The organism is Nocardia sp. NBC_01327, from assembly GCF_035958815.1.
GTDB lineage: Bacteria > Actinomycetota > Actinomycetes > Mycobacteriales > Mycobacteriaceae > Nocardia.
The window spans coordinates 1,614,804-1,672,474 of the sequence record NZ_CP108383.1; the positions used below are offsets into that span (position 1 = coordinate 1,614,804).

44 protein-coding genes (2 of these 44 cut by a window edge) are annotated in these 57,671 nt (G+C 67.7%); 27 read left to right on the top strand and 17 right to left on the bottom strand.

Going from position 1 to position 57,671, the window contains the following annotated elements; translation table 11 throughout:
- The 4 genes from OG326_RS06920 to OG326_RS06935 all read right to left on the bottom strand — a co-directional run.
- Positions 1-1,066, bottom strand: partial view of an APC family permease gene (locus tag OG326_RS06920; RefSeq protein ID WP_327143775.1) — the 5' portion only. 491 nt of this gene lie to the left of the window's left edge; 1,066 of the gene's 1,557 nt are visible here — the first part of the coding sequence; it begins with the start codon at positions 1,064-1,066; the stop codon falls past the left edge of the window.
- Between the two features lie 87 nt (positions 1,067-1,153).
- Positions 1,154-2,611 (bottom strand): NAD-dependent succinate-semialdehyde dehydrogenase, encoded by a 1,458-nt coding sequence (locus tag OG326_RS06925; protein WP_327143776.1) that lies wholly within the window; start codon positions 2,609-2,611, stop codon positions 1,154-1,156.
- A 13-nt stretch (positions 2,612-2,624) separates the two neighbouring features.
- On the bottom strand, positions 2,625-3,965 hold the full coding sequence (gabT, locus tag OG326_RS06930) for a 4-aminobutyrate--2-oxoglutarate transaminase (RefSeq protein ID WP_327143777.1): 1,341 nt from the start codon (positions 3,963-3,965) through the stop codon (positions 2,625-2,627).
- 42 nt (positions 3,966-4,007) lie between these two features.
- Positions 4,008-5,438 carry an aminobutyraldehyde dehydrogenase gene (locus OG326_RS06935; RefSeq protein WP_327143778.1) on the bottom strand — a complete coding sequence of 477 codons (1,431 nt, stop codon included), beginning with the start codon at positions 5,436-5,438 and terminating at the stop codon, positions 4,008-4,010.
- Between the two features lie 141 nt (positions 5,439-5,579).
- On the opposite strand from OG326_RS06935, the gene OG326_RS06940 reads away from it, so the two are divergent.
- Positions 5,580-7,106 carry a PucR family transcriptional regulator gene (locus OG326_RS06940; RefSeq protein WP_327143779.1) on the top strand — a complete coding sequence of 509 codons (1,527 nt, stop codon included), beginning with the start codon at positions 5,580-5,582 and terminating at the stop codon, positions 7,104-7,106.
- Here the strand turns inward: OG326_RS06940 and OG326_RS06945 are convergent.
- Positions 7,090-10,182: an NAD-glutamate dehydrogenase domain-containing protein gene (locus OG326_RS06945; RefSeq protein WP_327143780.1), complete on the bottom strand. Its 3,093-nt coding sequence runs from the start codon at positions 10,180-10,182 to the stop codon at positions 7,090-7,092. The genes OG326_RS06940 and OG326_RS06945 overlap by 17 nt on opposite strands.
- Positions 10,183-10,343: 161 nt before the next feature.
- A complete protein-coding gene (locus OG326_RS06950) occupies positions 10,344-14,435 on the bottom strand; it encodes a nucleotide-binding protein (protein WP_327143781.1) in 4,092 nt (1,363 codons plus the stop codon).
- Positions 14,436-14,802: 367 nt separating this feature from the next.
- On the opposite strand from OG326_RS06950, the gene infA reads away from it, so the two are divergent.
- The 13 genes from infA (at position 14,803) to OG326_RS07015 (ending at position 25,233) form a co-directional block, all read left to right on the top strand.
- Positions 14,803-15,024 (top strand): translation initiation factor IF-1, encoded by a 222-nt coding sequence (gene infA, locus OG326_RS06955; RefSeq protein ID WP_040804562.1) that lies wholly within the window; start codon positions 14,803-14,805, stop codon positions 15,022-15,024.
- Between the two features lie 120 nt (positions 15,025-15,144).
- Complete coding sequence (gene rpmJ / locus OG326_RS06960; protein ID WP_067561702.1) at positions 15,145-15,258, top strand: 50S ribosomal protein L36; 114 nt, start codon at positions 15,145-15,147, stop codon at positions 15,256-15,258.
- A 230-nt stretch (positions 15,259-15,488) separates the two neighbouring features.
- Positions 15,489-15,860, top strand: a complete 372-nt coding sequence (gene rpsM / locus OG326_RS06965) for a 30S ribosomal protein S13 (protein ID WP_327143782.1) — start codon at positions 15,489-15,491, stop codon at positions 15,858-15,860.
- A gap of 9 nt (positions 15,861-15,869) precedes the next feature.
- Positions 15,870-16,283 (top strand): 30S ribosomal protein S11, encoded by a 414-nt coding sequence (rpsK, locus tag OG326_RS06970; RefSeq protein WP_327143783.1) that lies wholly within the window; start codon positions 15,870-15,872, stop codon positions 16,281-16,283.
- Positions 16,284-16,307: 24 nt separating this feature from the next.
- Positions 16,308-16,913 (top strand): 30S ribosomal protein S4, encoded by a 606-nt coding sequence (gene rpsD, locus OG326_RS06975; protein ID WP_327143784.1) that lies wholly within the window; start codon positions 16,308-16,310, stop codon positions 16,911-16,913.
- Between the two features lie 106 nt (positions 16,914-17,019).
- Positions 17,020-18,078 (top strand): DNA-directed RNA polymerase subunit alpha, encoded by a 1,059-nt coding sequence (locus OG326_RS06980; protein WP_297621177.1) that lies wholly within the window; start codon positions 17,020-17,022, stop codon positions 18,076-18,078.
- A gap of 48 nt (positions 18,079-18,126) precedes the next feature.
- Positions 18,127-18,639 (top strand): 50S ribosomal protein L17, encoded by a 513-nt coding sequence (gene rplQ, locus OG326_RS06985; RefSeq protein WP_327143785.1) that lies wholly within the window; start codon positions 18,127-18,129, stop codon positions 18,637-18,639.
- Between the two features lie 80 nt (positions 18,640-18,719).
- The gene (gene truA / locus OG326_RS06990; RefSeq protein WP_327143786.1) at positions 18,720-19,571 is read left to right on the top strand and encodes a tRNA pseudouridine(38-40) synthase TruA; all 852 of its coding nucleotides are present in this window, start codon (positions 18,720-18,722) and stop codon (positions 19,569-19,571) included.
- 200 nt (positions 19,572-19,771) lie between these two features.
- Complete coding sequence (locus OG326_RS06995; protein WP_327143787.1) at positions 19,772-20,737, top strand: helix-turn-helix domain-containing protein; 966 nt, start codon at positions 19,772-19,774, stop codon at positions 20,735-20,737.
- Positions 20,738-21,137: 400 nt separating this feature from the next.
- The gene (locus tag OG326_RS07000; protein WP_327143788.1) at positions 21,138-22,121 is read left to right on the top strand and encodes an AraC family transcriptional regulator; all 984 of its coding nucleotides are present in this window, start codon (positions 21,138-21,140) and stop codon (positions 22,119-22,121) included.
- A 68-nt stretch (positions 22,122-22,189) separates the two neighbouring features.
- Positions 22,190-23,065 (top strand): nitrilase-related carbon-nitrogen hydrolase, encoded by an 876-nt coding sequence (locus tag OG326_RS07005; protein ID WP_327143789.1) that lies wholly within the window; start codon positions 22,190-22,192, stop codon positions 23,063-23,065.
- A 108-nt stretch (positions 23,066-23,173) separates the two neighbouring features.
- Positions 23,174-24,136: a helix-turn-helix domain-containing protein gene (locus OG326_RS07010; RefSeq protein WP_327143790.1), complete on the top strand. Its 963-nt coding sequence runs from the start codon at positions 23,174-23,176 to the stop codon at positions 24,134-24,136.
- 113 nt (positions 24,137-24,249) lie between these two features.
- Positions 24,250-25,233, top strand: coding sequence for a nitrilase-related carbon-nitrogen hydrolase (locus OG326_RS07015; RefSeq protein ID WP_327143791.1), 984 nt, complete (start codon positions 24,250-24,252; stop codon positions 25,231-25,233).
- 3 nt (positions 25,234-25,236) lie between these two features.
- Here the strand turns inward: OG326_RS07015 and OG326_RS07020 are convergent, their stop codons facing one another.
- Positions 25,237-25,593 (bottom strand): metal-sensitive transcriptional regulator, encoded by a 357-nt coding sequence (locus tag OG326_RS07020; RefSeq protein WP_442790924.1) that lies wholly within the window; start codon positions 25,591-25,593, stop codon positions 25,237-25,239.
- Positions 25,594-25,687: 94 nt separating this feature from the next.
- Here OG326_RS07020 and OG326_RS07025 point away from each other — a divergent pair, with 94 nt between their 5' ends.
- From OG326_RS07025 to OG326_RS07035, 3 genes are all read left to right on the top strand, one after another.
- Complete coding sequence (locus OG326_RS07025) at positions 25,688-26,503, top strand: S-methyl-5'-thioadenosine phosphorylase (RefSeq protein ID WP_327143792.1); 816 nt, start codon at positions 25,688-25,690, stop codon at positions 26,501-26,503.
- A gap of 104 nt (positions 26,504-26,607) precedes the next feature.
- Positions 26,608-27,978 carry an NAD-dependent epimerase/dehydratase family protein gene (locus tag OG326_RS07030; protein ID WP_442790925.1) on the top strand — a complete coding sequence of 457 codons (1,371 nt, stop codon included), beginning with the start codon at positions 26,608-26,610 and terminating at the stop codon, positions 27,976-27,978.
- Between the two features lie 303 nt (positions 27,979-28,281).
- Entirely contained in the window at positions 28,282-28,836 is a 555-nt protein-coding gene (locus OG326_RS07035) for an NADPH-dependent FMN reductase (RefSeq protein WP_327143793.1), read from the top strand.
- Here the strand turns inward: OG326_RS07035 and eccE are convergent.
- Positions 28,824-30,470 (bottom strand): type VII secretion protein EccE, encoded by a 1,647-nt coding sequence (eccE, locus tag OG326_RS07040; RefSeq protein ID WP_327143794.1) that lies wholly within the window; start codon positions 30,468-30,470, stop codon positions 28,824-28,826. The two genes, OG326_RS07035 and eccE, sit on opposite strands and share 13 nt — an antisense overlap.
- 114 nt (positions 30,471-30,584) lie before the next feature.
- Here eccE and eccB point away from each other — a divergent pair, with 114 nt between their 5' ends.
- Positions 30,585-32,060, top strand: a complete 1,476-nt coding sequence (gene eccB, locus OG326_RS07045) for a type VII secretion protein EccB (RefSeq protein WP_327143795.1) — start codon at positions 30,585-30,587, stop codon at positions 32,058-32,060.
- A 5-nt stretch (positions 32,061-32,065) separates the two neighbouring features.
- Here eccB and mycP read toward each other — a convergent pair whose 3' ends face one another.
- On the bottom strand, positions 32,066-33,553 hold the full coding sequence (mycP, locus tag OG326_RS07050) for a type VII secretion-associated serine protease mycosin (protein ID WP_327143796.1): 1,488 nt from the start codon (positions 33,551-33,553) through the stop codon (positions 32,066-32,068).
- Between the two features lie 24 nt (positions 33,554-33,577).
- Positions 33,578-35,038 (bottom strand): type VII secretion integral membrane protein EccD, encoded by a 1,461-nt coding sequence (eccD, locus tag OG326_RS07055; protein ID WP_327143797.1) that lies wholly within the window; start codon positions 35,036-35,038, stop codon positions 33,578-33,580.
- A gap of 166 nt (positions 35,039-35,204) precedes the next feature.
- On the opposite strand from eccD, the gene eccCa reads away from it, so the two are divergent.
- The gene (gene eccCa, locus OG326_RS07060) at positions 35,205-39,230 is read left to right on the top strand and encodes a type VII secretion protein EccCa (RefSeq protein WP_327143798.1); all 4,026 of its coding nucleotides are present in this window, start codon (positions 35,205-35,207) and stop codon (positions 39,228-39,230) included.
- Positions 39,231-39,486: 256 nt separating this feature from the next.
- Here eccCa and OG326_RS07065 read toward each other — a convergent pair whose 3' ends face one another.
- The 5 genes from OG326_RS07065 to OG326_RS07085 form a co-directional block, all read right to left on the bottom strand.
- Positions 39,487-39,789, bottom strand: a complete 303-nt coding sequence (locus OG326_RS07065) for a WXG100 family type VII secretion target (RefSeq protein ID WP_327143799.1) — start codon at positions 39,787-39,789, stop codon at positions 39,487-39,489.
- Positions 39,790-39,827: 38 nt separating this feature from the next.
- Positions 39,828-40,157 carry a WXG100 family type VII secretion target gene (locus OG326_RS07070; protein WP_327143800.1) on the bottom strand — a complete coding sequence of 110 codons (330 nt, stop codon included), beginning with the start codon at positions 40,155-40,157 and terminating at the stop codon, positions 39,828-39,830.
- Between the two features lie 176 nt (positions 40,158-40,333).
- Positions 40,334-41,545, bottom strand: coding sequence for a DUF7373 family lipoprotein (locus OG326_RS07075; protein WP_327143801.1), 1,212 nt, complete (start codon positions 41,543-41,545; stop codon positions 40,334-40,336).
- 15 nt (positions 41,546-41,560) lie between these two features.
- The gene (locus OG326_RS07080; protein WP_327143802.1) at positions 41,561-42,784 is read right to left on the bottom strand and encodes a DUF7373 family lipoprotein; all 1,224 of its coding nucleotides are present in this window, start codon (positions 42,782-42,784) and stop codon (positions 41,561-41,563) included.
- A 33-nt stretch (positions 42,785-42,817) separates the two neighbouring features.
- A complete protein-coding gene (locus OG326_RS07085; protein WP_327143803.1) occupies positions 42,818-44,395 on the bottom strand; it encodes a serine/threonine-protein kinase in 1,578 nt (525 codons plus the stop codon).
- Positions 44,396-44,552: 157 nt separating this feature from the next.
- On the opposite strand from OG326_RS07085, the gene OG326_RS07090 reads away from it, so the two are divergent.
- Complete coding sequence (locus tag OG326_RS07090; protein WP_327143804.1) at positions 44,553-45,911, top strand: FHA domain-containing protein; 1,359 nt, start codon at positions 44,553-44,555, stop codon at positions 45,909-45,911.
- A 1-nt stretch (position 45,912) separates the two neighbouring features.
- On the opposite strand, the gene OG326_RS07095 is transcribed toward OG326_RS07090, so the two are convergent.
- Positions 45,913-47,358: a metallopeptidase gene (locus OG326_RS07095; RefSeq protein WP_327146399.1), complete on the bottom strand. Its 1,446-nt coding sequence runs from the start codon at positions 47,356-47,358 to the stop codon at positions 45,913-45,915.
- Positions 47,359-47,587: 229 nt separating this feature from the next.
- Here OG326_RS07095 and OG326_RS07100 point away from each other — a divergent pair, with 229 nt between their 5' ends.
- The 5 genes from OG326_RS07100 (at position 47,588) to glmM (ending at position 55,132) form a co-directional block, all read left to right on the top strand.
- Entirely contained in the window at positions 47,588-50,308 is a 2,721-nt protein-coding gene (locus OG326_RS07100) for an FHA domain-containing protein (protein WP_327143805.1), read from the top strand.
- A gap of 64 nt (positions 50,309-50,372) precedes the next feature.
- The gene (locus tag OG326_RS07105; protein WP_327143806.1) at positions 50,373-52,445 is read left to right on the top strand and encodes a hypothetical protein; all 2,073 of its coding nucleotides are present in this window, start codon (positions 50,373-50,375) and stop codon (positions 52,443-52,445) included.
- A 201-nt stretch (positions 52,446-52,646) separates the two neighbouring features.
- A complete protein-coding gene (gene rplM / locus OG326_RS07110; protein ID WP_297621223.1) occupies positions 52,647-53,090 on the top strand; it encodes a 50S ribosomal protein L13 in 444 nt (147 codons plus the stop codon).
- A complete protein-coding gene (gene rpsI, locus OG326_RS07115; protein WP_327143807.1) occupies positions 53,087-53,605 on the top strand; it encodes a 30S ribosomal protein S9 in 519 nt (172 codons plus the stop codon). The genes rplM and rpsI overlap by 4 nt, the downstream gene beginning before the upstream one ends.
- 159 nt (positions 53,606-53,764) lie before the next feature.
- Positions 53,765-55,132, top strand: a complete 1,368-nt coding sequence (gene glmM, locus OG326_RS07120; RefSeq protein WP_327143808.1) for a phosphoglucosamine mutase — start codon at positions 53,765-53,767, stop codon at positions 55,130-55,132.
- A 353-nt stretch (positions 55,133-55,485) separates the two neighbouring features.
- On the opposite strand, the gene OG326_RS07125 is transcribed toward glmM, so the two are convergent.
- Positions 55,486-57,126, bottom strand: a complete 1,641-nt coding sequence (locus OG326_RS07125; RefSeq protein ID WP_327143809.1) for an ABC-F family ATP-binding cassette domain-containing protein — start codon at positions 57,124-57,126, stop codon at positions 55,486-55,488.
- 115 nt (positions 57,127-57,241) lie between these two features.
- Between OG326_RS07125 and OG326_RS07130 the strand changes: the two genes are divergently transcribed.
- Together OG326_RS07130 and OG326_RS07135 are read left to right on the top strand one after the other, a co-directional pair.
- Positions 57,242-57,436, top strand: coding sequence for a PspC domain-containing protein (locus OG326_RS07130; protein ID WP_327143810.1), 195 nt, complete (start codon positions 57,242-57,244; stop codon positions 57,434-57,436).
- A gap of 100 nt (positions 57,437-57,536) precedes the next feature.
- Positions 57,537-57,671 carry the beginning of a DUF6802 family protein gene (locus OG326_RS07135; RefSeq protein ID WP_327143811.1) on the top strand. Its footprint extends 174 nt past the window's final position, so only the first 135 of its 309 coding nucleotides appear in the window; the start codon lies at positions 57,537-57,539; its stop codon lies off the right edge, out of view.

Sequence of the window (57,671 nt, forward strand, 5' to 3'; positions counted from 1 at the left end):
GAACGGTGGCGAAGCGGCTCGGCAGCGCCTTGAAGGTGCCCATGGCGAGCATGGCGCGCGCCGCGGGCAGGAAGGTGGCCTGCAGGCTGGCAATGGTGGAGACCAGCACCGCGAGGAACAGCAGCAGCTCGCCCGCACCGCCCATGATCGGCTGGGCCAGTGCGCCGAACACATTGCTGGCCGTGTCCGGATTGCTCAGGCCGACACCGGTATCGCCGACACCGGCGTACCACATGAGCGCGACGGCCAGCAGCAGATAGGTGCCCAGCACGGTCAGAATGGACAGCAGCCCGGCCCGGCCCGGCGTGCGCTTGGGATCCTTGCACTCCTCGCCCAGCGTGAGCGCGGTGTCCCAGCCCCAGTACATGAATACCGAGCCGATCAGGCCGATCGCGAAGGCGCCCAGCGTAAGTCCGGTGAGCGGGTTGAACCAGTCCATGCTGAAACTCAGCCCGGACGGCGCGTCCCCGGTCATGGCCTTGGCGAGTGCGACACCGGCGAACAGCAGCAGCACCGCGAGCTGGAAGCCGACCAGCACATACTGGGCACGCTCACTGGAACTGATCCCGCGGCTGGCCGCCCAGCCGGCCGCCGCCAGGAATGCCAGCGTGGTCGCGATATTGATGAGCTTGTTATCGCCCAGCGTGGCGATGTACTCCGAATGCACCACCCGCCCGATGAACAGGTACAGGAACTCCGCGCCCACCGCGGCGATATTGGCCAGCACGATCACCACCGCGATCACCGAACCCCATCCGGCCATCCAGCCGATATAGGGGCCCAGTGAGCGTGCCGACCACGTGAACGAGGCGCCGCAGTCGGGGGTTTCGGCGCTGAACTCGCGATAGGCGTAGGCCGCCAGGAACATCGGGATGAATCCGGCGATGAGCAGTGCGGGCATCTTCAGGCCGACCGCGGCCACGATCAGGCCCATACTGGCCGTCGTGGTGTAGGCGGGCGCGATGGACGCGATGCTCAGGACGGCGCCGGCGAGAGTGCCGATCTTGTTGGTTGCCAATCCCTTATCGCTGTGCGGCGGGGCCTCGGGGGCGTTCTGCACAAGCATGCAGGCTCCTGGTACTGGGTGTAGAGAACCGATCACCGGACGATCGGGTGGGCACGTTGTCCGGCACAGGGGCCGGTGTGCCGGAAGTCAGTGCGTGAGCGCGACGTATTTGGTGTCGAGGTATTCGCTGATCCCCTCGGACCCGCCCTCGCTGCCCAGACCGGACTGCTTGATGCCGCCGAACGGAGCCGCCGGATCGGAGATGACGCCGCGATTGACGCCGACCATGCCGGCCTCGAGAGCGCCGGACACGCGCAGTACCCGATCCAGATTCTGCGTGTAAAAGTAAGCGGCCAAACCGAATTCGGTGTCATTGGCGGCCGCGACCACCTCGTCCTCGGTATCGAAGCCGTAGACGGCGGCGACCGGGCCGAAGATCTCCTCGCGATGCATGCGGGCGGTGCGCGGCACCTCGTCGAGCACGGTGGGCTGGAAGAACCAGCCGGGCCCGTCGATCGGCTTACCGCCGGTGCGGACCACGGCTCCGGCCGCGACCGCATCGTCCACGAGGGCGGTGACGCTGGTGCGCTGCCGCTCGTTGATCAGCGGTCCCAGCTCCACACCCGGCTCATGGCCCGGGCCGACACGCAGCGCGCCGATCTTCTCGGCCAACCGGGCGGCGAACTCGGCGCGGATCGAATTGTGCACGTAGATACGGTTTGCCGCGGTGCACGCCTCACCGCCATTGCGCATCTTCGCCGCCATCGCCCCGGCCAGCGCCTGATCCAGATCGGCGTCCTCGAACACGATGAACGGCGCGTTGCCGCCCAGCTCCATCGAGGTGCGGAGCACGGTGTCGGCGGCCTGGCGCAGCAGCAGCTTGCCGACCCGGGTGGAACCGGTGAAGGTCACCTTGCGCAGGCGGGGGTCCGCGAGCAGGGGTGCGGTGACGCCCGCGGCATCGCTGCTCGGCAGGACCGACAGCACGCCCGCCGGAAGTCCGGCCTCGGCGAGGATATCGGCGAGGGCCAGCATGGTGAGCGGAGTGTCCTCGGCGGGTTTCACGATCACCGTGCAACCGGCGGCCAGGGCCGGGGCGATCTTGCGAGAACCCATGGCCAGCGGGAAGTTCCACGGCGTGATGGCCAGGCACGGGCCGACCGGCTGCCGGGTCACCAGGATGCGGCCGTTGCCCGAGGGAGCCTCGGTGTACCGGCCGCCGATGCGGACGGCCTCCTCGCTGAACCAGCGCAGGAACTCACCGCCGTAGGCGACCTCGCCGCGCGCCTCGGGGAGGGTCTTGCCCATCTCCGAGGTCATGAGCAGCGCCAGATCCTCGGCGCGATCCATCAGGATCTCCCAGGCGCGGCGCAGGATCATCGAGCGCTCGCGGGGAGCCGTTGCGGCCCAGTCGGATTGGACCCGGCATGCCGAGTCGAGGGCGCGCAGGGCATCCGCACGGCCGGCATCGGCGACCTCGGTGAGCAGGTCGCCGGTGGCGGGATCGGTCACCGCGAAGGTCGCGCCGCCGGTGGCGGGAACGGCGGCGCCGTCGATCCACAGGCCGGTGGGGATCGTTGCGCGAATACGGTCGAATTCGGACATCGTCTTCCCTCGATCAGGCGGCGAGATCGCTGATGGCGGTACACAACACCGTCAGCGCCTCGTCGAGTAGTTCGTCGCTGATCACCAGCGGCGGCAGCAGGCGGATGACATTGCCGAACGTGCCGCAGGTGAGGGTGATGACGCCCTGCTCGAGGCAGCGGGCGGCGACAGCGGCGGTGAAGGCGGCATCGGGTTCGGTGGTGCCGGGGCGGACGAACTCCAGCGCCAGCATGGCGCCCCGGCCGCGCACGTCGCCGATGGCCGGAACCTGCTGTGCCAGTTCATCGAAACGCGCCAGCGCGACCTCGCCGATATGGCGGGCGCGGGCGGGCAGATCATGGTCGCGAATGGCCTCGATGGCGGCCAGTGCCGCGGCGCAGGCCACCGGATTGCCGCCGTAGGTGCCGCCCAGACCGCCCGCGTGCACCGCGTCCAGCAGCTCCGCGCGGCCGGTGATGGCCGAGAGCGGCATACCGCCCGCAATGCCCTTGGCCATGGTGATGATGTCGGGGACCACGCCCTCGTGATCGCAGGCGAACCAGTCGCCGGTGCGGGCGAAGCCGGTCTGCACCTCATCGGCGATGAACACCACGCCATTGGCGCGCGCCCATTCGGCCAGGGCGGGCAGGAATCCCGGTGCGGGAACGATGAATCCGCCCTCGCCCTGGATCGGTTCGATGATCACGGCGGCGACCGAATCCGCGCCGATCTGCTTCTCGATCCGCGAGATCGCCTCGCGCGCCGCGGCGGCGCCGTCGAGTCCGCCGTCACGGAACGGGTAAGACATCGGCATCCGGTAGACCTCGGGGGCGAACGGGCCGAAATGCGCCTTGTACGGCATGGATTTCGCGGTCAGCGCCATGGTCAGGTTGGTGCGGCCGTGGTACGCGTGATCGAAGGCGACGACGGCGGTGCGGCCGGTGGCCAGGCGCGCCACCTTGATCGCGTTCTCCACCGCCTCGGCGCCGGAATTGAACAGCACGCTGCGCTTCTCGTGATCGCCCGGTGTCAGCTCCGCGAGCTGTTCGGCGACCTGGATGTAGGCCTCGTACGGGGTCACCATGAAACAGGTGTGCGCGAACTTCTCCACCTGGTCACGCACCGCCGCAACCACTTTCGGATGCGAGGCGCCGACATTGGTGACCGCGATGCCGGCGGCCAGATCGATGAGTGAATTGCCGTCCACGTCCACGATGACGCCGCCGTCCGCGTCCGCCGCGTACACGGGCACGGTCGAGCCGACACCGGCCGCGACGGCGGCCTTGCGCCGCAGCGCCAATTCCTGCGAGCGGGGGCCCGGCAGGGCGGTGTGCAGTTCCCGCCGCTGCGGGAGCCGGTAGCTGATCTCGGTCATGAAAGTCTTTCTGCGGAAGAGGGATTGGGGACGACTCGGAAATCAGTCGTGCGCGCTCATGACATGCTTGATGCGGGTGTAGTCCTCGACGCCGTAGGCGGACAGGTCCTTGCCGTAGCCGGAGCGCTTGAATCCGCCGTGCGGCATTTCCGCGACTAGCGGGATGTGGCAGTTGACCCACACCGCGCCGAAGTCCAGTGCGGCCGAAACGCGCTGCACCACACCGTGATCGCGGGTCCACACGCTGGAGGCGAGGCCGTAGACGACATCATTGGCCAGCCGGATCGCCTCGGCCTCGTCGGCGAAGGTCTGCACGGTGATGACCGGGCCGAAGATCTCCTCCTGCACGATCGGATCATCCTGGCGCACACCGGTGATCACGGTCGGGGCGAGATAGAAACCGGTATCGCCGATCCGGTTGCCGCCGGTGCGCACGGTGGCGTGCGGGGGGAGCGCGGCGAGTTTGCCGGTGACGGACTCGAAGTGGCGAATATTGTTCAGCGGGCCGTAGGCGGCATCCACATCGTCGGGCAGGCCCGGTCGCACCGATTGCGCCTTCTTGGTCAGGGCGTCGACAAAATCGTCGTGCACCGACTCGTGCACCAGCACCCGGGTCGCGGCGGTGCAGTCCTGGCCGCCATTGAAGAACGCGGCATCACCGATGCGGTCGGCGGCCAGCGCCAGATCCGCGTCCCCGAACACCACGACCGGGGCATTGCCGCCGAGTTCGAGATGCGCGCGCTTGACCTGCTCGGCCGCGGCGGTCGCCACCGCGATGCCCGCCCGCACCGAACCGGTGATGGCCACCATGTCCAGGTCCGGATGGCTCACCAGCGCGGCGCCACTGGCGGCATTGCCGAGCACGACATTGAGTACGCCGTCGGGCAGGATGCCCTTCGACAGCTCGGCCAGCAGCAGCGTGCTGCCCGGCGTGGTGTCACTCGGCTTGAGCACCACGGTGTTTCCGGTGGCCAGCGCCGGGCCGATCTTCCAGATCGCCATCATCAGCGGGTAATTCCACGGGGTCACCTGACCGATCACACCGACCGGTTCGCGGCGCACATACGAGGTGAATCCGGTCATGTACTCGCCGGCGGACTTGCCCTCCAGCAGGCGCGCGGCCCCCGCGAAGAAGCGCAGGTGATCGGCTCCGGTGGCCACCTCCTCGGAGGCGACCAGATGCTTGGGCTGACCGGTATTGCGGCACTGCGCCTCGACCAGCGCGTCGGAATGGGACTCCAGGGCGTCGGCCAGTTTCAGCAGTGCGGCCTGTCGCTGGCCGGGCGTGGCGGAACGCCAGGCCGGAAAGGCGCGCCGGGCGGCGGCCACGGCGGCGTCGATATCGGCGGCATCGGAGATCGGGCTGCGGCCGGTCACCGTCTCATCGACCGGGCTGATCAATTCGAACGACTCCGACGCGGTGGCGGCGACCGACCGGCCGTCGATGTAGTTGCGAAGCAGCTGCGTCGTCATGTGTGCGAGTTCTCCCTGGGGTTCCGGTATTGCTCGATTGCAAGTCAGTGTGCTGTGCGACACACCCCCGCGTCACCTGCCGGATCGGAGTGGCGGCAGAATCTAGTTTCGACGATTTGTCCAGTTTGCTGTAGGAGCGCTGTGAGTACGGGAATTCCGGTCCGGTGGGTGCTGTCCCAGCCCGAGCTGAATCTGGCGCTCAAGGGCGGCAGTGCCGGGCTCGGGCGCAATATCACGATGGCCCTCACCTCCGAGCTCACCGAACCGCAGCAGTGGCTCTCCGGCGGGGAGTTGGTGCTCACCACCGGTATGGGTTTGCCGCTCAGTGGCGCGGACCGGCTGCGCTATCTGACGGAACTCGACGCGGCCGGAGTCGCGGGCGTCGGATTCGGCGTCGGGCTCTCACACGAAACGGTACCGGCGGACCTGGTCGAGGCGGCCGATGCGCTCGGGCTGCCGCTGTTCGAGGTGCCGCTGCCGACACCGTTCGGGGCCATCACCAAGAAGGTCATGCAGCGGCTGGCCGAGCAGGAGTACGAGAAGGTGCTGCGGGCCTCTCGTGCTCAGCCGCGCATGACCCGGGCGGCCATCCAGGGCATGGGCGCGGTGATCAGGGAGCTGTCGGCGGCACTGTCTGCCACCGTGGTCGTCGCCGGCGCGGACGGTGCGATATCGGACTCGCATCCGGGCCGGGCCACGGCCGAGGTCGCCGAGCGGATCGGCGAATTCCTCAGCACTCGCGGCGACGGTGCGGGTAGCGGTGTCATTCACACGTCTTCGGGGCAAATCATTGCGCTGCAAGCCATTACGGCGGGGCAGACGGTGCACGGGCATCTGGCGGTGGTGACCTCCACGCCACTCAGCTCGGTCGATCAGGTACTGCTCGGACATGCCAGTTCGCTGCTGGCCCTGGACTTCGAAAAGCCCGCCCGGCTGCGAATCGCGCAGAACCACTTGAACTCTCAGGCCATCGCCATGCTGCTGGACGAGCCGGGCGATCTCGAAACGCTGTGGCGGCATCTGGCTCCGGCCGCCGATCGCTCCGGGCGGGTCCGTGCCCTGGTGCTGTGGTGTGAGTCGCCGGAGGCGGCGGTGCGGGTGACCGAAGCCGTTGATGAGCAGCTGCATCCGCACAACCGGCAACTGTTCGCGCGCATTTCGGGTGATCGGGTCGAGGTGTTGCTGCCCGGTTCCGATACCGAGGAGGCGGCCGAGCAGCTGCTGGCCGCCATGCCCGACGAGGTGCGCGCGACCATCCGGGCCGGGCTCAGTGCGCCACATCTGTTGCGGCGCTTCGCCACAGCCATAGAACATGCCGAATTGGCGTCCTCCGCCGCCCTGCCCGGCGGACGCCCGCTGGAACTCGCCTCGCTCGCCGGGCAGACTTTGCTGACGCTTCCGGAGGCCCAGCGGATGCTGAGCGCCATATCGGAGGCCATGCTCGCGCCGCTCGCGGATTACGACGAACGGCACGGCACCGATCTCATCGCCTCACTGCGCGCCTATCTAGAGGCGCACGGTCAGTGGGAGACCGCGGCCACCGCGCTGGGTGTGCACCGGCATACCCTGCGCAGCCGGGTCGCGAAGATTGAATCGGTGCTCGGGTGTCAGCTGGATGTGGCGCGGGTGCGCGCCGAACTGCTGCTGGCGATCATCGCCCGCCGCTGATCCCGGCTGCCGCGGCCAATTCCGCGTTCACCACACACAATCGGGCGATATCGGCGTGTGCGGAGCGGCGCAGCTGACCCACCAGGTCCAGGAGCCGGGCCGCGGACGGCGTGGCCCGCCAGGCGGTGACGAGGTCGTGCGCGGAGTCGCTCGGTGCGGCGTTCGCCAGTACCGCGGCCGCCAAAGCGTGCCAGCGGGACTGCAATTCGTCGGCTAGTACGGCGGCGGCCAGTGTTTCCCAATGGTCGCCGGTCGGCGTGGTCGCGAAAGTTGTTGCCAGCCAGTCGAGTCCGATGCACTCGCCGAGTTCCCGATAGGTCTGTGCGATCAGGGCGACCGGCAGGCCGGTGCGGCGGGCGGTATCGCTCAGCGGCAGCGCCTGTGCCAGCAGTTGCAGATTCGCCAGATCCCGGCCGGGGTGGCCGCCGGGGCGGGGGAGTACCGCGATCAGTTCGGCGACCACCGGGGCGTGCAGTGCGATCTCCGCCGACCAGGACGCGGCCGTGCGCTTGGCCAGCAACCATGCGGTGGACTGTTCGACGGCGTCCTGAATACCGTTGAGCACGCTCATCCGCAGCTGCGGCGTGACGCCGGGGAGCGCGAGCGCCTCGCGCCACCAGCGGTCGACGTCCAGCACGGTATCGACGACCGTGCAGGCCAGCACGATCTGTGCGGTGCCCGCGCCGAAACGCTCGTCCAGGCGGTGGATCATGCCGGGGCCGACACGATTGATCACCTGATTGGCCGCGGAGACGGCCACGATCTCACGAGCCACCGGATGCTCGCGCAACCGCTCACCCAGCAGGGTGCGGAAGTCCTCGGGGAAATAGCCGGCCAGGGTTCCCGCGACCACCGGATCGGTGAGGGCATCGGAGGCGAGGAGTTCCTCGCGGACCAGATTCTTGGCCATGGCCAGCAGTACCGCGATCTCCGGGCGGACCAGACCGGCTCCGGCCCGGCGTCGGGCGCTGAGTTCGGCCGGGGCGGGCAGGAACTCGACGGAACGATCGAGATCTGTTGCCTGCTCCAGGTTTTCGATCAATCGGCCGTGCCGGTCGATGAGGAAGGGTGCATGCGCCTCGGCCAGGCTGATGGCCAGTGCCTGGCGGTCGCAGTCGGCCAGGACCGCGCGTGCGACCGCATCGGCATTGGCGGCCAGCAGGCGATCGCGCTCCGGTTCGGACACCAGGCCCTCGGTCACCGCGGACGCCAGCGCGATCTTGAGGTTGACCTCGCGGTCGGAGGTGGCCACACCCGCGGCATTGTCGATGAAATCGGCGTTCACCTTGCCGCCCGCCCGCGCGAACTCGATCCGGGCACGCTGGGTGAGACCGAGATTGCCGCCCTCGCCGATCACCCTGCAGCGCAATCGATCCGCAGTCACCCGCACATCGTCATTGGTCGGATCCGCTACCTCGGAATCAAGTTCGCCGCTCGACCGCACATACGTGCCGATACCGCCGTTGAACAGCAGATCCACCTGTGCGCTCAGAATGGCCTGAATAACCTCGTGCGCAGGGAGGTTCGCTGCTTCGACGCCGAGCAGCCGGCGCGTCTGCGGGGACAGCGGAATCGATTTCGCCGAGCGTGGCCAGACGCCGCCGCCCTCGGAGATGACGGCGCGGTCGTAGTCGGCCCAGCTGCTGCGATCGAGTCCGGCCAGGCGGGCCCGCTCCCGGTGCGAGAGTTCGGGATCGGGATCGGGGTCGAGGAAGATGTGGCGGTGGTCGAAGGCCGCCACCAGCCGGATGCGGTCGGTCTCGAGCATGCCGTTGCCGAACACATCGCCTGACATATCGCCGATACCGGCCACGGTGAACGGCTGGGTGTCCGGGTCCACGCCGAGCTCGGCGAAATGCTGGCGAATCGAGCACCAGGCGCCGCGGGCGGTAATGCCCAGGGCCTTGTGGTCGTATCCGGTGGAGCCACCGGAGGCGAAGGCGTCGCCGAGCCAGAAGGCGCGGGCCATGGCAATGCTGTTGGCCAGATCGGAGAAGCGGGCGGTGCCCTTGTCCGCGGCGACCACCAGGTACGGGTCCGGATCGTCGTAGACGACGGTGTGCGCGGGCGGGACGACGGCGCCGTCCACAATATTGTCGGTGACATCGAGCAGGCCGCCGATGAAGGCCGTGTAGGCGTTCGCGACGGCCGCCGGATCGGTGTTCGGGCCGCGAACGACGAAGGCGCCCTTGGCTCCCATCGGGACGATCACCGAATTCTTCACCGTCTGGGTCTTCATCAGGCCCAGCACCTCGGTGCGGAAATCGTCGGCGCGATCGGACCAGCGCAGGCCGCCGCGCGCGATGACGCCGCCGCGCACATGGCTGCCCTCCACCTGCCGGGCGTGCACGAAGATCTCGCGATACGGCGTGATCGGGCCCGAGACCGACAGGCGGGACGGGTCGATCTTGAAGGCGGCTACCAGGCGGCTCGGCTGAAACCAATTGGTGCGCAACACCGCTGCGCAGAAGGTGTGCAGACCGCGCAGCAGCTGATCCTCGGGCAGCGTGGTCGCGGCTTCGAGTCGCCGGCGCGCCTCCGCATCCGCCGTATCGACATCACCGCCGCCGGACGGATCGAAGCGGGCACGGAACAGCTCCACGAATGCGCGCGCGAATTGTGCATGGACGGTGAGGATCTCGGTCATCGTCGGTCCGCCGAGTCGCAGTCCGGCCTGCCGCAGGTACCGGCAGGCGGCTCGGATCAGCAGGGCATCGCGCCAGGTCAGTCCGGCAGCGCCGATCAAGCCGATGAAACCGTCGATCTCCAGCACCCCGGTGGCCGCGGCCACGAAAGCCTCGGACAGCAGTTCGGCGGTCGGCTCGGTCAGCTCGAAAGCCGTGGGGCGGAAGGTGAATCGGTGCACGGTGTCCGCACCGTCGCTGTGCACATCGTGCGTGGTGACATGCAGGCCCAGGGCGGAGAAGATATCGATCAGCTCGGTCAGCGAGGCGGGCGCACCGCGCCAGATCAGCCGCGCTCCGGGCCGCCGCGCATCGATCGAATCGAATTCGAGCCGCGGGGCGGCGTCGATTCGATCCTCGTCCAGCGTGCCGATCGCTGCTCCGCGAAACATCTGCTCAACTCCCTGCGCGTCACCTGATGGGTCGGCAGCCAATCTGCCCTATGGAGACGCAGGACACAGTCGACAATCAGGCGCGCGGGGTGGGCGCCGGCACGCCGACTCGTCCATTGCCGGGGTCTCCAGCGCAGGTGGAGTCGGCGAACCGGCCGCTATCAGTCGCGATAGCGGCGATGGTCGACGGCGAATTCGTCGGCGACCGTGGCGGCCAGTTCGACGTATGCCCGCTTGGTTTCCTTCTGCAGGCGGGTCAGGTCGATCTCGGCGCCTTCGCCCAGGTGGGAGTCGTACGGGATGATATGCACTGCGCGGCAACGCGACAGGAAATAGTCGCGCAGCTGGTTGATGCCGACATTCGGGGCGCCCGGGCGCGGCAGGTTGATCACCACGACGGCATTGCGGACCAGATGGTCGTGGCCGTGCAGCGACAACCAGTCCAGGGTGGCGGCGGCGCTGCGCGCGCCGTCGATGGCCGAGGACGAGATCAGCACCAGGGAGTGCGCCAGATCCAGCACACCCGCCATGGCCGAATGCATCAGGCCCGTACCGCAATCGGTGAGGATGATGTTGTAGAAGCGCTGCAGGATGCGGGCCACATTGCGGTACTCGTCCTCGCTGAACGCCTCCGAGGCGGCCGGATCGCGCTCGCTCGCAAGCACTTCCAGCCGGCTCGAGGCCTGCGAGGTATGCCGCCGCACATCCGAGTAGCGCTCGATGCTCGGATCCAGCAGCAGATCCCGCACCGTCGACCGCGTCTGCAGCGGCACGCGCTGCGACAGCGTGCCGAAGTCCGGATTGGCATCCACCGCAATGACCCGGTCGCCGCGAATGGACGAGAAGATCGACCCCAGTCCCATGGTGGTCGTCGTCTTCCCGACACCACCCTTCAGCGACAACACCGCAATCCGGTAATCCCCGCGCACAGGCTGCCGAATCCGGGCCACCAACTCCTGCAGTCGCCGCTCCTCAGCCGACAACCCCGGATTGATGGCGCCACCCGACACATGGTGCACCGCCCGCCGCCACCCCGACCCGGGAGACTTCTTCGCCCGCCGCATCGGCACATCATCAAGCGAGGGCCCCTGCCCACCCAGCCCATACTGCACAGGCCCCGACGGCGGCGTGTACGCCCCCGGCTGCCCCGGTACGTGTGAACCAGGCTGCCCGGAGCCATAGCTCCCCGGCTGCCCATATGCCCCTGGTTGCCCGGACCCATAGACCCCGGGCTGCCCCTGGCCATACGCCCCCGGCTGTCCGGGCGCGCCCCAACCAGCCTGCAACGCTTGGCTATTGCCCGATTGCCCCGGCCCGCCGTCGGCGCCCGCATCAGCTTGCTGCCCATCCTGGCCCGACCCGCCGAACTCCGCTGGCGCGTTGCCACCGCCGGGCCGCACCTCGCCGCTCAGCGCGGGAATACCGCCGCCGATGGTGGGCGCACTGTGAATATTGTCGCCCGGCCCGGGCGGCCACGAATTCGGCTGTGGGACAGCCTGCCCCGGAGCATTGGGCGCCCCGTTCGCTTCCGACGCCGAGGACCCGGTGGGCACCGAGTCCGACTGTGGCCGCATCGAGGCGGCGCCCGACGAATCAGGTGAAGTGGCCGGAGGCTGCTGTGCCGCCGCACCATTCAGGTTCGAGCCGCCCGGCGCGCCGGTGCCCGGTGCGTACCGGCCCTGCGGCGCTTGGCCGGGCGGGACCTGACCGGGAGCCGCCTGCCATGGGTTCTGCTGTGGCGCACCAGGAGTCGCAGACTCAGGCGGGGTCTGGTTCCAAGCGTGCGCCGGAGAGTCGGCGGGTGATTGGGCGGCTGGGCAGTTCGGAGTGGACCCGATCGGCGCACCGGTGACTGGCGCGTACTGACCCTGCGGTGCTTGGCCGGGGTGGACCTGACCGGGAGCCGCCTGCCACGGGTTCTGTTGTGGCGCGCCGGGGGCCGGCTGCTGCGGCAGGACTTGGTTCCAGACAGGTGCGGACGGGCCGGAGGGCGGTTGCGTGCCGCCGGGGTTGCCGTGCTGGCCGGGGGCGTGCGGGGCTGACGGGCCGTGTGCGGCGGGGGCTTGGGAGGGTGGTGACATCCACTGCCAGCGGTCGCCGGATCCTTGGGGGGCAGGCTGTGGCGGAACGGAATTGGGGCCGGAGGAGCCGTGTGATTGACCGCTCCGCGGGCCGTACGGGCCGGGTTCCGCGGGGCCCGACGACGGAGCCTGTCCGGGGCCGGACGCTGGCGGTTGCCCGGGACCGGACGCTGGGAACTGTCCCGGACCGGTTGTGGGGGGCTGCACGGGGTTGGGCGTAGCGGGCTGTCCTGGACCGGAGGCCGGTGCTTCGGCCGTAGCTGACACGGGGCGTTGCGCCGTGCCGGGCGGGAAGGACTGTCCTGGTGCGGATGCCGGTGGTTGTGCCGGACCGGAGACAGGTGACTGTCCGGTGGCCGCTGCGGGTTGGTCCGGGCGGGGGGTTTTGGCGTGGTGATGTGGGGGGAGCGGTGCGTCCAGTGCCCGGTGGCGTCCGCTGTTGGGCGGCTGTCCCGGGACCGCGGGCGAATCTGCGGGTGCCGGGGAATTCGGCTGGGCGGGTTTGTGATCCGTGGCGGGTGCGCTGGTGCGGGCCTTGTCGGAGGACTTGGCGTCGGCTGTCCGGGGATCGCTGCGGGGTGCGGGGGGCTTGGCCGGTGTGCGCGAATCGTTTGTTGCTGGGGCAGCGGGGGCGTCGGTGATCGAGCCGACGCTCGGGTCGTGGAGGGGGTTGTGGGTGGCGCCGTGGGGCGGGGCGGAGGCGTGGCTGGGTGCGGGTTCGGCGCCGTGCGTGGATTCCGCTGTGCCCGAGTGGGTTTTGCGGTCGGGGGTGGAGCCGGGGGCGGGTGTCAGTGGGACTCGGACGGTCAGGTTCGCGGGGTCGGCGGCGGCGCTCGGGACGTGCGGAACGGGGCCGGTCGACGGCGCGAGAATGTCGTCAAGGGGGGTGCCGGGGAGCGGGAATGCCGGGGGCACACCGGTTCCGGGGAATTGCTGCGTCGGGGGTGCGGCTGAGCCGGGTCCGGCCTGGTCAAGGGACTGGGGCGGATCGACTGGGCCGTGCTGCGGTGGCGGCGGGAGGGTGGGGACACCGGGTGGGGGTGTCAGCGGGGCCGACTGCGGTCCCTGGGCGTGCGCGGGCGGCCCGGGGCGGGCGCCCTGCGGCGGCGCATCAGGGATGCGTGGTTTCGGCGGTGCGGACTCGCGCGGTCCGGGTGCGGTCGGCGGTGTCGGCGCATCGATGCGGACGGTGGCGCCCACGGGCTGCTGACCGGCCAGTGGAATCCGTTGCGGTGCATCGGGAATAGGTGGTCGCGAGGCGTCCGGCCCAGGGCCGGGGGGCGCCGGTGGCAGAGGCGTCGACGGCCGCGGCGGCACGAAGGTCGACGGCTGCTGCGCATTCTGCGGTGCGTCGGAGGCAGGCGGGTTGGCGAAGCGCGACCCGGAAGACGGCTGTGCGCCTTCGGCTCCTGGCGGCGGTGGCAGATCCGGGCGCTGAGTGGGCGGCGGCGGCAGATCCGGCCGCGGCCCCGGCGACGGCTGCTTGGGCGCAGATCCGGTGGTGGGGGCGAGGTTCGGCGCGGGGGCGGCCGCGGGCGCGGCGGACTGCGGGCTCGCCGGTGGGGTCGTAGGCGCGGGGGGAGTGCTGAAGCGTGACCCGGAATCCGTTGCGGGAGAGGGTGGCAGCAGATCCTGGCGGGTCGTGGGCTGAGCGGGCAGCGGTGCAGTCCCCGGCAGTGGTGTGTGGGGTGCAGGGGTGCTGGACAAAGGTGTGCCGGACAAAGGAGTGCCGGACTGCGGACTCTGGCCAGGCGGGGGGCTCTGCCGAGATGCGCCGGACTGCGGGCCCGGGCCGGGCTGGGGGCTCTGCGGATGTGCGCCGGACTGCGGGCCCGGGCCGGGCTGAGGGCTCTGCGGACGTGTGCCGGACGGCGAGTCCTGTTGATGGCCGTTGGCCGGCGCGCTGAACTGCGGGGCGGGGGGCTGCGGTGAGCGGCTCGGGAGGGGGGTTCGGGGGGCCGCGTCCGCGGTGGGGGGTTCCTCGGGGAGGGCGTCGGGGGTGGCGTCCTTGCGGGCCTTGCGGTTGCCGAAGAGGCGGCGGGACGACTTCTTCTCGGGGATGAGGTCGTCGTGCGGCAGGTTCTCGACGGGCGCTTCGTAACCGGCTTGGGAGACGTCGCTTTCGGACAGCCATGGTGGAAGCATGGGGAGGCCGTCGTTGTTGCGGCTCACATCAACCCCCGTGTCTGGAGCAGTCTTGCGGGACAGGCCGTAGTTTAGCGATCTCCCCCGGTGGCGTGCTCGGGCCTGGTGAGCCTCGCACCCCCTGATGCCCCGCGAGGGTGTTCTGGCCCACGTCGAGCAGGCCCTATTTGGCCGCTCCTGCGTGAACGGGTAGGCTAGGTCGGCGGTGCACCTACCTGCTGGCTGTGGCATGTCTCTACCAAGAAACATCCGTTGCTGCCAGCGAGTATGTCACCAGGTCGGCTGCAGTGCACCACTAACACGGTGCGCGAACAATTCCACAGGCCGAAAAGACGTTAAAGACGTGATGAGCTCGAACCAACCAGGTTCAGCCTAAAACGGGATCGCGGAGGATATGGCGAAGAAGGAAGGGGCCATCGAGGTCGAGGGCCGGGTTATCGAACCGCTGCCCAATGCGATGTTCCGGATTGAGCTGGAGAACGGTCACAAGGTTCTCGCGCACATCAGCGGCAAGATGCGGCAGCACTACATCCGCATTCTGCCCGAGGATCGCGTCGTCGTGGAGCTGTCGCCCTACGACTTGACTCGCGGCCGAATCGTCTACCGCTACAAGTGATTTCCCTCGGGGGACGCTAGATTTCCGGGGCCACGCGCTCCGGGTCTTCCCCGGCCATTTCCGGCCGGGGAAAAACTGTGTTCACGGCCAGTGAGCACACGGAACCAGATTGGATCTGACGTGAAGGTCAACCCCAGCGTCAAGCCGATCTGCGAGAAGTGCAAGGTGATCCGCCGTCACGGTCGGGTCATGGTGATCTGCGAGAACCTGCGCCACAAGCAGCGTCAGGGCTGATCCCGGTCTAGGCCGGATCACCGGAACTCCGCGAGGAGGGCCGGTCGCTCACCGCCAAGCACCGAACGCAGTTCGGATTTGGCAGTCATAAAGAAGTAACTCCCAGCGCCAGTCGCCGTTGTCGAGCCCTCCGGGGCGGACGGCGGCCTTCTCCCGGTACGGAGGCCGGGGCCCCACTACGAGGGGACGGCCAGGGAGCAGACCTCCGAAACCATTAAGGAAACTGCCACATGGCACGTCTGATGGGCGTTGATCTTCCGCGCGAAAAGCGCATGGAGATCGCGCTGACTTACATCTTCGGCATTGGCCGTACCCGTTCCAAGGAGATCTTGGAAGCGACCGGCGTCAGCGTCGATCTGCGCTCGAAGGATCTCACCGATGAGCAGCTCACGGTTCTCCGTGACTACATCGAACGCTCCGCTCTGAAGGTGGAAGGCGACCTGCGCCGCGAGGTTCAGGCCGACATCCGTCGCAAGATCGAGATCGGCTGCTACCAGGGCCTGCGTCACCGTCGTGGCCTGCCCGTTCGTGGCCAGCGGACCAAGACCAATGCCCGCACGCGCAAGGGTCCGAAGAAGACCGTCGCCGGCAAGAAGAAGTAGGGATAGCGCATGCCTCCGAAGACCCGGACTTCAGGTCCGAAGAAGACTCAGAAGTCGCGTCGCCGGGATAAGAAGAACGTCCCGCACGGCCACGCGCACATCAAGAGCACGTTCAACAACACCATCGTGTCGATCACCGACCCGGCCGGCAACGTCATCTCCTGGGCGTCCTCGGGCCACGTCGGTTTCAAGGGCTCGCGTAAGTCGACCCCGTTCGCCGCGCAGCTTGCCGCCGAGAACGCTGCCCGCAAGGCGCAGGAGCACGGCGTCAAGAAGGTCGATGTCTTCGTGAAGGGCCCGGGTTCGGGCCGCGAGACCGCGATCCGTTCCCTCCAGGCCGCCGGCCTCGAGGTCGGCACGATCTCCGATGTCACCCCGCAGCCGCACAACGGCTGCCGTCCGCCCAAGCGGCGTCGCGTCTAAGCGGGAAGGAAAAGGTACAGAACAATGGCTCGTTATACAGGCCCCATCACCCGCAAGTCGCGTCGCCTTCGTGTTGACCTCGTTGGAGGCGACCAGGCGTTCGAGCGTCGTCCTTACCCGCCCGGCCAGCACGGCCGCGCGCGGATCAAGGAATCCGAATACCTCATGCAGCTGCAGGAGAAGCAGAAGGCTCGCTTCTCGTACGGCGTCATGGAGAAGCAGTTCCGCAAGTACTACGAAGAGGCGAACCGCCAGAAGGGCAAGACCGGCGACAACCTGCTGCGTCTGCTCGAGACCCGTCTGGACAACGTCGTGTACCGCGCCGGTCTGGCCCGTACCCGTCGTGCGGCTCGCCAGCTGGTCAGCCACGGCCACTTCATCGTGAACGGCCAGAAGGTCGACGTCCCCAGCTTCCAGGTTTCTCAGTACGACATCATCGATGTCAAGGAGAAGTCGCTGTCGACGCTGCCCTTCCAGGTTGCTCGCGAAACCGTCGGCGATCGCAAGGCTCCGGGTTGGCTGCAGGTCGTTCCCGGCCGTCTTCGCATTCTGGTGCACCAGCTCCCCGAGCGTGCGCAGATCGATGTTCCGCTCCAGGAACAGCTGATCGTCGAGTTCTACTCGAAGTAATGAGGTGCGCGTAAGCGCATCGCTGGTTGCGCTCTGAATTATTCAGGGCGGCAACAGTTTCCAGTCGTGAGCGTCAAATAGCGGACGCTCGAAGGAGGAGAAATCCATGCTGATTTCACAGCGACCGACACTGACCGAAGAGGTTGTGTCCGAGAACCGGTCGCGGTTCACCATCGAACCGCTGGAGCCGGGCTTCGGTTACACCCTCGGCAACTCGCTGCGCCGCACGCTGCTTTCCTCGATCCCGGGTGCTGCTGTCACGAGCATCCGCATCGACGGCGTGCTGCACGAGTTCACCACGGTTCCGGGCGTGAAGGAAGATGTCACCGACATCATCCTGAACCTCAAGGGCCTGGTTGTGTCGTCCGAAGAGGACGAGCCGGTCACCATGTACGTCCGCAAGCAGGGCCCGGGCACCGTCACCGGTGGGGACATCGTTCCCCCGGCCGGCGTGACCGTGCACAACCCGGACATGCAGATCGCGACCCTGAACGATAAGGGCAAGCTGGAGATCGAGCTCGTTGTCGAGCGCGGTCGCGGCTACGTTCCTGCCGTGCAGAACAAGGCGTCGGGTGCGGAAATCGGCCGGATTCCGGTGGATTCGATCTACTCGCCGGTTCTCAAGGTGACCTACAAGGTCGAGGCGACTCGTGTCGAGCAGCGCACCGACTTCGACCGGCTCATCCTGGATGTCGAGACCAAGAACTCGATCTCCGCACGGGATGCGCTGGCGTCGGCGGGTAAGACTCTGGTCGAACTGTTCGGTCTCGCTCGCGAGCTGAACATCGAGGCCGAGGGCATCGAGATCGGCCCGAGCCCGGCCGAGGCGGACCACATCGCCTCGTTCGGTCTGCCGATCGAGGACCTGGATCTGACCGTGCGGTCCTACAACTGCCTCAAGCGCGAGGGTGTTCACACCGTCGGCGAGCTGGTTGCCCGCACCGAGTCCGATCTGCTGGATATCCGTAACTTCGGCCAGAAGTCCATCGACGAGGTCAAGGTCAAGCTGCATTCGCTTGGTCTGTCCCTCAAGGACTCCCCGGCCTCCTTCGATCCGTCCTCCGTCGTCGGTTACGACGCGGCGAGCGGCACCTGGAGCGACAGCGGTTCGTTCAGCGACACCGACAGCGGCGAGCAGGACTACGCCGAGACCGAACAGCTTTAGGCCGTATGGGGCGGGCGCCCCGAACGGTCTTAGACACAGGAGATTCCAATGCCCAAGCCCAAGAAGGGTGCTCGCTTCGGCGGGTCGGCGTCGCACCAGAAGGCGATCTTCGCCAATCTGGCGACGGCGCTCTTCGAGCACGGTCGCATCACGACCACCGAGTCCAAGGCCAAGGCGCTGCGCCCCTACGCCGAGAAGCTTGTCACCAAGGCGAAGGCCGGCACTCTTGCCGACCGTCGCGAGGTGATGAAGGTGATCCGCTCCAAGGACGTCGTGCACGAGCTTTTCGCGAACATCGGACCTGCGTTCGAGGGTCGCGAGGGTGGCTACACCCGGATCATCAAGACCATCCCGCGCAAGGGTGACAATGCTCCGATGGCGATCATCGAGCTGGTCCGCGAGAAGACCGTGACCAACGAGGCCGATCGGGCCCGTCGTGTCGCCGCTTCGCAGCAGGCCGTCGCCGCCGAGGCCCCGGCCGAGGTTGTCGAAGACGCTCCGGCCGAGGTCGTTGCCGACGCTCCGGTCGAGGCTGCTGCCGAGGAGAAGAAGGAAGACTAAGTCTTCCATCGGATTCCATGAGGAAGCCCGCCGTCCCCTCCGGGTCGGCGGGCTTCACTCATGTTAACCAGGAGATCGCTGTGACCGTGGAGGATCAGACGCCGGAGCCGGTTTCGGTTCGGGTACGGCTGGACATCAGCTACGACGGCACCGACTTCACCGGCTGGGCCCGCCAGCCCGGCCTGCGCACCGTGCAGGGCGTGCTGGAGGAGGCGCTGAGCAAGGTGCGGCGCGAGCCCATCGTGCTGACCGTGGCCGGGCGCACCGATGCGGGTGTGCACGCCCAGGGCCAGGTCGCGCATTTCGATACGCACGGCGAGCTGGACGCCCCGCGGCTGCTGCACCGCCTGGCGCGGTTCCTGCCGAAGGATGTGCGGGTGACCGGGATTCGCCCGGTGCCGCCGGAATTCGACGCGCGGTTCTCGGCCATTCGCCGCCACTACGCCTATCGCCTCACCACCGCCCCGTACGGTGCGGAACCACTGCAGACCCGCCACGTGGCGCCCGCGCGCCCAGGCGTCGATCTGGAGGCCATGCGGGCCGCTTCTCGAAAGCTCTTGGGGCTGCACGATTTCGCGGCCTTCTGCCGCCGCCGTGAAGGCGCCACCACCATTCGCGAACTCCAGCGTTTCGACTGGGAGCGGGAGGGCGATCTGCTCACCGCGTATGTCAGTGCGGACGCCTTCTGCTGGTCCATGGTGCGCAGTCTGGTCGGCGCGGTGCTGGCGGTCGGGGAGGGCCGGCGCACACCGGAGTGGGTTGGCGGGCTACTGAACGAGCGTGAGCGCGTGAGCGCCGTCGCGGTCGCGCCCGCGCATGGGCTGAGCCTCATCGCCGTGGACTATCCGGTGGATTCGGAGCTTGCCGCTCGCAATATGGCGACCCGCGAAATGCGTACTGTGCCCGATCCGACCGGATGCTGCGGCGACTGACGCGAATTCGCTTATCGTGGAGGGTGATTCGTTGACTCGGACACCTTTCGGGTCGCAGTTGTTTTGCGGCCGCAGAAACCCCTCGTCGTGAATCCTCAAGTCCGCCGTGAAGATTCGTATTGCAGGTTGCGATCATCGAAAGTTGGACGATGTGAAGGGATTTCGACTTCACACACCGCCGATAGTGCGACAATCGGCCAATGACCGGCGGCTCTGAGCCCGCAGTGGTGGAGGTGCAGTCCACACCCGAAGTCTCCGAGAAGGAGACCTTCGAGCAGTGGGAGGCTGCGGTGGCACAGGCCTATGTGCCGCTCGTGGTCACCCCGGTGCGGACGGGGGAGTTCAAGGCCCGCATTGTGCAGTCCCGCTTCGACGATATGGACGTTTCCACCCTGACCGCGAGCGGGCAGCACATCACGCGGGTTCCGCGGCTCATCCAGGAGCCGGACGAACCGATTCTGTTCGCCACCGTGACCACGCACGGGCACGGCTGGCTGGAGCAGGACGGCCGGGTGGGGGTGATGGCGGACCTCGGGCTCATGCTCTACGTGAGTTCGCGTCCGTTCACCGCTCATTTCGAGCAGACCTGGGGTGTGGTCGCGGTGCAGGTGCCGCTGGCTCAGGTGGTGGGCGCCTCCGGGGTGGCCTCGGATCAGTTGCCGACCGCGGTGCGCTTTCCGCCGGAGGGCGCGGCCGGCATTGTCGGCCGATTCTTCTGCGGGCTGGCGCAATTGCAGCAGACCTCGCCGGATCAGGCGGCGGTGCTGGCCCGGCACGGCACCGGGCTGCTCGCCTCGGTGGTGCAGCTGGCGGTGGGGGACACCCCGCACGATGAGCCGGGGCAGGCGCTGACCAAACAGGCTGCGCTGGCATATATCCAGCGACACTTCGCCGACCCGGGGCTCACGGTGGACCATGTGGCGAATGCCTGTGCGGTATCGCGGCGCACGCTGTACCGGCTGTTCGAGAACGGGGAGGACGGTGTGGCCGCCATGCTGCGGCGCACCCGGATCGAGCGCGCACTCGCGCTGATCCGGACAGATCCGACAAGACCGCTGCTCTCGATCTCGCGTGCCGCGGGATTCGTCTCGGAGCGGCAGTTCTATCGCGCCTTCAAGCGGGAGATGGGCATGACACCAGGGGAATTCCGCACGGTGCACGCGTGATGCGCACGCCGCGAAGCGGATTGTGCGCGATGTGGTGTCAAACCCACCTGACGTGAATAGTCAGTGATCTGGCACGAGTGGGCAGTCACGTCGTGGCTAACGATGTGAATACTTGGGGGAGCATCCGGTTCGCGCTGATCGCTCGTGCCCGGGGCGCCACTCGATTGTGCTCCGGGTGATGCGCCGTGTGCATGTCAGCGCTCCACATCCCTGTGCGTGTTTGTCGTCGATGATGCCGACCGACCGGGTCATGCGATGCGGAGACGCCGCCCGGTCGTCAGTCGAGCCGCCGACGACCGGGTAGGCGGACTGTCCGGAATACCGCCAACTAGTCCGTTTCGCCTGTTTCAAACGGATGCAAATTCGTTTGCTGGGGCCTTCGGGGTGGGATGATGCTGAAGTGGGTAACGCGGCAACCGCCAGCGCCGCCGAAGTCTGCTCCAGTTCGGACACTTCGGCTCGTCAGGCGTTCGAGCAGTGGGAGGCGATCGTCGGCGATGCCGTGCTGCCCTCGACGATCGAGCCGCTGGCCCAGGGACATTGGCACGGCAAGGTCAGTACCACGCAGTTCGATCGCTCCAGCTTCACGCTCATGTCCGCCAGTGCGCAGCGCCTCTTTCGCACCAGACGCCAGATCGAGCAGGCCAGCGCCGAATTCCTGCTGGTGAACATTGTGGTGAAGGGCGAGAACCGAACCGAGCAGAACGGCCGGATCGCCGACAGCCCCGCCGGTTCCATCGCATTCTTCGACAGCGCCCGCCCGATCGAGAGCCTGACCACCGAGAACTCGGTGTCCGCCATCGTGCGCGCGCCCATGCATCTGGTGCTCGAGCACGCGGGTCTGGTGCGTGACGAACTTCCGATAGCCACGCCGATGCCGACCACGGGTGCGCTCGGTGTGGTGGCGGGCTTCTTCCGCGGCCTGGCCGAACTGCCGCCCGATGAGACGAATCAGGCCGCGACGGTACTGGATTCGGAGATTGCGGGCATGCTCTCCTCCGCGGTGCTGCTGGCGACCGGGCGCACCTCGCCCGCCCCCTCGGATTCGCTGTACACGCGTCAGCAGGTGCTGGCGTACCTCCGTCGCCGGTTCACCGATCCGGAGCTCACCGTGGACGAGGTGGCGCATGCCTGCCTGGTCTCGCGCCGCACCCTGTATCGGCTGTGCGAAGGCTTCGGCGGTCCCGCGGCGCTGGTTCGCCGTATGCGGGTCGAGCATGCGCGCCGGCTGCTGCGCGCCGATCTCAACCGGCCGCTCGCGGCCGTTGCCGCGGCTTCCGGATTCGCCACGGACCGGCACTTCTATCGCGCGTTCCGGGAGGAAACCGGGCAGACGCCAGGGCAATTCCGCGCCCAATTGGACCCAGGCACACCAGGTCGGTAGCTCGGCACGGGATGTCGCTGCACCCGGCAGTCGTTCGGCGAAGGGTGATGGCACAGATCATCCCCATCGTGTCGAAGGGAGCCGAGGTGCCGACAAAGGTGCGCGTAGCTGCCGTACAGGCCGAACCGCGCTGGCTGGACCTGCGCGCGGGGGTTGAGCAGGCCATCGAACTCATCGAGACGGCGGCGGCCGGCGGTGCGCAACTGGTGGCCTTCCCGGAGACCTTTCTGCCCGGCTATCCGTGGTGGTTGTGGCTGGATTCGGTCAGCTGGGGTCAGGGGTTCTTCGCCCGATACCGGACCAATTCGATGACGGTGGGCCGCACCGAGTTCCGGCGCATCGCCGACGCCGCGCGCAGACATCGGATACACGTGCTGCTGGGCTTCAGCGAGCGCTGCGGCAGTGCGCTGTACATGTCGCAGTGCCTCATCGACGATCGCGGTGTGCTGGCGGGTGTGCGCCGCAAGCCCGAGCTGACGCCGTTGGAGCACCACATCTTTCGCTCCGGTGAGGTGACGGAGCCGTACGTGTTCCGCACCGATATCGGCCGCATCGGCGTGCAGGGCGGCTCCGAGCAACTGCACCTGCCCGCGCGCCAGGAATTGGAACGCACGGGCGCACAGGTGCATATCGTCTCGTGGCCGGGTTTCATCATCGCGCGGGATGTGGACTGGGGTGTGCGGGTGAACAATGCAGCCACGCTCTGGTATGCGGTGGTGGGCAATCTCAATGTGATCGCCGCCTGTTCGGTTATGGATGTGGCGGGCAGTGAAAGTCGCCGTGGCGGTGCGGAACCCGCGAAACAGCTGGTGCGGGGCCCCGGTGGGCACTCGCGCATTTACGCGCCCGGGGGAGAAGAGCTGGCGGCTCCGCTGAGTGGGCACGAGGAGGGCATCCTGTACGCGGATCTCGAACTCGAGCTCAGTTGCGAGTCCGCCGCATAGCGGTGTGCCGATTGTGATTCGCGGCTATTGGCCCGCTGTTCCGGAATCTGACACACTGCCCGGTATTCGGCCGGTCAGCGGCCGCCGATGGTTGTCGAGGGATGGGGAGTGGATAGGTCTGCGGAGGTCAATCGGATCGAGGTGCGATCCGGAGTGGAAGCGTCGGCGGTGGAGGCTTTCGAGCGCTGGGAAGCGCATGTGAGTGCGGCCTATGTGCCACTTGCGGTTTCGCCGACTCCGACCGGACTCTTTCGTGGCCATATCGAGCATGCGCGATATGGCGATCTCGATCTGACGGTGGTCGGATCGACCCCGCAGGTGATACAGCGGACCGGTCAGCTGATAGCGCGGGCCGAGGACGAGTTCTTGCTCGCGAGTATTCCGCTCGCGGGCACCGCGCGGTTGCATCAGGATGAACGGGTCGCCGAAGTCGGTCCCGGCGGGATCGTGTTCTACGACACCTCTCGGCCCTATCACTGGGAATTCGACCAGGAGTGGGAACAGGTCGTGCTACAGGTCCCGATGAGCAAGCTCCGCGAGAGATACGGAGTGATCGGTACCGAAGTGCCGACGGCCACCAGCTTTTCGGGTGAAAGCTCGGCCGGAATCGTGGCGCAATTCTTCCGCGGTGTCGCGCGATTGCAGCACACCGATCCCGGTGGCGCGGCGTTGCTCGCCGAGCCCGGTGTGGACCTGCTGGCCGCGGCGGTGGTCGCGGCCTCGGGCGGTGTGGCCAGGGACCAGTCGGCCGATGCCCTGAATCGTCAGCGGGTGCTCGCGTTCATGCGCGACAACTGCGCCGATCCGGATCTCGGAGTTGATCGAATCGCCGAGGGTTGCCGAATGTCGAGGCGTACCTTGTATCGCGTGTTCGGTGAGTTCGAAGGCGGTCCGGGAGCGGTGTTGCGCCGCATGAGAATCGAACGTGCCTGCGAGTTGTTGCGCACCGCACCGCAGTTGCCGCTGTCCGCGGTGGCACGCGATTCGGGTTTCCTCACCGAGCGTAGTTTCTACCGATCCTTCCGCACGGAAATGGGGACAACACCGGGCGCATTCCGTACATTGGTTTGAACTGTTTATTGGTATGAACATCGCAGTGGCATGGAAGGTCGGTAATCCGGCACAGGTAGCCATGGTGCCGTTGTAGGCCATTCGAAAGCATGACCTTCCATGAAGGAAGTCGGATGAGGAATACGGTGCGAGTCGCTGCGGTCCAAGCCGAGCCGAAATGGCTGCGGTTGTCCGAAGGTGTCGAGCATGTCGTTGAACTGATCGGCGCAGCGGCTGCGGGTGGAGCGCGCCTGGTCGCATTCCCGGAGACCTTCCTCCCGGGCTATCCGTGGTGGCGCTGGGTGGAATCCAATCAGTGGAACGTCGAGTACTCGACTCGGTGCCGCGAAAATTCGATGATTCGCGATGGCGCGGAAATGCGCCGAATCACCGCCGCCGCACGGGACTACGGCGTCCAGGTGGTGCTGGGATTCGGGGAACGGCAGGATCGCCGAATCTATATGGCACAGGCCGTCATAGATGAAATGGGTCAGCTGATTTCGGTGCGGCGAAAAGCCGGACTCAACAGTGTCGAGCGCAAGGTATTCGCTTCGGGCACACCGAATCTCCCGACCGTGCATCACAGCATCATCGGCAAGGTCGGTGCGCTGACCGGACAGGAGAATCAGCGCCCGCTGCTCACCCGCGCACTGCGTGCGGACGAGGAGCAGATCCACGTGGCGGCCTGGCCGGGCGGTCTGAACGGTGAAGCGCCGGGACCGGATTCGAGTGTCACCGTGAGCCGTATGTACGCGCTGGAGGCGGGTGCGTATGTGGTCGCGCCCTGTGTGGTGGTCGCCGATGCGGCCTGGGCGGGCCGGGGCGGCGCCCCGGTGGTCACGCGCAGCGGCCGGGCGCGGATCTACGGGGCCGACGGCACCGATGTCGTCACACCGCTCGATGAGGGCGCGGAGGGCATTCTGTTCGCCGATCTGGAGCTGGATACCACCCGCACCGGGGATTCGGAATCGGATCTCACACTGCAGCACCGGCTTCGGAAGGGCGGTCAGCAGGCGCCCCGGGCCACGCGCGCCGGTTCCGCGCGCCGGCTGGGCGCCGAACGCTGGGCCGTGCCGCTCACGCTCGGGCAGTATCCGGGCGATACCGCCGCCTGCTGAGGGTCAGGAGCGCACGAGACGCGCGATGGCGTCGGTGGCTTCCTTGATCTTGGCCTCGGCCTCCGGGCCGCCCGCGATGGCCGCGTCGACCACGCAGTGGCTGATGTGATCCTCCAGCAGGCCCATGGCGACGGCCTGCAGGGCCTTGGTCATGGCGGAGACCTGGGTCAGGATGTCGATGCAGTACTTTTCCTCTTCGACCATGCGCTGCAGGCCGCGGGACTGACCCTCGATCCGGCGCAGGCGCTTGAGGTAGTCGTCCTTGGCGGTGATGTAGCCGTGCGTCGAGTGGTCATGGGCCGACGGCTCGGCGTGGTCGGGTGCCGACGGCTCGGTGGTGGTGGTCTCTTCGTTGGTCACCGTCGATTTCCTCACTCCCGGCGTCAATACCCCCCTAGGGTACAGGGCCGGGCCTGGTAGCACCACTCATGCGCGCATGCGCAAGAATTGCGGCATGAGTTCGGATCCTCGGGCCACGCTGGCCATTATCGGCGGCAGCGGGTTCTACGACTTCTTCGGTGACGATGCGACCACGGTGGAGGTCGACACCCCCTTCGGCGCGCCGAGCGCGCCCATCACCATCGGCGAGGTGGAGGGGCGTTCCGTGGCCTTCCTGCCGCGACACGGGCGCAAGCACGAGTTCTCGCCGCATACGGTGCCCTACCGGGCCAATATGTGGGCGCTGCGCTCGCTCGGCGTGCGCCGCATCTTCGGGCCCTGCGCGGTCGGCAGCCTGCGCGCCGACTGGGGTCCGGGCACCGTGGCCGTGCCGGACCAGCTGGTCGATCGCACCTCCGGACGGGATCAGACCTTCTTCGACGCGGGTGGCGTGCATGTCTCGTTCGCCGACCCGTACTGCGCGGAACTGCGCACCGCCGCCATTTCGGCCGCCGGCGCCGAACTGCCGCTCAAAGATCACGGCACCATGGTCGTGGTGCAGGGCCCGCGCTTCTCCACGCGCGCCGAGAGCCAGTGGTTCGCCGGTCTGGGCTGGGAGCTGGTCAATATGACCGGGCATCCCGAGGCCGTGCTCGCCCGTGAGCTCGAAATGTGCTACTCCGCAATCGCTCTCGTCACCGATCTGGATGCCGGGGTGGAATCCGGGCACGGGGTCAGCGCCATCGATGTCTTCGCCGAATTCGAGCGAAACCTGGTGCCGTTCAAGGCGCTGGTGCGCCGGGCCGTCGCCGCCGTCGAGGGCGACGACACCTGCGCGGATTGCAGCGTGCACTCCGGCACCGGTGTCCAGTTGCCGTTCGAACTGCCGTAGTTCCGACCCTGCTGACGTAGGCCCGGTCCGATCTTCCCAGGTCGGACCGGGCCTACGTATATCTCCCGGTCGCGTATCCGCGCCGGTCGCCTACGCTGGAAGCCATGAGCGAAGGCGGACCGCAGGCCGACCGGATGCGAGTACTGCTGACCGGTGCGGCCGGGTATATCGGCTCCCATGTGCACCGCGCCCTGCTCGTCGCGGGCCATGAGGTCATTGCCGTGGATGCCATGCTCGAAGCCGTGCACGGGACGAATGTCACTGCGCCCGAGCGGGTTTCCCTCGTAGATATTCGCAATCCGGATGCCTTGGAGCCGCTGCTGCGCGGTGTGGACGTGGTCTGTCATCTGGCCGCCGCGGTCCCGGTCGTGGATCTGTCGGTGCTGCGGTCCGGAGCGGGGAGCAGTGCGCCCGGTCGCGCCTCCACGCCGCCGGCCGCCGAGCATGACGAGCCCGGCGGTGTCGATTCGGGACCGGTTCGGCCGCTCGGGGGTGACGGCGACCGCCCGGAGTCCGGCCCCGGATCGGAGGGGGCACACGAATTCGGCCACTCCGGTGGGCGCGGGCGGGCGGGTTCCGGGCGGCGCGAGGATGTCGGGCACGGGGCCGGGCCGTGTGTGCGGGCGCCGGTGGGGGAGGCAGGGCACGGGGCCGCGCGGCCGGGGCCGCTGGAGATGCAGCAGGCCGCCCTGTACGCCACGCACAATGACGCGGGGACGGCGATCCTGCTCGCGGCCATGGAGCGTGCCGGGGTGCGGCGGCTGGTGCTGGCATCGTCGGTGGCCGTGTACGGCGAGGGACGGTATCGGGCGGGGCGGGGCGGGCCGTTCTTTCCCGGATTGCGGCGACGAGCGGATCTGGATCGGGGGCTGTTCGATCATCGGGCGCCGCGCACGGGTGATCTGCTGACCTGGGAACCGCTGGGCGAGGATGCGCCGCTGCGGCCCCGGAGCGCTTATGCGGCAAGCAAAGTGGCGCAGGAGCACTATGCGCTGGCGTGGGTCGCGAGTACCGGATCGGCGGCGACGGTGCTGCGGTATCACCATGTGTACGGGGAGTCGGTGGGTGCGCGGCGAATTCGGTCGGCGGAATCGGCTGTGGCGGCGCGGTTTCGGGCGGAGCTGCTGGCCGGGCGGGCGCCGCAGGTTTTCGAGGACGGCGGGCAGGTCCGGGATTTTGTGCATATGCGCGATATCGCCGCGGCGACCGTGGCCGCCGTCGAGCGCCGGCTGGCGGGGTTCGTGCCGCTGAATATTGCCTCGGGGCGGCCGCTCACGCTGTGGGAGGTGGCCGCCACCATGTCGAAGGCGCTCAACGGTCCGTCACCCATTGTGACCGGGCAGTATCGGATCACCGATATCCGGCATCTGGTCGCCGATCCCGAACGTGCCCGCCACGCACTGGATTTCACCGCCCGCACGGCCCCGGCAGCCGGCCTCGCCGCCTACGCCACCAGCTCCGCCGACCGCCTCTGAAGCCAACACCCCACAGCCGAACCGCGCCTCGCAGTCACCGCTGACGGCGCGACCTCTCCAGCCGAGGCCGAAGACTGCTGCGGGCACATTGCGCAGCCCGTTTACTCATGGCGCAGCCCCCGCAGGGGCTGTATGCCGAGGACGCGCGCTGTGTGATGCGCATGGGGTGTGTGCGGGCACATCGCGCAGCCCGGCCCGGTATCGCGCAGCCCGCTTTCGCGTCGCGCAGTGGTTATGCGGACTGTTCGGCGGGGACGCGCGTTGTTTGGTGTGGTGTGGAGGGGGGCAGGGGAGGATGGTGCGGTGAGTACTCCCTTGCGGCTGGAAGTGATCGTGGCGAGTGTGCGGGCGGGGCGGTTCGCGCCGGTGGTCGCGGACTGGTTTCTGCGGGTGGCGCGGGCGAATGAGGGGTTCGAGGTGGGGGTGATCGATCTCATCGATACGTCGCTGCCGGTGGATTTGAGTGTGACGGACGAGGTGCGGGCGTATCTCGAAAGGATCGATGCGGCAGACGCATTCGTGGTGGTCACCTCGGAGTACAACCATGGGTATCCGGCGGCGTTGAAGACCGCGCTCGATACCGGTAAGCGTGAATGGCGGGGCAAGCCGATCGGTTTCGTGAGCTACGGCGGTCTGTCGGGCGGGCTGCGCGCGGTGGAGCAATTGCGGCAGGTGGTGGCGGAGGTGCATATGGTGTCGATCCGCGAGACCGTCAGCTTCCATGAGGCCAAGCGGAAGTTCGATGCGGAGGGCGAGACCTGGGACGGTGCGGCCATCGATGCGGCACAGCGCCTGCTGCGTCAACTCGATTGGTGGGGAAGGACTTTGCGCGCGGCCGGCGAGCCTTATCCGGGCTGACCAGTCAAGGCGTGCGCCGCGCGGGGCTGTCCGATGTACGTGGATTCGCGGGGGATGGAGACCAAGTTCAGTTCCACCTGTGTGGTGCCGGTGCGCAGGGTGATGCGATTCCCCGTCGCCTCCGGCTGCACGATGGACAGATCGGGCCGCGCGCCCGGCCAGCCCAGCGGATCGCCCGCGAGGTAGAGGGTGGTGACGCCGGCGTGCGGCGCCGGTGCGAGCACACCGTCCACCACCACGGCGGTGAATCCCGCATCGGATTCATGGGTTTCGGCGGCGAGGGTCAGGCGTTCGGGATTGCCGATGGTGGTGATCAACTGCTCCCAGGCGTCCGGCCGCTGTGTGCGAATGAGGACGCGCTCGCCCACGGCCAGCGCGCGGAACACCAGCTGCTGTGCCAGATACAGTTCCCCGGAGACGTACACGCTCGAAATGCCCTGGCCCACAAGACGTACCGCGACGCCATTGCCCTCGTCATCGGAGCCGAGCAGCTGTCCGCAGCCGGCCGAGGCCAGCTGTACCGCACCGATGTCCGCGACGGCGCGTACCTCGGTGGGGACGGTGCCGTCCAGGCCGGGCACCGCCAGCGGCAGGTGGGCGAGCAGGCCCTCGCGGTGGCGGCCGTTCATGGAGATCATGTGCCGCTGCAATTGCTCCTGCGGCAGTTCTCGCGTGGTGAGCCGCCAGGCCGCGCCGATGCGCACGGTGTCGGCGGTGCGGCCGGGCCGCAGTCGCAGCGCCACGGTGGTGCCGCGGGAGGCGGGCACCCACAGCTGGGCCAGCTGTTCGGAGTCCAGTCGCGCCGGGTCCACGGCCGCACCGATATTCACACTGTTGCCGAATTCGGTGTAGCGCCAGTGCTGGGTGAGCTCGCGCGGGTCCACGCCCGCGGTGATCCGCAGGGCCGCCTTGGTGATCTCGGGGGCGGTCAGCGTGCGAGCCGGGCAGTCGGCATCCTCCAGGGTTCGCAGGATGCGCTGCGTGGCGATGGTGACGGCCCGGCAGGCGCCGTCCAGTCCGCCGCCGCGCCGGTTGGCGGCATCGGGGCACAGCAGCGGGTCGAAGGCGATGGCCAGCCAGACGGTGCGGTGCGCGGTGGCGGGCAGTGGGCCGAGCAGGGATTCGTAGATGGCTCCCGCGGGTGTGCCGGAGCGACTGCGGTGACCGTGCGAGACGATATCGATCCCGGCGAGCCGAATATCGTGCTGGGTAAGGCTTTTCGCGAGTTCGGGCAGGGGCAGCAGATGTGAGGCCTGCACGGTGGAGCGGCCCAGCCGGGTCAGTCCGCCCTTGGGTGGCAGGACCTCGACCACCGCGACGACCTGGCTGCCGTCCCGGAACAGTCCGAGTGAGCGTCCGTCGCCGCTGTGGAAGTCGATGAGGTCGGTGCCCGGGTGCGGACGGCGGGCGCGGAAGGCGATCCGGGTGCCCAGCCAATCACAAACTGTTCGTTTGCCCAGTGGTAACAACAAGACCAGTCCGCACGCTATGGCGACGCCGAAGGCCACCCGGAACGGGACCCCGCAGACCACCGCGACGGCCAGCACGACCGCCGCGGTCAACTGAGCGACCAGCAGGTTTGTCAGGGTTATCCGGCCCAGCACAGGGCGCGAAATGGTGCCGGATGCGGCCATCGTCGTCCCCCAATAATCCGGTTCGGCCCCCGGGCTTCGTGGCCGAGTGCGTATGAAGATCGTGCCGAACTGTACTGTGTGCGGCGAACGCAATGACTGGTCGGGGGAGTTTCAATGCCGTCAAAACCGACGACCCGATGGCAGGTGAGCGGCTATCGCTTCCTGGTTCGTCGCATGGAACACGCCCTGGTGCGCAGGGACGTGCGGATGCTGCACGACCCGATGCGGTCGCAATCGCGGGCCTTCAGTGTCGGAGTGATTCTCGCGTGCGTCGCCCTGGCTGGTTGCGGGGTGCTTGCTCTACTGCGGCCGCAGGACAGGATCGGCTCCAGCAAGATCCTCATCGGCAAGGACACGGGGGCCGTCTATGTGGTCCTCGACAATGTGGTGCACCCGGCGCTGAACCTGACTTCGGCGCGGCTGGCGGCGGGGGAGGCCGCCAAACCCGCCACGGTGAAGGAGACCGAACTCGCGAAGAAGCCGCGCGGGCAGCTGATCGGCATTCCCGGCGCGCCCGCCTCGCTCGCCTTCGACGCGAGGTCGGGCGGTCGCACCTGGACGATCTGCGATGTGCTCGCCAATGACGGCAGTCGCACGCTGACCACCTCGGTGCTGGCTGGTGATCCGGTGCAGGGCAAGGTATCCGGGCTGGACTCGGGTAGGGGCCTGCTCGTACAGGGGCGTGATCACACCTATCTGGTCTACGACAATCAGCGCGCGCAGGTGGATATGAACGATCGGGCCGTGGTGGACGCCCTCGATATTCGCGGCCTGACGCCGCGGCCGATCAGTCCGGGGCTGCTCGACGCCATTCCGGAGGTGCTGCCGATCGTGCCGCCGCAGATCGCGGATGCCGGTGCGGCGCCGAACTATTCGATCGGCGACCACCGCATCGGTGATGTGGTGCAGGTGCGCACCGATAACAAGAACTATGTGGTGCTCGCGGACGGGCTGCAGCCGGTGTCGGCGCTGACCGCCGATATCGTGCGCAATGCCTACCGGTCCACGGCCGCCGACGATCACATCGGCCAGGCCGACCGCACCGGGGCGCCGGTGTCCTCGGCGCTGCCGGTCGCGAACTATCCGGATCGCGCCCCCAGCATTGTGGACGGTAAGGATCAGCCCGTCGACTGCCTGTCCTGGCGGCCGGTCGAATCCGCCGATCAGGCCGATGGCAGCAAGCATGCCGATCTGGCGGTGCTGACCGGTCATGCCGTGCCGATTCCGGACCGCGCCCGGTTGGTGCCGCTGGCCCAGGCCGACGGCAACGGCCCGGCGGTCGACAGCTTCTATATGAAGCCGGGCTCGGGCGCGTACGTGCAGACCACCGGTATCGAACCGGATAGTCAGCGGCGCGACAGCCTGTTCTTCATCTCCGATTACGGTGTGCGATACGGCATCAAGAATCTGGAATCGGCCAAAGCTCTCGGCATGGACCCGGAATCGGTGCGGCCGGAACCCGCGCCCTGGTCGATCGCCGGTGTGATCGCGTCCGGGCCGACATTGAGCCGTGAGGCCGCGATGGTGGCGCACGATGGTGTCGACCCCGACCCGAATCCGGCGAAAGATCCTGTCAAAGCACAGAACTGAGCGGCTCAGGCGTCGTCGGAATGCATGCCGAACCGGCGGCGCAGGGGGAATGACGCCAGGAAGCCCAGCACCAGCAGGACGCCGACAATACCAGTGCCGATGAGTGCCACATTGCGAGCGGTGTTGTCCGGTGCGGGTTTCGGGGCGGGCAGGGCCAACTGCTGATCCTTGGCGGCGCCGGGTTGCTTGGGCGGCAGGTCGTCCGGTATCTCCGCGGTGAGTGCGGCCACGGGATCGACTGCGCCGTAACCGACATACGGATTCCAGCCTTCGCCGGGGGCGTGCGCGGTGGCCTCGATGCGTTGAATGACCTCGTGCGCGGGCATATCGGGGAAGCGTGAACGCAGCAGCGCCGCAACGCCGGAGACGTAGGGCGCGGCGAAACTCGTTCCGCTGTAACGGTTCACCTGGCCCTGATTGGTGATCTTGGCGGTGGTGAGGCCGGTATTGCGGGGGTCCAGGGAGATGACGTCCTCACCGGGCGCGGCCACACCCACCCAGGGGCCGGGGACGGTGAACTTCGAGGGCTGGCCGAAGGCATCGATGGAGCCGACGGAGAGCACGTAGTCGTCCCACCAGGCCGGGGCCACATACGAATTGACGTGATCCCAGAGATCCTCGTTCGGATGCAGCGGGTCGAGGCCGGGATTGCTCGCCTTGCAGCTATCGGTATTGCCCGCGGAGGTGACGATGACAACGTCCCTCTCCACGGCCGCGTAGCGCACCGCCGCGCCGAGGGCGCCCATCTCGGTGCTCTCCGGCCGGGTGGTCGGGCAGGCCACCAGGGAGATATTGATGATGCGGGCCCCGGCGTCGGCGGCCCGGCGCACAGCCGAGGCCAGCGCGGAGATCTTGCCGTAGCCGTCGGGCATATCGTCGGGGCCTTTGTCGCGGCCCGCGCCCTCGGCCTGGTACATGGCGCTGGTCTGGCGGATGGTCATGATCCGGGCGTCCGGGGCTACGCCGGAGAAGCCTTGGCCGCCCACCTGATTCGCGGCAATGAGTCCGGCGACGATCGTGCCGTGTGCATCACAGTCCTCGGTGCCGTCACCGGAATTGGCGACATAGTCGCCGCCGGGAATCAGGCCGGGAAGGCGCGGATGCGGGGAGACCCCGGTATCGATGACGGCGACCAATTGGCCTGCGCCACGGGAGAACTGCCAGGCGTGCTCCAGATCCAGGGCGCGCTGGGTGGGCGGGATGGTCGGCCCGTCGCCGCCGGCCTGGGTGCTGATGCAGGGGGAGTTGGCCGGGTGCTCCGTTTTGCCGGGCGGGGCGGCGGGACCTCCGGGTGGCAGCAGGCCCGGATCGATGGCCGGGGGTCGATCGGCGTAGGCCGCACCGGGATTCGCCTGCGCCGCTGCGGGAATGATGCCGATACCGAACGACAGCGTCGACGCCAGTGCCGCCGTGGCGGCGATCGTTCGCAGTCCGGGGCTGCGCCGGGACAGGGCGGAGTCCGTCGCCATGGCGCGGGGATACTCGGTACTCATCGCAGTGTCCGCCGTCGGCCGCGCTCAGAGCCCGCGCACGAGCGAGTACAGGCCCGTCACCCAGAACACCAGGGGCACAACGGCGGCGACGAAGGCGTACTCCAGCAGCTCCACCGCGCGCCGCAGCGGCGGGGTGGCCTGCTGGCGCGGCACGATGATGCCGAGTACCAGCGCCGCCACCAGCAGGATCAGGGCCGCGCCGAAGACGGCGAGGGGCTGGTCGAGCAGAAAAGCCGCGCCGCCCAGCAGGATCAGCAGCATGGCCGCGCCACCGGCGATGAGGATTACGGCCTGCTCCGCGCCCGCGTAGGTGCGGCTGCGGAACATCAGGACAGCGGCGCAGACCACGGCGAGCGCCAGGCCCGGCCAGTAGGCGCCGGCCGCATGCGGGTCGGTGGCGGTCAGTGCGCCCGCCGCGACCACGAGGGTGGTGGCGGCGACCAGTCCGGCCAGATACCTGCGGGCCCGTTCGGATTTGACGCGCAGGGCGTCCAGGCTGGGCAGCGCGCGATGATCGTCCGGATCGTCCTCGGTGGGGTCGATCGGCGTGCCCGGTGCGGGCACCGGTGGCAGCGGCAGCCGGGCGAGCAGCATGGAAAGCCTTGGTGCGAGCGACAATCCGGCCAAACCCAGCGCCGCTGCGCCCGCACCGATCGCCTTCGAGGGGAGATGGGTGAGCAGGCCGACGAGCGCGGCGGGCACCAGATAGGCGGCGAGGGTCGTCGCGCCGATGAACAGGCCCAGCCCGACGCCGCTCACCCGCCACGCGAGAATCGCTGTGGCACCGGCCAATACCGCGCCGAGCAGTAGATTCGCCCAGCCGTAGTGATCGGGGACGACGAGCAAGCCCGCGCTGAACGCCGCCGGCAGTGCGCAGCCGCCCAGCACGAGTGCGCTCGCGGTATCGCGGTACATGCGGCTGAGCACCATGCTCGACACCACCAGTAGGACGGCCACGAACAGTGCGACGGCGCCGCTCACCCAGCCGGAGACGGCATCGGGTGCGGCCAGCAGACCGAGACAGCCGACCAGCATGGTCAGCACCGCCAGCATGGACCCGGTCAGCCGGGCCGTGCGGGGTGACCAGCCGCGGAAGTGTTCGGCGTCGGCAATGGCGACGTTGTACATGATGTCGTCGAACAGCGGTGTGGGCGCGGTGTGTTCGGCGCTTTCCAGCATGAGCAGTTCGCCGTCGCGCACGCCCTGTTCGGCGAGGCTGAGGGAATTGGACAGCGGCGGCTGCCCGATGCGGGCGAGCACCCATTCGTGCGGTTCGAAGTGTTCGCCGTCATTGTCGAAGTCATTGGTGCGGCTGTGCTGGGCGACCATATCGACCACGCTGGGGATGACCAGGGCGACCGGCACATCGATGGGAATGGCCATATCGACCTGGGTGTGCTTGGCCAGCAGGGTGACGCGTGCGAGGTCCGGCGCGCGGACGGTGCCGCGTGCGTCGTCGATATGGTCCATTCGCGCGTTGGTCACGCTGCCCCCACCTCGGTGTGCGTCTTTTGTGCCCTCTGAGTGCGCGCGAAACCACCGTCGCAGCGCCGGGATATGCAGAAATGCTGCCCGCACTGTACGTCATCACGATCGCTGGACGTACACTGAGCCCCGCATTCCAGACATCCGATGGGGGATTCTGCACGCGATGAGCACCGTCCGATTCCAGCGCCGTCCACGCCGGGAGATTCCGCGCTCACCGGGTGGCGAGGTGACGCTACAGCCGCCGCCGGAGATTCCGCGCAATATTCCAGCGAACCTGTTTTCCAAGCTCATGCCCTTGGTCATGGGCGTCGGCATGCTGGGCATGGTCGTGCTCATGTTCACCTCGGGCAGCGGCATCGCCACCAATCCCATGAGTCTGATGTTCCCGATGATGATGGTCTTCTCCATGATCGGCATGTACGCAGGTCAGGGAGGAAAGGGACAAAAAGCCGCAGAGGCCAATGAGGACCGCAAGGACTATCTGCGCTATCTCGACCAGGTCCGGCGGGATGTCGAGGAGACGGCGGGGCAGCAGCGGGCGGCGGTCGAGTGGAGTCATCCCGAACCGGGGGTGGTGTGGATGCTCGCGGGCACCACGCGGATGTGGGAGCGACGTCCCGGCGACAAGGATTTCTGCCATGCCCGCATCGGGCTCGGCAGTCAGCGTCTGGCCACCCGGCTGGTGGCCCCGGAGACCGGTCCGGTGGAGGAGCTGGAGCCGATAGCTGCGGTGTCGCTGCGACGCTTCGTCCGGACTCATTCGACGGTCCCGGATCTGCCGACGGCGCTGGCGGTGAAGGGCTTCGCGAGCGTGCAGCTCACCGGAGACCGGGCGCAGGCCCGCGAGATGACGCGGGCCATGCTAGTGCAGCTGGCCATGTTTCAGGGCCCGGATCAGGTACTCGTCGCCGTGGTCTGCGGACCCGATACCGCGCGCGAATGGGAATGGGCGAAATGGCTGCCGCACACCCAGCATCCGGAGGCGCAGGACGGCGTCGGCAGTGAGCGCATGGTGTACGGATCCATTCGCGAGGCGCATGCGAGTCTGCATTCGCTGCTGCACAACAGGGTTCGCTATTCGCGCAATCAGCCGCCGAACCCGAATCTGACGCAGATCGTGCTCGTGGTCGACGGCGGACTGCTCGAGGCCGAGGAAGATCCCCTGCGGGAGAACGGTTTCGAAGGCGTCACCGTGATCGACCTGTGCGGGTACGCGCCACGGCTGGCCGCCTCCCGCGGCATTCAGATGCTGGTGGAGAACGGTGAGTGCGCCGGACGCGGGGCCACCGGCGTCATGGAGCGCTTCGCGGTCATCGATCGCATCACTGCCCGCGAGGCCGAGCAGGCGGCGCGGCGACTCGCGCCGTACCGGGCCGCGCTGCCGCGCGCGGGTGCCGATACCGGTGACGAGGGCGAGGTCATATCGAGCTGGTCGCAGCTGCTGGGCCTCGGTGATCTCGGCGCGTTCAATCCGGAGAGCGCCTGGCAGCCGCGCTACGGGCGGGAACGGCTGCGGGTGCCGTTCGGCGTCGGGGCGGACGGGCTGCCGGTGGTGCTCGATATCAAGGAGGCCGCCGAGGGCGGTATGGGACCGCACGGGCTGTGCATCGGCGCGACCGGTTCGGGCAAGTCGGAATTCCTTCGGACGCTGGTGCTTTCGCTCATTGCCACGCACTCACCCGATCAGCTCAATTTTGTGCTCGTCGACTTCAAGGGCGGTGCGACCTTCCTCGGGCTGGAGGGGGTGGCGCATGTCGCGGCCATTATCACCAACCTGGAGGAGGAGGCCGATCTCGTCGACCGCATGCGCGATGCGCTCGCCGGTGAGATGAATCGCCGGCAGGAAGTACTGCGCGCGGCAGGCAATTTCGCCAATGTCTCTGAATACGAGAAGGCGCGCGCGGCCGGTGCGGATCTCGATCCGATGCCCGCGCTGTTCGTGGTGCTGGACGAATTCTCCGAATTGCTGTCGCAGCACCCGGATTTCGCCGAGCTGTTCACCATGATCGGGCGGCTGGGCCGCTCGCTGCATGTGCATCTGCTGCTGGCGTCGCAGCGGTTGGAGGAGGGGCGGCTCAAGGGGCTGGAGAGCCATCTGTCCTATCGGATCGGATTGAAGACCTTCTCCGCCAATGAATCCCGGCAGGTTCTGGGTGTGCCCGATGCCTACAATCTGCCGGGCAATCCCGGCGGCGGCTATCTGAAGTCCGACTCCGGTGAGATCGTGCGATTCCAGTCCTCGTATGTTTCCGGGCCGTATGCGGGTGTCGGCTCGCAGCGTGATGTCGCGGTGGATGCGGTGGGCGGGGCTATCGATATCACCGCGCGGCCGTTCACCGCCATTCACGTGGATTTCCGTACCGAGGACCATATTCCGCTGCCCGCGCCGGCGGAACTGGCGCCGGCGCAATCGGATGCCGAACAGGTCTCCAATTTGCAGATGCTGGTGTCGCGGGTGCGGGAGCACGGGCGGGCGGCGCACGAGATCTGGCTGCCGCCACTGGATGCGGCGCCCACGCTCGATCAGCTGGTGCCGCGGTCGGTGCTCACCGGGGATTGGAATCCGGTCGCCGCCCTGCGCGCCCCCATCGGCATTGTCGACCGGCCCTACGATCAGCGCCGGGATCCGCTGGTGGTGGATCTGTCCGGTTCGCGCGGCAATGTGGCGGTGGTCGGTGGTCCGCAGTCGGGGAAGTCGACGGCGCTGCGGTCGCTGGTCATGGGAATGTCCCTGACGCACACCGCCGAACAGGTGCAGTTCTATCTGCTCGACTTCGGTGGCGGCACGCTGGTCGGGCTGGAGGGGCTGCCGCATGTCGGCACGGTCGCGAGTCGCATAGAGAGCGATAAGGTGCGGCGCACGGTCGCCGAGATGGTGACCGTCGTGCGGCAGCGCGAGGCGCGGTTCCGGCAGCTCGGCATCGAATCCATGGCGGAGTTCCGGCGGCTGCGGGCGCTCGATCCGTCGGTGAGCTCGGCCGCCGCCGGGGCGCACGAGGATCCGTTCGGTGACGCGTTCCTGGTGATCGACGGCTACGGCAGCTTCCGGCAGGAGTTCGAGGCGCTGGAGCAGACCGTCATGAACCTTGCGGTGCAGGGGCTTTCGTACGGGGTGCACGTGGTGATCTCGCTGGCGCGCTGGCCGGAGGCGCGGCCCGCGTTGAAGGATCAGATCGGCACGCGCATCGAGCTGCGGCTCGGTGATCCCATGGATTCGGATCTGGGGCGCAAGTTCGCGGCGCTGGTTCCCATGGGCAGGCCCGGTCGCGGTATGACCGCCGATCTGCTGCATATGCTCACCGCGCTGCCGCGTATCGACGGTGACCCGAATCCGCAGACACTGGGAATCGGGGTGGCACAGGCGGTTTCGGCTATTGCCGAACGGACCCCCGGTCGTCCCGCACCGCGTGTGCGCATGCTCCCGGAGCGACTGCCCCGCGAAGAGTTGCTCGCGCTGGCCGGAAATCGGCCTGCCGCAGTGGATTCGGATCAGCCGACGCTGCGGTTCCCGATCGGTATCACCGAATCCGAGCTGGCCCCTGCGCAATTGGACTTCACCGTCAGTCCGCACTTCGTGATCATCGGTGATTCGGAGAGCGGTAAGACCACGCTGCTGCGATCGATCGTCCAGTCCCTCTGCGCGTCCAATACCCCCGATCAGGCGCGCATCATCATGGGTGACTATCGGCGCACCATGCTCGGCACGGTGCCGCAGGGCTATCTCGCCGGATACGGTTCCACCGCACCGCAGTTCACCCAGCAGATGACCGATCTGGCCGCCTACGTCACCCAGCGCATGCCCGGCCCCGATGTGACGCCGCAGCAGCTCAGGGATCGCTCCTGGTGGAAGGGGCCCGAGCTGTACGTGATCGTCGACGACTACGACCTGGTCGCCACCGCCACCGGCAATCCGCTGCACGCCCTGGTGGATCACCTCGCGCACGCCCGGGACCTGGGCTTCCACCTGATCATCGCCCGCCGCTCCGGCGGCGCCGGCCGCGCCCTCTACGAAGCCACCCTCAACCGCATGAAGGAACTCAACTCCGCCGCCCTGATCATGAGCTGCAGCCGCGACGAGGGCATCCTCTTCGGCAACGCCCGCCCCGCCCTCATGCCCCCCGGCCGCGGCACCTACATCACCCGCTCCGGCGAAGACCTCATCCAACTCGGCTGGCTCCCACCGGCATAACTCGCCGAGCTGTTCGTCAGTCGCATCCCCGTCATCCGGCGCGGTTTTGGCCGGGATCCACCGTGGATCCCGGCCAAGAACATGCCGTGATGACGGAGGGGCATGCCGGGATGACGGAGGGGGCTGCCTGACAGTGTTGATAGCGACGACTTCGCGAACCAGCGCGCCCCGTCATGCGAAAGCCGGCGCGCCCGGCACATAAGCCAGCGCGCCCCGGCACGTATTTGCCGGGGCGCGCTATTGGAGGTGCTGTGGGTCAGAACAGGCCGGCGAGGGCGATGTCCTTGGCCTGGAGTTCGGCGTTGCCGGTGCGGACCAGGGTGCCTGCGCCGCTGAGGGTGGCGTTGAGCTGGGCCACATGGGTGTTCCAGGTGCGCTGCATATCGGCGAACGCTTCGTTGGCGTCGCCCTTCCAGTTGTTGGTGACGAACTCCTCCACGCTGCGGTGGAAGGCTTCGAGCTGGTCGCGAATGTGCTCCGCCCGGCGGATGACCGAGTTCGCGCCGTCCGCCACGCCTTCGAAGTGCGCGGAGATGACCTGACCGTTCGCTGCTGCCATGGTGCTGTCCTTACTGAAGTGTGTGCGTCCGGTTCGGGTTACACGGGCGGCAGGTCGAGGCTGGAGACCTGCGCATTGATCTGGGCCTTGTAGTCCTGGTCGTGCTCTTCGTAGTTGGAGCCGACCCGAATGAGGTTCTCGGTCGTCTGCACCAGCTTGTCGTTGAGCTTGTCGGCCTGGAAGTAATAGCGCTCCATGAAGGCGTTGAACGCATCGCGCGCGCCGCCCTGCCAGTTCGAGCCGACCGTCATATTGTCCTCATCGCGCTTCAGATCCGCGATGGCGTGCATGAGCATGTCGTGCGTCTTCTTGAACTCCTGGGCCTTGGCCTGGATGAGCTCATTACTGGCTTCGAATGCACCGGCCACGGTGCCTCCTTTCAATCAGTTCGAACACACTGTGTCGAGCACAGCGCGGGCTGACGACCTTTACACAGTGATTAGACGAGGGCCCTGGCCCGGCGGTTCCACCCCTGTTACAGCAATTGGCCAGCACACTACCCAAGGATCGGTCTCGCTGACCAGTGCGTACGGTCACACCGGGGTCACCAGGTGCTGTTTGCCAGCAATCCGTACTGTGCGGCGGCCCGCTGATGGGCATCGTCCAACTGATCGCTCTCCACCGTCGCAACGTATTGGCGATACGTCACCACACAGCGGAAGCGCTTGATCTCGAAGCTGTCCTGAATCGGGTTTTCGCCGCATTTCGAATTCGGCAGCACCGCCGGTGGATCGGCCGGGCCCGGATAGGTCTTGTCGAGAATCACGCCCGCCAGCTTTGTCGCGGCGGCGGTATCGCGGGTTCGGTACAGCATGCTGCTGCTCGCCATTTCCGAACTCTTCGAGAAGCGGTCCACTCCAGCGAGTTTCATCAGGCGCGACCAATAGTCCTGATCGCCGACCTGATTCAGGAAGCCGCGCAATTCGTAGCGCGCCTCGGTCTGTGGGTCCGGAATGCCGAAAGCGCTGGGCGACAGCGTCTGCCGCAACATATCGTCCGGATCGTCGGGCAGGCGCAGCGCATCCTCTTTGCTGAGCGGTTTCAATCCGTCCAGCAGCGGCAGTTCGGTGTCGTACACCTTCTCGGCGAGGGCGGTCAGCGGGTCGGCCTCCGACGTCTTCTCACCCACCATGAGGTCGACGACATAGTTGCCGTGCGCCAGCGTCGATCCCATCGAGGCGACACCGGGACGCCAATGTGCGTGCGCGGCAGGATATTTGGCCAAGGTGAGCGGCTGATTCACATCCGCCGCGACCCCGAAGTCCGCGGCGTCCAGTTCGGCGGCCGCCTTGGCCGCGGCGGCCTCGTCCGGAAACTGCACGACGGTGACCACGGTGAACCCCAGATCACCCGGTATCGGCTCATCCCTGTTGAGCTGCCGGTCCGCATTGCTGGCGCTGACACCGAACAGCATGCCATTGTTCGCGAGCACCGGCCGGGAAACCGCCGCGAGCATGGTCGCGCTGTCGGAGTTGGTGAAGGCCGTCATCCCGGTGCCGAATTTGAGCGTCGGATCGATCTCCGGACCATTGACCACCTGATCGGCCAGCCGCATGGACGCCAGGTTCAGGCCGGAGGACAGGGAGGGATAGAAGACGTACCGCTGCTCCAGCGGTGCGGTGGAGTACGGCCCCACATCCAGTGTGCGCACATCGATTTCGCCCGGATGCGCCGTACCGTCGACGTGCGCTCCGCACCCGGTCAGCGCGAATGCGGTGATGGCCAGCGCCCCGCCGCGAATTCGTCGTGAAAGCATCACAGTCCCCCCGGCTCAGTGTGCATTGACCAGAATGGCGTACTGCGCGGAGATACGCTGCTGCGCGTCCAGCAGCTGGCCCGCCGACACCTCGGCGGCGTATCGGCCGTACGAGACGAAGCAGTAGTGCGCGATCGCCGCGAACTCGGGACCGATGTACTTGCGGCATTTGGCATTCGGCAGATTCTTCGGCGAATCGGCGGGCCGGAACAGCCGTGAGGTTTCACTGTGCGCCGCGACGATCTTGGCGGCGCCCGCGGCATCGCGGGCGCGGTAGACGTAGTTGCCCTTCCACGCCACCCGGTCCACGCCCGCGTCGTCGAAGAGCTTGATCTCGTCGGGCCCCTGTACGACCTGCAACCCGCCCTGGCGGTCGTACACACCCGGCATACCGGCCTGATCGGGATCATCGGCGAAGGTGGGCAGCGCACGCGCCATGACGCCGTCCGGATCCACCGGCACCTCCATGAGCTTATCCACCGGCGTGGCCGGGAATGCGGCGAGCGCGGGCGGTATGACATCCAGGCTGCGCTGCACCCGGCCGATCTGCTTGGGCAGATCCCGGGAGCCGATCGCACTCAGGACACTGTCGAAGATACTGGTGAGAATGACGAATCTGCCGGTGGCATACCAGGATCGGACCGGACCGCCGTCACTGTTCTCGGCCAGGGCGTAGGCGGCCGGATACTTGTCGATCCGGATCCGCTCGGCGCCGGGGGTGGCGTCGAAATCGGCCTGCCCGAGCGCCTGCGCCGCATCGGCCGCGGATTTGTCGTCGGTGAAGAGCAGGACGATGTTCTCCAGCTCGTACGACAGGCTGACCTTCTCATCGGATTTGCCGCTGCTGACGAATCCGGACAGGAATCCCTGTGCGGCGGAGTTCAATACGGCCGGATCGGCGGCGACGCGGCTGTGGATCGCCTGCGAACCGAAGTCGACGAAGGTGCGCACCGTGACGCCCATGGCCTGCGCCGGATACTTGACCTCCGGATCGACCTGCACGGGCAGCGGTATATAGCCGCCCATTCGCATGGCCTCGACCTGCCTGGCCATATCGAAGACGGTCGGCTTGCCGTAGTACTTGGGCTGGGTGGGCAGGTTTCCGACATCCAGGCTCGCCAGGTTCACGACCGGTACGGGAAGGGTGGCAGGTGTGTGGGATCCGGATCCGCAGGCGGCCGTCAGGGCGACCGCCAGCGCTATCGTGGCGCTGAGCGCCGCCCGCCCCAGTTTCCGCATGGTTCCCCTCCGTCGGCCCGCGATCGGGCCACCCTACTTCACGCGGTTGTGCAGCACCGGCACGAGTTTGCTCAGCAGAACCTGTTCCGAGTCCGGGGTCCAATTGCGCATGGCGGCGACGGCGGCGGGGTCGTCGAGCGGCACCACGATGGCCCGTGAGCTGGTTATTTCGCTCGGCAGGCCGAGTAGTCCACCGCCACCGGCCTTTTCGTCACTGCGGACGGCGACGACGTAGGAGTTGTCGGTCACCTGCAGGGAACCCCAGCCGTCCGAGGCGCGGGGCGAGGTCTCGCCGGCGGCGGGCGAGTAGGCGACGTTGTAGACGAAGCCGAGGCTCGTCATGAAGTTCGCCTGCTGGCTGCCGGTCAGATAGATCGAGTAGTGGCCCAGGCTCGAGCTCTGCTGGTCGACGTCCACCAGCGTGATGACCTTGCCCTGGAAGGCGGGATTGTCATTGCGCGCCTGCGCCAGTGGGGTCAGGCCGCTGTTCGCCGAGGTGGGGGCGGCGGTCACCGAGTTGGCGGCAAGGGGCTTGGCGGTGTGATCATCGCCGCTGAGGGCGACGATGCCGACACCGGCGGCGACCGCCGCCACCACCGCTCCGGCTGCCGCGCCGAGGTAGAGGCGTGTGCGCTTCTTCCTGCTCCCGGTCACCGCGGTCTTGGAAGTGACTGCGGCGCTGGCATTCTCACCCGAAGGCCGCAGCATGCCGGGCGAGGCCACCTGAATGGGATAGGTGGGGGAGGTGTGGGTGGGCACCGGGTTGTAGCCCGGCGTCAGCGCATTCGCCGCCGCATCGGTGAATTCCCGGGAGCTGTTGAAGCGATCGGCCGGATTCTTGGCCAGGGCGCGCGCGAAGAGATAGTCCAGCGCGACGGGCAGATGCGGATTCACCGCGGTGGGACGGGGCGGCGGCTCGTGTAGGTGGCCCATCATGACCATGGCCGGTTGTGTTGCCGGATAGGGGTTCTGGCCGACGAGCAGTTTGTAGAACGAGCAGGCCAGACTGTAGATATCGGCGCGATGGTCGAGGGCGCCGCCGGAGAGCTGCTCCGGTGGGGCATAGGCGATGGTCGCCACGAAACTGCCGGTCTGGGTGAGCTCGGTGGTGTCCTCGGTGGATTTGGCCACACCGAAATCGGCCAGCAGGGCGCGCTCGTCCTCGCCGTCCACGCTGGAGAGCAGGAAATTGGCGGGTTTGATATCGCGGTGCAGCAGGCCCTTGCGGTGCGCGTAGTCCAGGCCCTTGCCGACCTGGGTGGTAATGCTCAGTGCGCGCAGCGGAGTCATGGCGGCGGGATCGCGTTTGGCCTCGGCCGAGGCGTCGGTGCCCTCCACGTACTGCATGGCGATCCAGAGCTGGCCGTTCTCCTCGCCCCGATTGTGCACCGAGACGATATTCGGATGGTCCAGGCCCGCAACCAGATTGGCCTCGCGTTCGAAGCGCGCCCGGAACTCCTGATCGCGGGACAGGTCCGCGGAGAGCACCTTGAGCGCATCCATGCGCGGCAGGCTCGGATGCTTGCCGAGATAGACGGTGCCCATGCCACCGGAGCCGAGCACCCGGACGATCCGGTAGCCGCCGACGATGGTGCCGGGACTCATCGCCATGCTGGGGCTCCTGATCGACTCGGTGGTACGGGGCGCTGCCAGCCGGAGCTTACCGACTGCACCTGCTCCGGGATGACCCAGCGGACGCCGGTGCACGTAACCTGGTCCCTGTGTTGAACGTCCCGTGCCGCGTGTATTCCAGGGGCCGGTTCCGTTGATGGATCGGCAGGTCGAGGTTGTCGCGGGCAACCATGTGCTCATGCGGGTCGCGGGGTCGGTGCTGCTGGTCGCACACCGGGAGCGGGAGCGATTGACGGCGGGTTCGCGGGCCGTGGCGGCGGCGAACGCCCTGGCAGATCTGGTGACCGAGGCGACCGGGCAGGCGCCCGGCGGTCCGGGCGCGCTGGTGGCGCGGCAGGCCACGCGCTGGCTCATGAAGGAGGCCGAGCGGATCTCGCCGGGACAGCCGGTCGAGTTCGGCATCCTGACCGCCGCCGCGAACGGCGGCCTCGCCCTCTTCCTGCACGGTTCGGTGACCGCGGTGCTGGCCGGGCGCACGGTCGAGTACTACCGCGGCGGTGATGCGGCATTCACCGTGGACCGGGTCGCCGAGCGGCCCGCGCGGGCGGCGGCGCTGTTCGTCGAGGACGGTAAGCGGCGGGTGCCGGAGCTACCCGAGCGCGGAATCGGTTCGCTGGTGGCGGGAGTCGCGCAGGCAGTGGGCGCGGTGGTGTGGTTCGAGGGGGATTCGGCGGTGCCGGAGCCGGATCCGCCGCCTACTGCCGCCTACGAGTCGGACTCGCAGCCGATTCCGCTGGACCCCAACCTGACTCCGACCCGCACCTCGACCAGCGTTCCCGCCGGGCTGTATCTACCCCCTGCGGTGAGCGACGAGCGGGAGCTCGAATCACCGCCTGCCACGGCCGGTTACGATCCGCCTGCCGACGATTTCGATCCGCATCGCGCACCCACCGAGCGAGGTGGTGTCAAACGCGCCGAAGCAGGTGGCGCCCCGGCCGAAATGGGTACCAATCCGGCGCCGAAACCCGATCCGGATCTGCAGCGCCGGCTCGAGGCGACGGCCAAGGCCACCGCGCTCACCGTGAAGGTGCTCGGATTCAAGTGCGCGCGTGCGCATCCCAGCGATCCCCGGTCGGCGTTCTGCAGTGTGTGCGGGATGCCGGTGGATCAGACCCAGCCGGTGGCCGAGGTGATCCGGCCGCCGCTGGGCATGCTGGTGCTCGACGACGGTATGACCTACATGCTGGCCGCCGATGCCGTGGTGGGCCGCGATCCGGAGCAGTCCGAGGCGGCGCGAGCGGGGCTGGTGCCCTTGAAGATCGACGACAATTCCGGTGGCATGTCCCGGGCGCACGCCGAAATCCGCCTGGTGAACTGGGATGTCATGCTGATCGATCGGGGCTCGACCAACGGCACCCGGGCGCGGCTGCCCGGATACCGGGATTGGGTTCGGCTGCAATCGAATCAGCCGATGACGCTGGTTCCGGGCACCGAGATGATGCTGGGGAATCGGGTGCTGCGGCTGGAGCCGGTCGCGCCGCCGCCGTTCGGGTGACCTAGGAATACCGCGAGGTGCAGGTGTTCTGGTTGCCCAGGACGCCGGCGCGGAAGGCGTCTACTCGGGAGAAGCCGCTGGGCACCGTATTGCCGTCGGTGTCGCTGGCGGCCAGGCCGTCGGTGAGCAGGCCGGAGACCGCCTCGTCCAGATCGCCGGAGGACAGCCCGATATCGCCGTCGGCCTTGGATCGACCGGGGTCGGCCATCTTTCCGGTGATCACGCCCGAGAGACAGGCCGCGCGCAGACCGGTCTTCGCGCCCTTGAGCGTCTGCCCGGTGCTCTGCTGCACCGCCAGCGCATAGCGCGAGATGAACACCACATACGCGGTGAAGGCGCCGGTCACCTTGACCGGTAGACCGTCCTGCTCATCGGTATTGGCTACGCCGCGATCGTGCAGCGCGGGCAGATCGGTGCCGATGGTATTGGTGGCCGGGCAGTAGGTGACCGGCTCGGTGTCCTTTCCATTGCGGCAGCTCATCTTCGCGCTGTCGTAGCTGTACTTCGGCTCCTTGGAGATGGGCATGATGGCGGCCATCTCCTTGGTCAGCTGGTCGAGATGGGCCTGGTCCACATCGGCTTCATCGTCCGCGCTGTCACTGCCGAGGGACTGCGGCAGATTGCCGCGCCTGCGCTCGATCTCCTTGGTGTCGATGCCTTTACAGCCCTTGGGCCCGTCGGTGAAGCCGACCTGCACGGCGGTGACGCGCTCGAACGCGGAGCCGTGCACGCTGCCCGGATCGCTCGGATTCTCATCACGAATGGCGACGGTCGTGGCCAGGATGGCGTTCAGGCCGTCGGAGGTATTGATGGTGAAATGCTTGGCCTTGCCCTCGGCCACATAGCGAATGAACGCGCCGGAGAAACAGTCGGCCTGCTGCTCCTTGACCAGGGTCGGGGTCTTGCGATTGACGATATTGGCCATGGTCTGGATGGCGTGGCCGTACTCGTGCGCGAGCACCGTCACCACCGACATCTTCCCGAAGGTGTCCTGCACGGTCGGCAGCAGCACCGTGCGGTCCCAGCCGATGGAACCGTCGAGACTGCAGAACGCGGCATTGACGAGGCGGTAGGTGCTCTCCTGGCAGAACTGCACGGACTGCGCCCGCGGGGCCTTCGCGCTCCAGGAGATGAACTTGTCGACCGGGGTGAAGGCGCCGTCGAACTCCTTCGGATACTCACCCTGCCAATAGGTTTGAATATCGTCCAGGGCATTGAGCACGAGTTTGTCGATCGGGCCGCCGTCGGAATTCGACGCTGTGAGCGTCGAATCCGGGACCCCCGTGCGCGGTCCGTTCGGACCGCTGGTGGTGGGCAGCCCGGCCACCTTGAACGGATCGTCGTAGATCGAGACCGCACGGCCGCCGATATTTCGTGTGCATCCGGTCAACAGCACCGCGATCAAGGTGAGAACGGCGAATGTCACCGTCGCCCGGCGCCCGCGCATCCCCACGTCCACTCCCTCACGGCCGACCGTAAATCCACCCCGGATCGGACATTGCGGCGTACCGCGCCGTCCGAGCCTCACGCATATTATCCGCCGGGGCGCCACCGCGTCGTGCGGGTTACCTGCGGTTCCGGGCGGTTGCGGCCGTATCGATGCCTGCCGCCGGGCTCTCGGCGGACGGTCCGATACTCCCCGGGTCCGCGGCGGTGCAGCCGGTAGTATCCGGGCCATGTCTTTACCGGGGGCGCAGCAGATCACCGTGCGTCATGAAGGAACCGATCGGGTCTTCGACGCGAGTCAGCAGATCACCATGGGGCGGGCACCGGAAGTCACAGTATTCGTCGACAGTCCGCTGGTTTCCCGGGTGCACGCCACCCTGGCCTGGCGCGGGAACAGCTGGGTGCTCGCCGATAACGGCAGCACCAATGGCGTCTTCGTGGACGCCCGCCGGTTGAGCCAGCCGATTCCGATCGACCGGCCCACCCAGGTTCGGCTCGGCGATGCCATCACCGGTCCACTGCTGCACCTGATTCCGCGGGTGGGGACCCCGCAGGGACCGCCGTCGCAGCCGCAGCCGCAGCAGCGCTGGGCGCCGCCGGTGCAGAATCGGCCGCAGCCGCCGCAGCAGTGGCCGCCCACGCCGCCGCAGCAGCGCCCACCGGTATCCGGGCAGCAGCCGCCCGTGCAGGTCGGGCGTCCGCCGGTCAGCGGGGCACAGCCGCCGGTGCAACCACCGCTGCGACCCGGGCAGTCCGGGCCACAGCATCCGGTGCAGCCGCAGTCGGGACAGCAGCATCCGGTGCAGCCGCAGTCGGGACAGCAGCATCCCGTGCAGCCGCAGTCCGGGCAGCAGCATCCGGTTCCGCCGCAGTCACGGCAGCAGCCGGTGCAACCGTCGGTGCCGCTGCATCCGGAGGCTCCGGACAATCTGAATATGACTGCCAAGGCCAGCATTTCGGCGGCGCCGCCGGTGCGGGCCCGCGCGGCGACGGGTCCGGCCGCGCGCGCGGATCGAATTCCGCAGGGCGGCTTGAACATCGGCCGTACCAGTGACAATCAGATCGTCGTCAATGATCCGCTGGCCTCGCGCCGGCATGCCCGGCTGCTGTCCGATCGCGGCAATCTGGCCATCGAGGATCTCGGATCGGCCAACGGCACCTTCGTCAACGGCCGTCGTGAGCAGCGCGCGGTGCTGCGCGACCGCGACATCATCACCGTCGGCAATGTCGACTTCGAGGTCCAGCAGGGCACGCTGGTGCGCCGGGAACGCCCGCCCGCCGAGCAGGGTCTGCACGTGCACGGGGTCAGTTTCACCGTCGAGGGCAATAAGCAGCTGCTCGTCGATGTGAACATGCAGGCGGGGCGGGGCACGCTGACCGCGCTCATCGGCCCGTCCGGTGCGGGTAAGTCGACCTTGTCGAAACTCATTGCGGGAACGACACAACCGTCCTCGGGCGTGGTCACCTTCGAGGGCCGCGGACTGCACGCCGAATACGAAGCGCTGCGCTCGCGCATCGGCATGGTGCCGCAGGACGATGTGCTGCACCGGCAGCTCACCGTCAAACAGGCGCTCGGCTTCGCCGCACAGCTGCGGCTGCCGCCCGATACCAGCCGGGCCGACCGGCAGCGCGTCATCGACGGTGTGCTGGACGAGCTTTCGCTCACCCAGCATGCCGATACCCGGGTGGACCGGCTCTCCGGTGGTCAGCGCAAGCGCGCCTCGGTGGCCATGGAACTGCTCACCGGCCCCTCGCTGCTGATTCTCGACGAGCCCACCTCCGGCCTGGATCCGGCGCTGGACCGTCAGGTCATGACCATGCTGCGTGAGCTCGCCGACGCCGGCCGCACCGTCATCGTGGTCACGCATTCCGTTGCGTGCCTGGACATGTGCGATCAGGTGCTGCTGCTCGCGCCCGGCGGCAAGACCGCGTTCTGCGGGCATCCGGGCAGTGTGCGCGATTTCCTCGGCACCAGCGACTGGGCGGAGATCTTCTCCCGCGTCGCCAGTGATCCCGATCGCGCCTTCGCGAATTTCCGCTCCCGGCAGGCGTTTGCGCCGCCGCCCCCGGCCGTGCAGCCGGGCGGTAAGGCCAAGCCGCCGAAATCCAGTGCGCTCAAGCAGTTCTCGACACTCTCGCGCAGGCAGTTCCGGCTGGTGCTCGCCGATCGCGGGTATCTCGCCTTCCTGCTGATACTTCCGTTCGTGCTGGGCGGGCTGTCCCTGGTGGTGCCGGGCAAGAACGGCTTCCAGAAGGGCGGGTTCACTCAGATGCCCGACGGTTCTTTCGTCGCCACCGGCGGCAGTGAGGCGCAATCACTGCTGGTGGTGCTGATTCTCGGCGCCTGCTTCATGGGATCGACACTGACGGTGCGTGATCTGGTGGGCGAGCGTGCCATCTACTACCGCGAGCGCGCGGTCGGATTGCGGTCCGGCTCCTACCTGATGTCCAAGGTCGTGGTGTTCAGCTTCGCGGCGCTGCTGCAATCCGCGGTGATGATGGGCATTGTTCTCCTGGCCAAGAAGCGGCCCGGACCTGGTGCGGTGATCTCCGCGGGCAGTGCCGAGCTGTACATCGATATCGCCATGACCGCGGTGACCTGCGTGGTGGTCGGGCTGCTGCTGTCCACGCTCGCCAAATCCAATGAGCAGGTGATGCCGCTGCTGGTGGTGACCATCATGGCGCAGCTGGTCATGGCGGGCGGCATGATCCCGGTGACCGGCCGTGTTGTGCTGGAACAGGTTTCGTGGCTGTTCCCGGCGCGCTGGGGTTACGCCTCGGGGGCGTCCACGGTCAATATTCGGGAGCTCTTCGCCACCGCGCAGCCCGATCGGCTGTGGAAGCACGCGGCGAATATCTGGTATCTCGATATCGGCATGCTGCTGGTGCTCACCGTCATTCTGACGCTGTTCACCTGGTCGCGGCTGCGGCTGAAGAAGTCCGCGATATGAGCCCGGGGGCCCGGTTGGGCAGGGAGTCGCGCGCTTCCCTCGGCGAGCAGGCACACTGATGGCTGTGACAGCTCGAGTTGGGGCAGTGCATCTGGGCTGGGACGTGGTATCGGTGGCCGCCGGTGGCGGTGGCGCGTCGATACGCCCGGTCCAGGTCGAGGGCACATATACGCCGCCCGCCTATCTGCTGGCGGATTCATCCGGCCGACTGCATACCGCAGGTGTGGACCGGCGTCCCGACGTCGGCATCGCCATCTCCGATGTGCGCGACATCCTGGGGCATCCGCAGATAGTGGTGGCCGGGGCGACCTGGCCCGCGGACCTGGTGTTCAAGGCCCGCATGTTCAATCCGCTGGCCGCGGTGATCACCCATCTGGGTGGGCAGCCCGACGTGCTGGCGCTGCCGTTCCCCGATGAGTGGCCCGACCCCAAGGTCGACGAATTCGTGCGCCTGGTCGAGAACCTCGGTGTTGTCGCCGAGGCGCTGCCCGAATCGGTGGCGCTCTCCGGATACATTCGCGCGCTCGGACTGGTGCGCGGCACCGGTCGCGGGCCGGGGGTCGGGGCCACCGGCGTCTACTCCGATGGACGTGAAGTGCTGGTGGTGGCCGTGCACGGCGACGACGACCACCCCACCGAATCGGTGAGCGTGCCCATTACCGCCGATGCCCTGCATCAGGCGCGGGCCGCCGACAATGTGGTCATCGAGGTGATGGCGGCCGCGCGCGGCGTCGGCGCCGATACCTCCACCGTGCTGCTGGCCGGCAATGTGTGCTTCAACGACGCGCTGCGCCTGGCCTTCCAGAACCATCTCGGGCACCGGTTCCACGTGGCGGAGCATCCGATGCACGCGCTGGTGCTGGGCGCCACGCATCTGCTGGTCAATGACAGTGAGCTCACCGCGGAGGCGATGGCGGCTCGCTCGGAAACGCAGGTCCCGCAACAGGGTTCGGCGCCGAATGCGCCGCGGCATGCGGAGCAGGCCGGCCGGGTCGGGCCATCGACCGGGGAGTTCCCGCGCCACGGACAGGTCGCGCCGCAGGGTCCGGCGGCGCCCGAGCCCGCCGCCGCGGACGCCCGGCCGGTGGATCAGGGTCCGCGAAATGTGGTGCCGCCGAGTGAGTCCGGTGCACCGCGCCTCGAATCTCCGCATGCGGCAGGTCCTGCCGCCGGAGCACAGCCGGTGGCCGATCCGGCGGGCGAAACCCGGCGGGTGAGCGCCGAGGATCTCGCGCAGGTTCCCACCGCGTCGCGCGGTGGGCTGCCGCCGGGGCTGGCGGGGGTGGGCGGGCGTTTCACCCGGCCGCCGGGGACTCCGGCCGATGACCAGATGACGGCTGTCATGGGGCATACGGCGCAGCCCGGGCAGTCGAATCCCGGTGCGGGGCAGCAGAATACCGGTGCGGCACAGTCGAATCCTCCTGCGGTGCAGTACGGCCCGGGTTACGGTCCGACCGGCGCACCGCAGGGGCAGTCCGGGTACGGACAGCAGGGGCAGCCGAATTACGGACAGCAGGGGCAACCCGGCTACGGCCCGCAGGACGGGTCCGCGCAGGGCCAATACGGACAGCCCGGACAGCCCGGACAGGGTGGTTACGGCGCGCCGGGCACCGGATACGGGCCGGGCAACTACGGCGGCCCGGGTGCGAACTTTGCGGGTCCTTCCGGAAACGCTCCTGGTCAGGCCGGTGCGATGTACGGTGGGTCGATGCCGCAGAGTGGGTCGCGTCAGCCGAATCCGCAGCCGCCGGAAGAAGGTGCCGGACAGCCTGATTCGAGTTCCGGTGGTGACGGCAAGCGCAAGGGCAAGCTGTGGAACAAGATGAAGGGCAACCTGTTCGGTGCGCCCATCATCATCGGCGCCGCCGCGCTGGGCGCCATGGGCATGATGCATTCCGACACCGAGTCGGTGCAGCTCGCTGCCGGTCAGTCCGGCATATCCGACATGTTGGATACGCACCTGATCGATCAGGTCTGCGCGCTGACCCCGTGGGCGTCGGGCACCCCGCTGCCGGGCATCTCCAGCATCGACGATCCGCAGCACCTAGGTTGCCTCACGCTCGGCATCGATACGCTCCGCTACACCATTCCGGGTCCGGTCCGCGGTGTGGACCCGGGCCCGCCGATGCAGATCTGACCGGGGCGTAAGCCGGTTCCGGCCGGTGGTACTGCGGCCGGTTTCAGGTCGATGGGGCCGCGCTGGTACTGTGGCTCGTTGGCGTGCGGTACGGCCGGGGTTCATTCCTGGCTGTCGCGCGAGCCCCGGGTCTCCACCAGCCGCCGGGATCACTCGACCACATGCCTGGCTGGCACCACATACGACAGACAGGGAACGACTGTGCCTACGTACAGCCCGAAGGCGGGTGACGTGACCCGCCAGTGGTACGTCATCGACGCCACTGACGTAGTCCTCGGACGTCTCGCCGTTCAGGCAGCGAACCTGCTGCGCGGCAAGACCAAGCCGACCTACGCTCCGCACGTCGATGGTGGCGACTTCGTCATCATCATCAACGCTGACAAGGTTGCCGTTTCCGGCAACAAGCGTGAGAACAAGTTCATCCACACCCACTCCGGGCACCCGGGCGGCCTCAAGTCCCGCTCCGTCGGCGAAATCCTGGACACCCGCCCCGACCGTCTGGTCGAGCGCGCGGTCAAGGGCATGATCCCGAAGAACAAGCTCGGTAACAGCATCGGCGGCAAGCTGAAGGTCTACGCAGGCCCGAACCACCCGCATGCTGCCCAGCAGCCCATTCCGTTCGAGATCAAGCAGGTGGCACAGTGACCGCTCCTGAGGAATTCAACGACGACGAGTTCGTCGTGGAAGACACCACCGTCGAGGTCGTCGAGGAGGGTGACGGCTACGAGGCCGAGTTCACCGCCGAAGAAGAGACCTTCGCTCCGGTCCTCATCGACCGCCCGGTGCAGACCGTCGGCCGTCGTAAGGAAGCCGTTGTTCGCGTGCGCCTGGTGCCGGGTTCCGGCAACTTCGTGCTGAACGGCCGCACCATCGAGAACTACTTCCCGAACAAGGTGCACCAGCAGCTCGTGAAGTCCCCGCTGGTGCTCGTCGAGCGCAGCGAGTCCTTCGACATCTTCGCTCGTCTCGTCGGCGGCGGCCCGTCCGGTCAGGCCGGCGCCCTGCGTCTGGCGATCGCGCGTGCGCTGATCATCGTCACCCCGGATGACCGTCCCGCCCTCAAGCGCGCCGGCTTCCTGACCCGTGACGACCGCGCCGTCGAGCGTAAGAAGTACGGTCTGAAGAAGGCCCGCAAGGCGCCGCAGTACTCGAAGCGCTGATTTTCCGCCGTCGGGCTGTACCGTGTTCGAACCTGCTTCGGGCCGAACGCGGTACGGTCTACACGGTAACCTGTACGAGAGCAGGCTCCCTGCAACGGTTTTCGCAAACCGTCCGGGCGTCTGCTCTCGTGCTGTATATCGACCAGTCAGGGGTGAGGTATGGGACGTTTGTTCGGCACCGACGGAGTCCGCGGGCTCGCCAACGACTCGCTGAGTCCGGAACTGGCGCTGCAGGTTTCGGCCGCCGCGGCGCAGGTGCTCAGCCGAGGGAAGAAGCGCGCGCTGGCCGTGGTGGGGCGTGACCCGCGGGCCAGTGGTGAAATGCTGGAGGCCGCCGTCATCGCGGGCCTGACTTCCGTTGGCGTGGACGTACTTTCGGTAGGTGTGCTGCCGACACCGGCCGTCGCCTACCTGACCGGCGTGTACGACGCGTGCCTGGGCGTGATGATCTCCGCCTCGCACAATCCCATGCCGGACAACGGGATCAAGATCTTCGCCGCGGGCGGGCACAAGCTCGACGACGCCATCGAGGACCGTATCGAGGCGCTCATGGCCGAGGGCAGGTTCGATCGGCCCGTGGGCGCGGGCGTCGGGCGGGTGCTCGGTAAGCCGGGGCAGCTGTTCGGCACGCACGATCAGTACAGCCTCGAAGGCACCCATGAGCGCTATGTGGAGCACCTGGTGGAAGCCACCGGGCGTGACCTGAGCGGACTCACCGTGGTGGTGGACTGCGCGCACGGCGCGGCCTCCGAGGTCGGCCCGGCCGCCCTTCGCGAGGCGGGCGCGACGGTGGTCGCCATCAATGCCGAACCCGACGGCCTGAACATCAACGACGGTTGCGGATCGACGCATCTGGGGCAGATCCAGCGCGCGGTGGTCGAACACGGCGGCGATCTGGGCCTGGCGCTGGACGGGGACGCGGACCGCTGCCTGGCCGTGGACGCCACGGGCGCCATCGTGGACGGCGACGCCATCATGGCCGTCATCGCCATGGCCATGCGGGACTCCGGCGAACTGGCCGAGGACACCCTCGTCGCCACCGTCATGAGCAATCTGGGTCTGCACATCGCCATGCGCGAGGCCGGAATCGCCATGCGCACCACCGCCGTCGGCGATCGCTACGTCCTGGAGGAACTGCGCCGCAGCGGCCTCACCCTCGGCGGCGAACAATCCGGCCATGTGGTGCTGCCCAAATTCGGCACCACCGGCGACGGCGTGCTCACCGGCCTGAAGCTGATGGCCCGCATGGCCGAAACCGGCCGCACCCTGGCCGATCTCGCGGCCATCGTGCAGACGGTCCCGCAGGTACTGGTGAACGTCCACGTCTCCGACAAAGCCGCCGTCGCGGCCGCCACCGAGGTCGTCGCCGCGGTCACCGAAGCCGAACGCCTCCTCGGCGACACCGGCCGAGTCCTCCTGCGCCCCAGCGGAACCGAACAACTCGTCCGCGTCATGGTGGAAGCCACCGATCCGGGCCTCGCCCAGCGCCTGGCCGACGACCTCGCGAAGCTCGTCGCCGCCGTCTGACCCCGGACTGAACACAGCCCGTCTCGCGTAGACAGGCGTGCGAAAAGAAGCAGTGCTGGGCACGTCGCCTGCCGTACCCGGCTTGGGCTCCCGACTCGGGAGGGGACCTCACGTTCCTGACGGGGGGCCTGGCCCTGGTTACCTTTGCGAGACAAAACCCGAAAAGACAAAAGGCGCAAGAACAAAGGCTGAGGGGCGCCTTGGGGAGGTTTACTCACCGAGAGGGCTCTCACGGTGGCGGTTTGCGGCGTGTCGCCACCGTGAGAGCCCTCTCGGTGAAGTGGCTGCCGGTTGGGAGGCTATGGCTGGGTGGTTGCGCCGGAATTGTCCGGCCATCGGGTCCGGATGGGCGGCTACTCCTCGGTGAGTTTGCCGGTCTCCAGGTGCCAGCGGCGGGTGGCGCGGACGTTGTCGAGCATGCGGCGGTCGTGGGTGACGAGGAGGACTGTGCCGGTGAAGGATTCGACTGCTTCCTCCAGTTGTTCGATGGCGGCCAGGTCCAGGTGGTTGGTGGGTTCGTCGAGGACCAGGAGGTTGACGCCGCGGGCTTGGAGGAGGGCCAGGGCGGCCCGGGTGCGTTCGCCGGGGGAGAGGGTGTCGTTGGGGCGCAGGACGTGTGGGCCGCGGAGGCCGAATTTGGCCAGGAGGGTGCGGACTTCGGCTTCGGGCCAGTCGGGGATTTCGGCGCTGAAGGTATCCGAGAGGGTGGAGGTGCCGCGGAAGAGGCCGCGGGCCTGGTCTACCTCGCCGATTGCCACCGCGGAGCCCAGGGCGGCGGATCCGGTGTCCGGCTTCGTTTTTCCGAGCAGGACCGACAGCAGGGTGGATTTGCCTGCGCCGTTGGCTCCGGTCAGGACGATGCGGTCGCCGTAGTCCACCTGGACGGTGACGGGGCCGAGGGTGAAATCACCGCGTGTGACAGTCGCATTCGAGAGGGTGGCGACGACCGAGCCGCTGCGGGGGGCGGCGGCGATGACCATGCGCAGTTCCCATTCCTTGCGCGGCTCTTCGACCGCGTCCAGGCGCTCGATGCGGCGCATGGTCTGCTTGACCTTCGACGCCTGCTTCTCGGTGGCTTCCGCGCGGGCTTTGCGGCCTAGTTTGTCGGAGTCCTGCTTGCTCTTTCGGCGGGCATTGCGCACACCGTGTTCCATCCAATTGCGCTGCATGCCGGCGCGGGCTTCGAGGCCGGCCTTGGTATCGGCGTAGTCCTCGAAGGCCTCGCGGACGTGGCGGCGGGCGATCTCCCGCTCCTCCAGGTACGACTCGTAACCGCCGTCGTAGATGCCTACCTGCTGCTGTGCCAGATCCAATTCCACAATGCTGTTCACGGTGCGCGCCAGGAACTCTCGGTCGTGGCTGATCACCATGAGCGGCTCGCGGATGCCGGTGACGAACTGTTCCAGGCGGGCCAGGCCGTCCAGATCGAGGTCGTTGGTGGGCTCGTCCAGGAGCAGAATGTCGAAGCGGGACAGCAGGACCGAGGCCAGACCGGCGCGGGCCGCCTGGCCGCCGGACAGGACTGTCATCGGGGTTTCCAGGCCGTGCGGCAGGCTGGCGGTCAGACCGAGGTCGGCGGCGGTCTCGTCGGCGCGCTGTTCCAGATCCGCGCCGCCGAGTGCGAGCCAGCGTTCCAGGGCGGGGGAGAATTCGTCGTCGCCGCCCTCGGCCAGGCGTTCGGCGGCCTCGTCCATGACGCGCTGGGCCTCGCCGACGCCGGTGCGGCGGCGCAGGAATTCGAGCACCGTCTCGCCCTCGATGCGCTCCGGTTCCTGGGCCAGGTAGCCGACCGTGGCATCGGGCGGGCTGAGGGTGATCTCGCCCTCGGGGGCGTGCCCGTCGGCGAGCATGCGCAGCAGAGTGGACTTTCCGGCGCCGTTCACCCCTACCAGGCCGATCACATCGCCGGGAGCCAGGATGAGATCGAGGTCTTCGAAGAGGGTGCGTTCGCCGTGTCCGGCAGCGAGTCCGCGCGCATGCAGAGTGGTGCTCACCTGCGCGATTCTGCCCTGCTCAGGGTTGCACCCTGACCCCGCCCTACCGAAGTTCAGGGTGCGAATGGGTCAGGGGACCGATGTGCGGCGGGCCCGCGGTGCGGAGAGTGGAGGTATGACAACACAGACCACCAAGCGCCTGACCCGTTCGAACCATGACAAGTGGATCGCCGGAGTCTGCGGGGGTATCGCCGAATACTTCGGCTGGAACGCCAATCTCGTCCGGCTGCTGTTCGTGCTCTCCTGCCTGCTGCCGGGACCGCAGTTCATCCTCTACATCATCCTGTGGATCATCATTCCGAAGCACTGAGTTATCCACAGCTGAGAGTTATCCACATTCGGTATGAAGGGGCTGCGTGCCGTCGGCGTGAGTGACAGGATGGTTATCACGTCACTGCGGAGGAGCGCACATGGTCACATCGGGTGATCTGCCGGGCCTGGATCTGCCGAATCTCGACTCACATTCCGAGCTCGGTGCGCTCGGCGCGGTAGAGCTAGCGCACCCGACGCAGGACATCGATGGTGACGGTCTACCGGACACCGTG

Coding starts and splice junctions, on each gene's coding strand:
- OG326_RS06995 (WP_327143787.1), top strand. CDS start 19,772: ATGACCGGCGGCTCTGAGCCCGCAGTGGTGGAGGTGCAGTCCACACCC.
- OG326_RS07075 (WP_327143801.1), bottom strand. CDS start 41,545: ATGCTTTCACGACGAATTCGCGGCGGGGCGCTGGCCATCACCGCATTC.
- eccCa (WP_327143798.1), top strand. CDS start 35,205: ATGAGCACCGTCCGATTCCAGCGCCGTCCACGCCGGGAGATTCCGCGC.
- glmM (WP_327143808.1), top strand. CDS start 53,765: ATGGGACGTTTGTTCGGCACCGACGGAGTCCGCGGGCTCGCCAACGAC.
- rplQ (WP_327143785.1), top strand. CDS start 18,127: ATGCCCAAGCCCAAGAAGGGTGCTCGCTTCGGCGGGTCGGCGTCGCAC.
- OG326_RS07085 (WP_327143803.1), bottom strand. CDS start 44,395: ATGGCGATGAGTCCCGGCACCATCGTCGGCGGCTACCGGATCGTCCGG.
- rpsD (WP_327143784.1), top strand. CDS start 16,308: ATGGCTCGTTATACAGGCCCCATCACCCGCAAGTCGCGTCGCCTTCGT.
- OG326_RS07030 (WP_442790925.1), top strand. CDS start 26,608: ATGAGCGAAGGCGGACCGCAGGCCGACCGGATGCGAGTACTGCTGACC.
- OG326_RS06935 (WP_327143778.1), bottom strand. CDS start 5,438: ATGACGACGCAGCTGCTTCGCAACTACATCGACGGCCGGTCGGTCGCC.
- OG326_RS07025 (WP_327143792.1), top strand. CDS start 25,688: ATGAGTTCGGATCCTCGGGCCACGCTGGCCATTATCGGCGGCAGCGGG.
- eccB (WP_327143795.1), top strand. CDS start 30,585: ATGCCGTCAAAACCGACGACCCGATGGCAGGTGAGCGGCTATCGCTTC.
- OG326_RS07100 (WP_327143805.1), top strand. CDS start 47,588: ATGTCTTTACCGGGGGCGCAGCAGATCACCGTGCGTCATGAAGGAACC.
- mycP (WP_327143796.1), bottom strand. CDS start 33,553: ATGAGTACCGAGTATCCCCGCGCCATGGCGACGGACTCCGCCCTGTCC.
- OG326_RS06980 (WP_297621177.1), top strand. CDS start 17,020: ATGCTGATTTCACAGCGACCGACACTGACCGAAGAGGTTGTGTCCGAG.
- OG326_RS07080 (WP_327143802.1), bottom strand. CDS start 42,784: ATGCGGAAACTGGGGCGGGCGGCGCTCAGCGCCACGATAGCGCTGGCG.
- OG326_RS07090 (WP_327143804.1), top strand. CDS start 44,553: ATGGATCGGCAGGTCGAGGTTGTCGCGGGCAACCATGTGCTCATGCGG.
- OG326_RS07015 (WP_327143791.1), top strand. CDS start 24,250: ATGAGGAATACGGTGCGAGTCGCTGCGGTCCAAGCCGAGCCGAAATGG.
- infA (WP_040804562.1), top strand. CDS start 14,803: ATGGCGAAGAAGGAAGGGGCCATCGAGGTCGAGGGCCGGGTTATCGAA.
- OG326_RS06945 (WP_327143780.1), bottom strand. CDS start 10,182: ATGTTTCGCGGAGCAGCGATCGGCACGCTGGACGAGGATCGAATCGAC.
- eccE (WP_327143794.1), bottom strand. CDS start 30,470: ATGGCCGCATCCGGCACCATTTCGCGCCCTGTGCTGGGCCGGATAACC.
- OG326_RS07130 (WP_327143810.1), top strand. CDS start 57,242: ATGACAACACAGACCACCAAGCGCCTGACCCGTTCGAACCATGACAAG.
- OG326_RS07095 (WP_327146399.1), bottom strand. CDS start 47,358: ATGCGCGGGCGCCGGGCGACGGTGACATTCGCCGTTCTCACCTTGATC.
- OG326_RS06925 (WP_327143776.1), bottom strand. CDS start 2,611: ATGTCCGAATTCGACCGTATTCGCGCAACGATCCCCACCGGCCTGTGG.
- OG326_RS07065 (WP_327143799.1), bottom strand. CDS start 39,789: ATGGCAGCAGCGAACGGTCAGGTCATCTCCGCGCACTTCGAAGGCGTG.
- rpsM (WP_327143782.1), top strand. CDS start 15,489: ATGGCACGTCTGATGGGCGTTGATCTTCCGCGCGAAAAGCGCATGGAG.
- gabT (WP_327143777.1), bottom strand. CDS start 3,965: ATGACCGAGATCAGCTACCGGCTCCCGCAGCGGCGGGAACTGCACACC.
- rpsK (WP_327143783.1), top strand. CDS start 15,870: ATGCCTCCGAAGACCCGGACTTCAGGTCCGAAGAAGACTCAGAAGTCG.